Origin of the sequence: Vibrio sp. TRT 2004 (assembly GCF_050113735.1) — a bacterium.
Lineage (GTDB): Bacteria > Pseudomonadota > Gammaproteobacteria > Enterobacterales > Vibrionaceae > Vibrio.
Genome location: NZ_JBNJOH010000036.1, coordinates 1 through 43,071 on the forward strand (window position 1 = coordinate 1; position 43,071 = coordinate 43,071).

Below are 43,071 nucleotides of genomic sequence, written 5' to 3' on the forward strand. Positions count from 1 at the left end.
GTGGCGAGTGGCGAGTGGCGAGTGGCGAGTGGCGAGTGGCGAGTGGCGAGTGGCGAGTGGCGAGTGGCGAGTGGCGAGTGGCGAAAAATTTTATGGAGGCGACAGCTCATGTCAACTGATTTAATGCGACAGTAACTCTTCGAAGCTCAAAGCTCGAAGCTCGAAGCTCGAAGCTCGAAACTCGAAACTCGAAACTCGAAACTCGCAGCTCAATGCTTATTTCTGAATCAGTGAGACAGTCATAATACGTTATGACATTGCTATAGAGCTGGACACTAATCACCGCCAATCATCCAAAGGAATCACCTGCGCAGTAGGTTGATTATCTAGGTCTGTCACATCACCATCGAGCGCATCTTGAAACTTGACCATTTGCGAGACAAGTTCGCGCATCAGCACGACATTGGCATGGTTGGGATTTTTACAGCTACCGACAACACGATCGATATGGCTTTGTTGCGCCCACAAACGATCCTGCATCTCTTTCGAGGCAGACAAAATCATTTCCTCACACATGTCGTGCTTGAACTGAGTAAATGCTTCGGGATTATTTTGTGCGAGTGCCATCAATTCATCAAAAGAGGGCAAGGTTTGATTAATTAGTGGTGAACTCATAATAGCTCCCTTACACGCAAAGCCTGTGGTTAACGACCTATCCTAAAGATAGGTCAATGCAGGGGAAATCGCGTACTACGAAAACTATCAATCTCAAAATCAAGACAGTTCAATATGCATCTAAACACAAAGATTCTGAAGAAAAGAGACTCGCTACACAATGGAATATACGCAGCGACGTTGACCTTGAATGATATGTTCGGAGCGTTCAATAGAGACATCTTTACCTAGCAAACTCTGAAAAACATTCAGTTCTGACTGGCATAAACTTGGGCAACGTGTCGCCGCTTTACAGATAGGACAATGATTTTCTATTAACAAATAACCTTGTGGAGTTTGCTCAAGCTCAGCCATGTAGCCTTCTTGCTTTCTCAGCTCCACCAACTTAGTCAGTTTAGAGAGCACGTCAGGGCAATGGCTTAATTCAGCTTGATAATTGGCTAATGTCTTTGCTTCCCTTTCATTGGCGACTTTCTGTACCCCTTCGGCACCAAACAGTGTTTCTACCGCCTCTATGACTTGAATAGTCAGCTCGCTGTGGCGGTCAGCAAATTGAGCATGCCCTTTTGGCGTTAGAGACCAGTGTCGGGTTGGACGCCCGACTTTTACTTTCAGATCCTCAAAAGACAAAAAACCCTCTTTTTGTAGGCTTTGCAGGTGTTGACGAGCTCCCATGGTGGTCATGTTAAGTTGCTCAGCAAGCTGCTTAGCCGTGACTGCTCCATCTTTTTTAATTGTCTGTAGAATTAAATCAACACTTTTCATGCTTGCTCCCTCAACCGCAAAAATATTATGGAGCAACCAATTAATAAAGCAAATGCTTTACAGGACTAACTCGGAGGTTACGGCACATACTGCATTGGGATAAGTTTTTTGCTTCGGCTGTATCGTTCGAATAAGTTTCTCAGCGTGTTTGGCAGTGCTGATAAATCCACCGCCTTAAAGCCATGCTGACCATAAAACGACTCAAGATGTTGATAAGCGAAGCAATAGTCCTGATTGGCCAACACCTGCTGCTCACAATAGTTCATTAAGTGATGCCCTAACCCCTTTGCTCTCAAATCTGGAATCACTAACATACCTGTCAACAATCGACACTCTTCTATCTGACGAAAGCGAACCACCGCGACAATTTGCTGATCGATATACCCCGCGAGTATCAATTCATCTTTTTTGGCTTTCCCTGATGGGTAATAAGATTTATATAAGCGAGCTACGAGCGGCAGTTTAATCGGATCTAATACTTCTATATGCAGAGGGCTCATTATCACCAAGCTTCAATTTGAGGTAGAATGCTGGCAGTTTAGATTACTCAACGAAACCAATGCAAATTACAGCTAACGCCGACCTCCACCCTTACCATACTTTCTCTATCTCACAGCAGTGTGACTTCCTTGTTGAGGTGAACTCTACTGAAGAGATAAAGCAGGTTTATCAAAACCCGCAATGGAAACAGCTACCCAAGTTGATGCTAGGTAAAGGCAGCAATATGCTTTTTACCGAACCTTATCATGGTGTAGTGATACTCAATAGAATTGTCGGCAAACAAGTAACTGAGTCTGCAACGCATTGGCATCTGCATATTGCTGGTGGAGAAGATTGGCCATCACTTGTTGAATGGTCAGTCAATCATGGCTATGCAGGATTGGAGAATCTTGCTCTTATTCCTGGTTGTGCTGGCAGTGCTCCAATCCAAAATATCGGAGCCTATGGTGTTGAACTGAAAGATGTGTGTGAATATGTCGATATCCTTTGCCTCGATAGCTTTAGTATTCAGCGTCTCACTAATGAGGAGTGCAATTTTGGTTATCGAGATTCAATATTCAAGCATCAGTTGCATGGTAAAGCAGTCATTGTTGCGCTAGGGCTAAAGTTAGCCAAACGATGGCAACCTCAAATTGAGTATGGCCCGCTAAAATCCCTCGAAGCAAATACTCCAACCGCTCAAGATATCTTTGAGCGTGTGTGCCAGATTCGTATGGAGAAACTTCCAGACCCAAACGTGACAGGTAACGCGGGGAGCTTTTTCAAGAACCCGGTGATCCCTCAATCACATTTTGAACTCCTCAAACAGCAGTTCCCAGACATCGTTGCCTACCCTGCTGACGGCGGGATGAAAATCGCAGCCGGATGGTTGATTGATCAATGTAAGCTTAAAGGCATCAGGATAGGCGGTGCACAAGTACACCCTATGCAGGCTCTAGTGTTAGTCAATAAAGACAACGCAACAGCGTCTGATGTTATTCAGTTGGCAGCTAAAGTTCGCTCTGAAGTGCTTAATCGCTATCAAATTGAGCTTGAACACGAAGTAAGATTTATGGGCTCGCAACAAGAAACCAATCTGCAAGAGATTTTGGAGAAAGCACAATGAAAGAGCATTCGGTCAAGTTATCGATTCTAAAAACACTCTCTCAAGGTGGCTTTCACTCCGGCGAAGAGCTAGGTGAACAACTTGGCGTTTCTCGCGCTGCGATTAGTAAGCACATTAAAGGTATTCAAGATTGGGGGGTTGATATTTTTCGGGTCCAGGGCAAAGGCTACCAGCTAGCTAAGCCAATGCAGCTTTTAGATCAGGATGTTTTAAATCAGGCTCTTGCTACCCCAGTAGAACTGATTCCAATCATTGATTCGACCAACCAATATCTTCTCGACCGCACTGACCGCCTTGAATCAGGATCTGTGTGTTTAGCGGAATATCAGGCCAAAGGTCGCGGTCGCCGTGGGCGTGAATGGATTTCTCCATTTGGTTCTAACCTCTATTTATCTATGTACTGGCGCCTAGATGCTGGCATGGCTGCGGCAATGGGGCTAAGCCTAGTGGTTGGTGTCGCTATCGTTGAAGCTTTGGAAGAGATGGGGCTCAATGGCGTGAAGCTGAAATGGCCAAACGACCTCTACTATCAAGACCGCAAGCTCGCTGGCATTCTGGTAGAGATGTCTGGTCAAGCAGGCGCTGCTGCAAACTTAGTGATTGGTATGGGTATGAACCTGATGATGTCTGAATCCACTGAAGGTATCTATCAGCCATGGGCAAGCTTAAGCGAAGTCGGCAATAGCAAAGAAATCGACAGAAACCAACTTGCTATCACTATGATTAAGACGCTTCATACCGCCCTTAATGACTACGAACTAAAAGGCATGGCAGGGTTTGTAGAAAGGTGGAATCGCCTCGATAACTTCATCGACCGACCGATTAAGCTCATCATGGGCCCGAGAGAGATTACTGGTATTGCTCGCGGCATCAATGAACAAGGCGCCGTTTTGCTAGAAACTGAACAAGGGCTTGAAAGTTATATTGGTGGCGAAGTCAGCCTTAGAGCGGCGAGTGACGAGTGACGAGTGGCGAGTGGCGAGCTTCGAGTTACTTGCTTCGAAGTTTGACTATAAACGCCCCAAGCATGCGACTTAAATGTAAGCACTCTTCGGCCATGTCTTCTCCAACACCTTTGGGAATGTATTGGATTTCAATCGCAATAAGAAGCTGAGTTCTTAACTCAGCTAATGAGCCTTTAGCGATAGAAAGAAAATGTGCCTTTTCTTTGTCAGTGTGCCTTTCCATTCCTTCAGCGATGTTACTGGGTACAGAAAGACCAGAGCGACAAATCTGATCTTTAAACCCATAATCCCTATGTTGTTTAAAGGATTTGTAGACTAAACAGCTTAAAGAAAAGCTTCTTTGCCATATAGCTAACTGTTCATGTTTCATGACGAATATCGACGAATAGAGTATTTATTGTTATGGTCTTTTCTTATACGAAAAAATGAAAATGGTATTACATTGTGTGACTAAGCTGGGCTTTAGAGGTACAAACCTAGAGTCACCAAGCTCGGGACTAGCAACTCAAAACTCGTCGCTCTTTTAGCTTGATACTCGAAACTTTCAGCTTTGTTTGCTACTATCCCTGTCCACTTTTAGTAAAGGCAATACATCCAACATGATGACTAATAGGAATTTATTCGAACAACTTCCTACTTTGGCGCAAGATCCAGCACGGTTTGAAACCTTGTATTCTGCCAAAGATTTTCGAACTCGCTTGATTGAAGCGATTCGTCAGGCAAGTAAACGAATTTGCCTTGTTGCTCTTTACTTAGAGGATGATGAAGCGGGAAGAGAAATACTATCAGAGCTTTATCAAGCTAAGCAGCGCAACCCTGGTTTAGATATCAGCGTATGCGTTGACTGGCATCGAGCGCAACGTGGTCTAATCGGTGCAGAACCTGGTGAAACCAATGCAGCGATGTATAAAAGCTTTGCTGAAAAGCACCAATACAAAATTCCCGTTTATGGCATTCCAGTTAGAGGCCGAGAAGTCTTTGGCGTGCTGCATCTAAAAGGCTTTATCATCGATGATACGGTTATCTACAGCGGCGCCAGCTTAAACAATATTTACCTAAACTATAAAGATCGCTATCGCTTTGATCGCTACCATGTTCTAGAGAATAAAGCTCTGGCAGATAGTATGGTGAACTTTGTCCAACATGAAATCGTTGCACACCCTGCTGTTAACGATCTTGCCTGCCCGAGCAAGCCTGAGACTAAAAAGATAAAAACTCAGATTCGCCAGCTTCGCGCAGCACTTGCAAAATCGTCTTATCAGTTTGACTCTCAACCAGTTTCCCAAGATCAAGTTGCGGTGACGCCGATTGTTGGCGTAGGCAAAAAACGCAATAAGCTCAATCAGGGTATTAACCAGCTGCTTGCTCAAGCAAAAGATGAGATCTTTATCTGTACGCCTTATTTCAACTTCCCTCGTAGTGTTGCGAAAGAAGTAAGAAAGGCCCTGAGACGCGGCGTGAAGGTAACGATTGTTGTCGGTGATAAAACGGCTAACGACTTTTACATCTCACCAGAAGAAGAGTTTAAAACCATTGGTGGTTTGCCTTACCTTTATGAACGCAACCTACGCCAGTTTGCCAAAGCAAACGAAGCAAATATTGCTAGCCGCAAATTATCTATCCACCTATGGAAACACGATGAGAATAGCTTCCACCTTAAAGGTATTTGGGTAGATAAACGCTACATGCTAATTACCGGTAACAACCTCAATCCAAGAGCTTGGAAACTGGACTTAGAGAATGCAATATTCATTCAGGATAACTATCACCACTTAACACCTCAGTTTGAGAAAGAGGTGGAGAACATCCTTCAGCATACTCAGTTAATCTGTACTTATAGACAACTGGAAAAGTTTGAAGACTACCCAGACGCAGTGCAAAAACTAATGCGTAAGATTACCCGAGTGAAAGCAGATCGGGTGTTGAAGCAGATTTTGTGACTGACTACTTTAACGTGATTTTTCAAATGAAAACATGTGGCAAAACTAAATGTATCCTAGTGACAGGAGGTAGTGGGTTTATTGGCTCAGCTACCATCAGGTATTTAATCGATGCGACAGACCACTTTGTCGTCAACTTAGATAAACTGTCCTATGCTGTGGATTCACAAGCACTTGCGGATTATTCTTCACATAAACGCTATAAATTTATACATGGTGATATCTGCGATCAAGATCTTCTCGAAAAGGTCTTAAGCAAATATCAGCCTATGTGGGTTATAAGCCTCGCTGCCGAGACTCATGTAGATACCTCCATCTATTATCCACAAGAGTTTATCCGAACCAATGTCATTGGAACATATACATTGCTCCAAGCATGCCTAGCATATTGGTGGACTATGACTAAAACAGTTCAGAATGAGTTTCGTTTTCTTCACGTTTCCACTGATGAAGTCTTTGGCGACTTAAAATCCAAAAAAAGTAAGTTTAATGAAAATTCTATGTATGACCCTAGTAGTCCATATTCCGCAACAAAAGCATCTGCTGATCATCTGGTAAGAGCTTGGGGACGCACATATAACTTCCCATTTCTGATCACAAACTGTACAAACAATTACGGCCCCTATCAGCACTTAGAAAAACTAATACCGAAAACTATACAAAGGCTTGTAAAGAAGGAGACCATTTCTATTTATGGCTCAGGACTACAGGTGCGTGATTGGTTACATGTTACGGATCATGTCCTTGCATTACATCAAGTATTAAAAGACGGCATTGTTGGTGAAACATATTGTATAGGTGGAAATTGCGAAAAAACTAATATCGAAGTCATTAAGTTGATCTGTAATACTATCGATTCATTAGATAATTCGGGGTACTCTCATGAAAACTTGATTACTTATACAAAAGATCGTGAAGGGCACGACTTTCGATATGCAGTCTGCACTAAAAAAATCAGAAAACTTGGATGGAAGCCAAGTAAAATCTTCGAAGATGAGATTTATAAACTAGTGGAATCCCAGTGGCGTAATAGCAATCGGCTCCATAACTAAGCACCGTAATTATCCAATTAGATGTGAAAGGTAACAACTTGAGAAACTTTCTACAAAACTCATTTATCTGTCATAGTATTGGTGTACTTGGCACATTGTTATTCATCCATGTAATAACAGGTTTTCGAGATAACCTGCCTATTACTGTTATCAATAGCATGTGGCTAGTTTCCTGTGCTTACATTACCACATCGATTACAATTCCCAAAATTACCAATTATTTACTAGTTGATCGAAAGTTTTATATCTTACCAGTGCTTGCTTCAGTATACAGTATTGTAATGACAGTTATACTGCTATTTAGAATAGATTACTCCAGAGAGATTTTACTCTACGGCTTTTGCTTTAACGGTTTCTGGATGTATTTTTCCACTGCATTCAGAGGGGAGCGTTATAAACTTAAATTCAAGGCAATCAATAATTTTAATATAGACAGTTTACACTCTAAGCACGCTAAACTCGATATAACCCTATTGGAATCTTTAGATTTAAATTTAGTATCTCAAGGTTTGGTTGTAGATTTACATGGTCAACTGACACCAGAACAAGAAAAGTTTATTGCTGATTGCAGTGTACATAACATTCCTGTATTTCACTCTGAGAGTATCAGAGAGATGGTAGAAGGTCGAGTGACAACCTCTCACTTATCTGAGAATACAATTGGTACATTGTTACCAAACCCTATATATCATAGTTTAAAAAGAGTCTGGGAATCAGCTTTAATATTATTAACTTTACCTTTGTCTATACCGTTAATGGCGATCACTGCTATGCTAATACGTCTAGAAAGCAGAGGGCCTGTATTATTTGTTCAGGAGCGTGTTGGCCAAGCAGGCAAACCCTTTAAGATTTATAAATTCCGTAGTATGACGGTTAAAACGGATAAATGCACAGACAAGTTCGCAACGCAGGAACAAGCTCGAGTCACAAGAGTTGGTAAAGTTATTAGAAAAATTCGCGTGGATGAACTTCCTCAGTTTTTCAACGTACTTAAAGGTGAAATGGCTTTAATTGGCCCCCGACCAGAGCAAGAGAGCTTTGTTAAACAATTTGAAAAAGAAATCCCATTTTATGGCTATAGACACATGGTAAAACCGGGAATTACTGGGTGGGCACAAACCGTTCAAGGTTATACAGATGACACAGACTCAACAAGAGAAAAGTTGGCTCACGACCTATACTATATAAAACATTTATCGTTCTGGTTGGATATGAACATTGTCCTCAAAACAATCAAGACAATGATGACTGGATTTGGTGCCAAATAATTTGCACAATAAAACCAAAGTTCAATAAAGCGAGATCTGACAATTGATTAATTTAACAACTGTCAGACTAGCTCTCAACTGTTTTATGGTTGTGAATGAGGCTAGACTGAATCTCCGACAGTTGCACTGAATTTACAACCAACCTAAATCTTTCTTGTTACACCTCTGTACGCATAATGAGCAAAGTATTTCACTGAGCTTAGAAATGGCAACCTCTCCACTTCTCGGTATATTCTCCATTGATACTTTAAAACAGAGGCCTTTTTGGCTGACAAAGAGTTTTTTCCAACTCGATATCTAGCCAATGGCATATCTATAATTCCTTGAGCAACCTTTGACTTTTTCAGAATAGAAAGCCACAGTCCCATATCCTGCCTTTTAAGGATATTAGGCATGTACATCGTCCCAACCAATTCTGTGTCGTATATCGCAGTCAAACACCCAATTTTGTTAGACTTCAGAATATCAAAATAGCTTACTTCCTCTGGAGGAACTCTAGTTCCTAATACCTTACCTGCTGTACTAATTACTTCATATGAAGTGTATGACAAAGCAATCCCCCGCTCTAACATGAATTCAATTTGCTTTTCTAATTTTAAAGGATGCCACAAATCATCTGCATCTAAGAAAGCTATAAATCGCCCCTTAGCTTCACTAATGCCGCGATTTCTTGAAACTGCAGGACCGGCATTCCACTTACGTTCTATAAGCTTGATTCTTGGATCGGAAGATGCCATTGCTCTGATTTCATCAGGAAACCCTCCAGGTGTACCATCATCAATCAATATGTGTTCATAATTAGAATATGATTGGGACTGAACACTTATAATAGTTTCTAGTAAAGACTCTCCTGCCCTGAAACAAGGAGTAATAACAGATACGAGCTCAGACATACTTAAACCATATAACCTAGAATTTGCTCTGTCATTGCTTTCATCAGTTCTATATTACCTCTTGATTCCAAATTAAGCCGTAACAAGGATTCTGTATTGGATTTTCTCAAGTTAAACCGCCAATTATCGAACTCCATTGATAAGCCATCAACTGTGTCTATTTTTATTGCATCAGCTTTAAAAACTTGATACACCAAATTAATCACTTTATCAGGGTCTTCAACCTTTCGGTTCAACTCACCTAACGTGGGGTAATTTCGTTTCCGCTCACTGATGAGATCTGACAAATTACAGTTTAAGTTAGACAGTAATTCTATAATTAACATCCATGGAATCATGCCACTATCACAATAGAAAAATTCCCTAAAGTAGTGATGGGCACTCATTTCTCCACCATAGATAGCGTCTTCAGCTCTCATTCTTTCTTTAATAAACGCATGTCCGGTTTTAGATAGTACAGGAGTACCATCATATTGGTGCACTGTCTCAAGAGTACTCCAGTAAAGGCGAGGATCATGAATTATTCTAGATTCGGGGTTCTTAGTTAAGAATGCTTCTGCTAATAACCCTACAATGTAGTAGCCCTCAACAAATTCACCACTTTCATCAAACAAAAAGCATCTATCAAAGTCTCCATCCCAGGCAATACCCATATCAGCTTCACATTGAACTACTGCTTGAGATGTAATAGCTCTATTCTCATGAAGAAGAGGGTTAGGTATTCCATTGGGAAAACTTCCATCCGCTTCGTGATGTATTTTCACAAACTCAACTGGTACACCTAATGTGTTGAACCTAGATTCAATCTCATCGATGACATGTCCTGCAGCGCCGTTCCCGGAGTTTACAACCAGTTTCATAGGACGAATTGTTTCAGGTTTAATATATGTCATCAAATGATTAACATATTCAGCCAAATTTGAGATTCGTGTGAGTCGACCTCGAATAGAAGGTTCCGTAAATTCGTTACGTTCAGCAAAGGTTTGAATTTCTTTAAGTCCGGTATCCCCACTAATAGGTTTGGACTCCTCTCGGACTAACTTCATTCCATTGTAGTCAATTGGGTTATGGCTAGCGGTGATTTCAATACCACCATCTACTCCTAAGTAAGAAGTTGCAAAGTAGATTTCCTCTGTACCCGTCATACCAATATCGACAACATTCACCCCTGAATCCATTAAGCCATCAGCAACCGCTAATTTAAGCTCTTCTGATGTTAACCGAATATCACCACCAACAACCACCGTCTTAGTGCCATCACCTTTAGGGGATAGATACAAACCAAAGGCTCTACCTATGCGATAAGCAATATGTGGATTGAGTTCATTGCCCAATTGCCCACGAATATCATAGGCCTTAAAACACGATAGATTTTCCATGGTCTATTCTCATTTATCTTCTATTCGACCATAGCGGTCTTCAAAACGTACAATATCATCTTCCCCTAAATAGCTACCAGTTTGAACTTCGATCATTTCCAGAGGAATCTTTCCGGGGTTTTCCAGAGCGTGAACAGTGCCTAGGGGGATATATGTAGATTGATCCTCAGTTACTAAAATAGTCTGTTCACCGTTAGTTACTTTTGCTGTACCTGACACTACAATCCAGTGCTCTGAGCGATGATGGTGCATCTGTATAGAAAGCTTTTCACCGGGCTTTACAGTGATTCTCTTAACCTGATCTCTGTGTCCAAAGTCAATCGAGTCATATTTCCCCCACGGTCTATATACTTCGCGGTGCAGTTTATACTCTGTCCTTCCTTGTTGCTTCAGTTGATTAACAACAGATTTGACATTTTGTACCTGATCTTTATCGGCAACAAGCACCGCATCTTTTGTTTCAATAACAACTAGATTATTTACGCCAACAGTCGCAATAAGCTTATTTTCGGAGTGCAGATAATTTCCTTTAGAGTTGACGGCAATAACATCACCTTTAGTAACATTATTTGAACTGTCTTTTTTCTCAACCTCCCATAAAGCAGACCAAGAACCAACGTCACTCCAACCAGCATTCATTGGCACTAAAGCTGCGTTCTTAGTTTTTTCCATCACTGCATAATCAATAGAGTCATCTGGGCAAGCTTCAAAACTCGCTTTGTCAACACGAATAAACTCCATATCCCATTGAGCATCTGACAGCGCTTTCTCACAAGCATCTAAAATCTCCGGCCTATATTTTTTTAGCTCCGATAAATACTTAGATGCCTTAAACATAAACATGCCACTATTCCAATAGTAGTCACCGGAAGCTAGGTAAGACTCAGCATCTGTAAGGTTGGGCTTTTCTACAAACTTGTCGACAACGTAACCAGTTCCCCCCGTTGAGAGTCTCTCACCACATTTGATATACCCATAACCAGTTTCTGGTTCTGTCGGAACAATACCAAACGTTACCAGTTGCCCTTCTTTTGCATATGGATATGCGTTAGCAACTGAACGATTGAACTCTAAAGTATTTTCTATGAGATGATCAGCAGCGAGGACAAGTAGAACAGGATCACTCTCATCCTCGTTTTTTAAAGCTTGAAGTGCTGCAAGAGCAATCGCAGGTGCAGTATTACGCCCAACTGGCTCTAGAATAATCCCTGAATGAGAAAAACCACCAATACGAATTTGCTCTGCTGCAATAAAACGATGCTCTTCATTACAAACCACTATTGGCGATTGGTGTTCAAAGCCTGACAGCCGTTCAAATGTCCTTTGCAGCATGGACGACTCACCAGATAGATTTAGAAACTGTTTAGGGTAGAGTTCTCGTGACAGAGGCCACAATCGACTACCTGTTCCACCTGCCATAACAATAGGATAAATCATATAAATCCTGTAAAATGATTAGTTATAAAACGAATTAGCGTTGGAAGTAGCATTTAGTATAAAAATGCACATCTGAAGACTTCAAAAGATCAGTTTCTTCAAACCAATGATAAGAACCATGCTGCTCTTGCAGTGGTAAGGACAAATCGGTTTGAGTTACAACTAAGCGGTAAGCTAATGCAACGTAGTGTGTGCCAAAATCATCGCCATAAACATGGTCGTCGTACAGATGAGTATATGCTCCCTGAATTTGGGTATGGTTCAAAGAATATTGTTTACCTAATTCAGTCATAGTCAAACGTTCAAATGCAGATTCGAGCGTTTCGCCTTTATGAACACGTCCTCCGGGAACAAACCAATAGTTTTGGGCTGGCTTGTTCAGCCGCTTTCCAAGTAATATTTGACCTAACTCATTAACAGTAATTAGATCAATTGAAACTAGGGGCGTTGACTCAATAACGGTTGAAAAAGTGGCTTTACTTAGATGCATTGCTTATTTTCTGAAGTCAAGTTGATGAGCCAAAAACCAATCATATGTAGTAGCCAAACCATCTTCAAGTGAAATTGTGCTCTGCCAACCAAGCGACTTAAGACGTGATACATCCATTAGTTTTCGTGGTGTACCATCGGGCTTAGAAGTATCAAATATAATTTTTCCTGTAAAGCCCACAACCTTGGCCACTGCTTCAACCAATTCTCGAATAGTACAATCAACACCTGTACCCACATTGATATGACTTAGCATTTGTGTAGTGTTTTCTCTGTATAGACTTTCGGAAAGGTTCATCACATGGACACAAGCCTCTGCCATATCATCTACGTGCAAGAACTCCCTCATTGGCTTTCCTGATCCCCATGCAGTTACCGTTTCTTCGTTAGCTAATTTAGCTTCGTGGAATCGTCGAATTAACGCAGGAATTACGTGCGAGTTTTCAGGATGAAAATTATCATTAGGTCCATATAAGTTCGTTGGCATCACTGAGCGATAATTTCGACCGTACTGTCGATTGTATGACTCACACATCTTGATACCCGCTATTTTTGCAATAGCATAAGGCTCGTTGGTTTGCTCCAATATGCCAGTAAGCAAAGCCGACTCTTCCATTGGTTGTTTCGCAAGCTTGGGATAAATACAAGAAGAGCCTAAAAATAACAAATCTTGTATCCCTGATTCGTGCGCAGAATGAATAACGTTATTTTGAATAGTTAAGTTTTGGTAAATAAACTCGGCGGGATAACTATTGTTAGCAACAATTCCACCTACTTTTGCAGCAGCTAGATACACCTGGTCAAGACTATTTTCTTCAAAAAATCTTTGAACTGATTTCTGGTCTAATAAATTGAGTTCGTCACGAGTGCGGGTAAAAACTTCGATGCTAGGATCCTGTGAAAGCTTCCTCACAATAGCCGAACCGACCATACCTTTATGCCCGGCAACGTAAACTCGTTTCATTTTGATTCCTTTATTACTTCTTAAAACTACTTATACAAAAAGCTTATTTTATTGCTCAAGCGAAACACTTACGTCATAGCCATGGCTTTTTAAAAGAGAATGTTGCTTTGCTTTAGCTAGATCCCAACGAACCATTTCTGAACACATCTCTTCTACTGTAATCTCCGGTTCCCAACCTAGCTTCTCCTTGGCTTTTGTAGGATCTCCAAGTAACGTTTCTACTTCTGCTGGTCTGAAATAACGAGGATCGACTCTTACAATGATATCACCTACACTCAGTGCGCTAGCATCTTCTCCCTCGATTGCTATAACAGTCGCAATTTCTTCAACGCCGTTCCCAGTGAATTCAAGCTCGATCCCAAGCTCTTTTGCAGAAAGTTTTACAAATTCTCGAACAGAAATTTGCTTCCCTGTGGCAATGACAAAATCCTCTGCCTTATCTTGCTGCAGCATCATCCATTGCATTCGTACATAGTCTTTGGCGTGTCCCCAATCTCTCAATGCGTCCATATTCCCTAGATACAAACAACTCTCAAGACCTTGGGAGATATTTGCCAAACCACGAGTAATTTTTCGGGTAACGAACGTCTCCCCTCTACGTGGAGATTCATGGTTAAATAAAATACCGTTACACGCATACATCCCGTAAGACTCACGATAATTGACAGTGATCCAATACGCGTACATTTTGGCCACAGCATAAGGCGAGCGAGGGTGAAAAGGTGTAGTCTCTCTTTGAGGAATTTCCTGTACTTCGCCGTACAATTCAGATGTAGAAGCTTGGTAAAACTTAGTTTTCTTTTCTAAGCCTAAGAATCTGATCGCTTCTAATAAGCGTAGCGTACCGATAGCATCGACGTCTGCTGTATATTCTGGACTTTCGAACGAAACTGCGACATGAGATTGAGCCCCAAGATTATAAACTTCATCAGGCTGAACTTCTTTAAGAATTCTAGTCAAATTAGACGTGTCCGTAAGGTCGCCATAATGCAAGAAGAAACTTGGTTCATTTTCATGCCTATCTTGGTAGATGTGATCGATCCTTTCGGTATTGAAAGAAGATGCTCTACGCTTGATACCATGAACTTCGTAGCCTTTTTCCAGCAAAAACTCGGCCAGGTAAGAGCCATCTTGACCGGTAATACCAGTGATAAGAGCTACTTTTCTATTGTTCATTTAAGAATATCCTTCATTAATTTTCGTAAAACTGTAGTAATGGAAAAAACAATACACATCGTTCTCTCGATCATACCAAAGTTATTGGAGATAGTCCTATATCGGTGTCGTAACTGAGTTAAAAGCTGCGTATACGAAGGCTGAAAGAATTGAGATGACAAGCCTGGGGTTGCGTACTTTACAATTGAGGAATTTAAGGAAAGGCCTACATCTCTAGCTTTTACTATCCTAACAATTTGCTCGAAGTCTGCAGCCAAACCATAATTAACATCAAACGCCAAAAAATCTGTTCTTTTGTATATAACCGATTGATGGCAGGGAGTATTCCTTGTCAAAAATAGTGAATTAACTTTGTCTCTTTTTACTACATCACGAGCTTCATCCCAGTAGAAACAAGTAGAAGAGTCAACTAGTTTCTTCGTGTCAAGATGAAGTACCCTATCCCCAGCATTGACAAACATAATAAATTCACCGCTAGCAAGGTCAACAGCCTGATTCATCCCATCATATACACCACTATCCGGTATAGACTCGAGAACGGAGATACAATCACTGTACTGGTTTAATATTTCTACCGTGTTATCACTTGAAGCTCCATCTTTGCATATCAACTCAACATCTTCTCCCAAAAATGGTCTAACAGAAAGAAGTGTCGACTCAATACATTCTTCAGCATTGTATGTAACTACAATAATACTAAGCTTTTTCATTAAAATTTACCAACAATGGAAAAATTATCAACATAGTCCAATAATAATAACTAACCAAAATGTCCGAAAAAAGACCTGACAATAAGGAAAACGAAAACCATAAAAAAACTCTTCGCCTATTTTCATCTTCATAACAATGAGAAATAATCAATTTATAAATGGAGAATAACATAAAGAAGAAAGCCAAACCGAAAATTATTCCAAACTTCGTAAATACATATATATATGAACTATCAGCATAACGATAAACAGGAATATCTGGCAAACCAAAAAACCAAACAACTGGCCCACCAAAGTAGAATTCCTTAATCAACATGTTCCAATTTTCGAACCTTAACATCAAAGATGTAACTTGAGTAAATGCTGAAATACCTTCTCCTTGAAAGAACTCTCGAAACACTTTTGATAACTGTGAGAAATAGTAGAAGTCATTAGAAAAAGTTTCCAAAAAAATGCCCATCAAAAGAAAGGAGGCCAAAATTACAACAATTGAAAAAATTGTTCTCTTCATGGATAGGTTATAGCTAAACTCATATATCAAAAGAGAAATAGCAGCAATCAGAAATCCTGTTCGTGATCCAGACAAAAAAAGCAAACATAGTAAAACCACATAATACTTAAACCTACCAGTATAATTAATCATAAGTGACATACAAAAAACAAAGAAAACTCCAAGTGTATTAGGGTTAAATAAAGTTCCAGTATATCTAAATTGTTTATAGTTTGATGTGGCATGTCCCACCTTGTCAGAATTATAAATCGATGACATGAAGGGCCAGTCAAAAACCTGAAATAACACTAAAAACACTTGAAGAGATAATATTATCAAAACAAATCGATACAAATCACATGAAAGCCTAAAAATCTTTAAGAACAAGATATATGAAGCAACATAAAACATGAACCTGACAAATTCAGACTGTCTTAGCAATGGCTCTTCGAAATAATAAAGGTATTTCAGAACCAATAATAACGGAATTATAAAAACTAACCTAGTAACCCTAGTATAATCATAGGCATAACTTAGAACTAGTAAAAATAAAACCCCCGCTATCAAGATAAGATTATTAAACCAAAGACCAAGAAGGTTATTTGGAAAAAAAACAAAAGTTGCAAAGGTAATAAATAAGTATAGACCTAGTTTGTTACGTTTGTCATTTGCGTCCAAAAACACAATCCACCACCCATGAATAATTTTGAATTTTTTTAAAGTTTTTCAATGAAAACAAAACAAAAACAAGCAAGCCTAAAAATGATCCGAATATATACTGAAAACAAACTCTTCTAGATTTTAGCTTGTTAAAAGAATCTATAGCTGTTCCACTAGATTCTTTCTTATGTGATGCAATTGCAATTGGTATGTATCTAACCACTCCTTTAGAATCCAAGAGTCTAGATAGAAAAACAGGCTCATCGCAAACGGGTAAAGTGGCTCCAGCGCCAAGATTTTCGGGAAAAGTCGCTGTAGTTCGAATCACAGAGTCTCTTCTAACCGCTATTTCGATTGTTCCAACTTTAAGAACAGTAAACCGATTATGAAGAAATGGTTTCGTCGAAAAATTCTTAGTAAGCTCTTTACTATCAGTGTCTTTTACCGAGTAGGTAACAGCTGAGGCATCTGGAAATTTAGCAAAGCTTTCTAGTAAAATATCTTGAAAACCGTTAACTAAATCAACATCATCATCACAAAATAATAAGATTTTCGAACTAGAGTGCTTTAGCGCCAAATTTCGACTTTTCGACACCCCATTTGCTTGTTGGTTTATATATCTAACGTTTTCAATTTTTGATATTTGTGCGGTTACCTTGCGAACCAAGTTAGTATCATTGGTCTGGTGTACTATTAAAACATTTGAAACCTGGGACCATTTCCGCACACGATCTAACACGTTCCATATTCTACCTTCATGGGTAGATAAAAGAATCTCTGTTTTAAAATCCATTGTAGTCAAAATATTTCCCTTATAGCTTAGTCGCTACGCGTTCGAAAATATGGGAATATTTTTCGGCGACAACGTCATATGACCAAAGTGACTTAGCACGCTTTCGAGCATTAATACTCAAATTACAATCCAAATTATTTTCGACACACCATTCAATTCCGTTCGCTAATTGTAACGTGTCGTAGGGGTCAGCCAAAAAGCCCGTTTTCTTATGCTCAACGACATCGAGTAGACCAGAATAAGCGAAACCAACAACGGGCGTTCCACAAGCACTTGCTTCTGTTCCTGTCTGAGAAAGACTTTCCTGCCTAGAAGGCACAACCATGACATCAAGCGCGTTGTAAATCAGTGACAATGCTGTATCGTCTGATATATGACCAACATAAGTTGATGTTATCAGGAGCTCATCAGAGTTCAAATTCGGCTCCCGACCAAAAACAACACAATGATAATCATCTTTATTCTGTAAACATGATAGTGCTTTCTTTAGTAAATCAAACCCCTTATTTGGATCATCTATATCACCAAACACACCAAAGCCAATTAGCTTTTTATCTAAAGGTAGATTGAATGCTTCTCGACAAAAGCTTTTTTCTAAAGGTTTAAATGTATTGGTATCTAGTGCATTTGGAACAACGCTTACTGGCCAACCTTGGAATAATTTACTTGTTTCAACACAGTCTGCCATCCACTTGCTAGGAACGACTAGATGAAATGGTTGAGTCCACTGATTCTTTTTCAAATTCCAAATATATTTATTTATCCGTAACCCTGTCAGATAGTCATGCTCACCCAAATCGTAACCAAGTCTGAATGCAGAATTAGGGCTGTCTGGAGAAAGATGCTCTGCACCACAAAAAGCCCACATATCATGTAAAGTCATTACGACTGGTTGCTTAAATTTAGCAATCTGGCGTATTGATAGTGTTTCAAAATTTATCCAATGAATATTCACTACTGTTGGATTTTCATTATTAACCAACTGGAACACATCACTGCCAAATATATTCAATGAGTGTAACGCCGATGAAGATGATTTTTGTGACCTTGCTATCAAAGAAGATAGCTTTTGTAGAACTAAACCTTTAATCTTTCTCCAGCTTGAAGGATTTTCAATGACATGTGGGCTACCTGATTGTTTCCGCTTTACTATCATCTTACAGTATGTATCATGTTGAATCATAGCCGACATTAAGCGAAAAGCAGCCCTAGCTGCTCCACCGGCACTATCAGAGTTACTTACGATAACAACTTTCATTTAAGAGCTCTCATTATCTTACTCCTAACTCTTTGAAATAAACTAGGCCTTAAACTTCTATAATAATTTTTAATTAACTCCACGGCCTGAGTATTTACCGTTAAATCATCAGTTAACTTAGGTAAGTATCTACCAAATTCTCCGACATACACATCGTCGCTGCCACAATTCACACCAGATCCATCATGTCCTATGTTTTTAACCAGCGTTGTTCCCGGATTTAGACACAATCCTTGATTTTCGAATATAGTTGCGTACCAAAAAACAGCCCAAGTATCTAATGAACCTTCTGCATTTCTTTCTACTTGACTCCAGAAGTCATATGTTCCATCGAGATTAAACATATATATATCTTCTTTCTTCCAAGTATTAACGAGTTCTAAAGGTCTTTTTTTAAACTTTTTCCATCTGTCTTCCCAAGTTGCCCAGCCCCAGCAATTCATCGTACCCCAAAAGAAAGTATCTTCAAGCTTACTGTCTTGAATGGGGTAATTCCAACCACTAATATGCCAAACATTGTTACTATGTTGATACTTTTCTAATGCATTATTCATATACTCAAGGAAGAAAGGACTTGTCACTATATCATCTTCTAATACAATAACTTTTCCAAACTTATTAACCACATGGTCAACCCCTGATATTATAGAGCTTGCTAGCCCGACATTTTTTGGGTGTTCAACTATAGTAACACTCTTAAAACTAGTGATATTGGATATCAAATCTCTCACTTCAGAAACTGCATGAGATGTTTGTTCATCTTTTTCGCCATCGCTAAATATAAAAAGATCGCTATCATTTGCAAGATTATTATTTTTGAGTGCAGATAACATCCGTCTAGTATGGTCGGGCCTATTGAAAACGAACACTGCAATAGGAGCTAATCCATCTTTCATAATCACCGCCTAACAAGAATAGCCATACTATCATCAATATAATAATCTAGAACTAATTCTCTGTGGTTATTTATAAAATACATAACCGAATTTCTAAAAATATTTTCTTTATACTTCAATAACAGATTGGCACCCATCTTTCCAAATAGCTTATTTATTAATAACATGAGTTTGCTGTTCTTTGCTTTTATAGAATTCCATTCATACACGGAAAATTCACCTTTCTCAAGACTTATGAAGTCAGATATTCTTTTCCTGTTCATGATCTCAGAATAAGCATCCACCTTTTCTGAATCAAATTCACATGTATCTAAGATCAAAAGAGAGGGGCGATGATGGTACTCCATAAGTTCTCCATATGTTTCATTCCGCTTGATACAAGAGTTGCTTGCTATGTAAAATTCGATATCGTACCAAAAACCTGGTGGCATAAAACCATCTGTCAAGTTGTTACTGGCTGGATGCCATTGATGAAAAAGTCTTTGATCTTCATTCTCTAAATAAGTGTGGTTGAGGCCAAACATTTTCAACCTATTGCTTAAATCGTAGTCTTCTCCCCCCCAGAACTTAAAGAACTCGTCATAAGCTCCAATTGCTTCCAGTGAAGTTTTGTTAACTAGCATTAAGCCTAAAGCACTGTCATCTGACAGTTTTAAAGTACTTTTCTTTTTACTAAGGCTCAAGAAATCATCATATTCCGGCAAATAGTAGCACCTAAGATTATAGAAGCACTGAGCAGATTTAATTGTTGCTAATGAATTAAAAGAAAACTCGCTGTATAGCATATCTATATCTGAAAATAGGACCCATTCATTCTCACTTATTTTCAATCCTACATTCAAAGCATGAGCCCTTGACCAGGCTAGGCCCCTAGTTTCGCAATGTATATATTTAGCGAAACCAAATTCACTTACAGCCCCCTCGATAATTAATGACAGTTCTGGAGTACTACCATAATCTACAAATATGAGTTCTACATTAACTGAACTTTTTTCAATCGCGTATTTTAATGACTCCAGAGACCTTCTAACTCTAGTTTCATCTCTATTTCTAAAACCAACAATTATTGAAATACTTTTCATTTAAAATAGTACCGTAAAATGTTTTTTAAATACGAGAAATCTAATGATGGATATAAATACGGAAGCTCATTGATTGTTAACTCCACTCTATTATTACTTGTAGGGTTATTATTAATCATCTTAGAAATATAAGGAAAAAACTGATACTCATCCAAAATTTTATTTCTAGAGTACTCAATTGCTTCGATATTCTTGCTCCAGAAATCGCTTTCAATAGCATTCTTTATGACATCAACAGCTAATTCTCGCTCCTCAATGTCAATTATGATCATTGATTCTTCAGGGAAAAACTCGTTTATATTGGGAGATCCATAATATATCGGCATTGACCAAGACAAAAAAACATCTGAAATTTTCTCTGTCCAATAAAATGGAGCTCTATTATTTTCAACGGCTAAAGTGAATTTATATGGGTTAATCCCTTTAAACTTATCATCAATTTCATGAAATCCCCTTCCATATAAAGAGAAGTCAATTCTCTCTTTAAGGTAATTCAAGAAGTTCATTCGACTAACATGGCCTTTTCTAGCAGTTGCACTACTAGTAATCCATGACAAGTTTCTTGCTTTATGATTACATTTTAGGTTCTTTAAATAGTCATAGGATTTATTTACATGCCAAGGTAAAGCGAGATTGGCGTTAACAATGTTTGTGTGCCTATCATCAACAAATGGTGTTATCACCCGAAAGTAGTTAGGGAACCCCTTTTTCTGCCAATTATATTCCCGAACAGGGGGCTCCTGGGTTATAAGCCAAACATTTTCGGGTGGACATTTAACCTTAAAATCATAAGGAGCTCGATTTAATACGATAACATAGTCACACTCATATACGGCTTCTTCTGTGAATGTAATTCCATCCCAAAAACCCGATAAATTAGGTGTTTGCCTAAATATATTTGGGCTAGTCCAATCTTTTACAATTCTAACTAACATATTATTTTGGCACCGCTAAATAGTCAAAGTTTGTCTCCATCAAAGTAGAAAGGTTAGATTCATCAACGCGTTGTCTTGTTAGTGTATACACCTCGTAATCTATATTGGAAAAATAGTCTAGTATTTCAGTCGGATTAACCATCGCAGATAACAAGTTATCTTTATGCATCTCAAATATCACTTTTGGTCGATGTGTGCACATTGTATCTCTGGCCCCTTTTAGAATCGCGAGTTCAGCCCCTTCTGTATCTATCTTTATTAGATCTAACGATTTTAGATCTCGACTGGATGAGAAGTTATCTAAGGTATCTGTCTCAACTGTAATAACTTTACCTTTACCAGCTCTTCCTGTGTCAAAAAAGCCATCTCCAGAAGCGTGTTGGCTATCGTGAATAACAAAATCATGCACCCCTTTGTTATCACTCAGCGCAATAGATGAAAGCTCTATATTAGAAAGCAGTTCATTTTTGAGAATCGTTTTTTCAAATAAACTTCTTTGATGTAAACCTGGCTCAAAAGCAAATATTTTTGCATTTGGATTAAAGTTTAAGATGTTCAAAGATATAAGCCCTATATTACTACCAATGTCAAATATTACAGGATTCTCGATCTCAACTATCTCCCTGACAATTGCAGCCGTGACATCTGGCTCGTAAACACTACCACCAGTAAGTCGACCAACTAATGAAGTGCCAGGGCTATAAACTAAGTCATACCTCAAGTATCTGCAATTAAGCTCAATACCTATTTTTTTCTGTATTGCCACCTTAGCTTCATTAACAATTTTCATTGTTAATAATATTGCCGATTTGACCTTTCTTTTTATTTTCTTTGGTACCATGTTTAGAATCATTCTATATATCTTATTTTCTTTTGGTTCTACAATATTATTCGATAACGTTGAAATACCACTTCTGAAATCGTTAATGAGAGAAATATCTTGAAGATCCTTACTCTCCCCTCTAATTAATTTCATGTCATATACCAAATCTAAAGATAGATATTTAACACCATCATAGTAGAAGTGCATTGTAGGATTGTATATCATTTCTGAAATAGAATTTTTATAATATCTACTCATTAAATTATGGCATCCAATTAACTTATTAGAAAACTGATGTATATCTTCACCTACGGTTAAAAAATCAAAATCTCTACAATCTCTCAAACCATATAGAGCTAAAACAGCACTGCTATCAATGCAGTAGAGTTCTTTATCGATTGATAGAATTGAAAGCTCTTCTTTAAAGCTATGATGAAGATTATGGACACGTTTATTAATATTTAGATTAGCATTATTAATAAAATCAAGAGAGTTTTTATTAAATAGTTGTTCAGCTAATCGTACTGTTTCTTCATGCGTATCGTTAATATGAACAGGAAAGTTACCAAGCTCATATAATGCTCGTATGTCATTTTTTATTTTCTTTACACTATCTAAACTATCGGAAGTTACTACATATACAGTTAAAGGGTCACTTCCTCGAAATCTTTCACTAACATGGTACGCTGCACCAGGCCACCCTTTTTCTCTCTCTCCTAGCCACTGTTCGTTTTTATATAATTGAGATGTCAAGTTAAGAGCACCTCGATTAGTAAACTCAATGCTTTTACTATAAAATACTTCACACTGTTCCGTTAAAACCTTCTCAACTTCATTTTTTCTATCAATTGCAATCGGGAACAAAAAGACCAAATAAACGTTATTGTTAGTTCTACAAAAATCTAAGATAGTTTCATCACAGTACATTAGTCCCAATCCTTTACGAATGAAAAAGTCATAATTATATATGTTAAATTTATTGTTAAAATTTACCACATGTGCTCGCTTTTCTAAAGCGACACATACTGATGCTCTATGAGCACCATCAATGATGGCATTGCTAGCATCAATTGGTAAAATGCTTTTGTCCCAACTAAACTTATCTAGCAAAAACTGTTCAATTATTTCATGATATACTCTTAAAAAGTCTTCTTTTGAGCTTTTGCCACTAATATCATTTTCTTTGAAACCGCCCCAAACCCTTAAGTGTTCCAAATACATATTCCTATGGAAATGGGTAAGTGTACCCCTTAAGTAATTCTTTGCATAAACAGACTTTAATATTATATCAAACCTATTTTTACTTATAAGAAAGTTCCAGTTAACACAACGACATTCATATATTTCATTAGAGAGATCTAGTCGAGAAATCAAATAAGGGTTCAACTTACTAATTAAATCATGCCTAGATACATTATATTTAATATTCAAATTGACACCAATTCAAAGTATAGAAAGATAACAAACAAGTATAACAAGTACACCCACCTACTAATTTTAAAAACGCTATTGTTAATGCTAAAAATAAACGTATTAATCACATTCAAAAAAATCGTCACTATAGTTACAGTTTTAATCATAACTAAAATGCCATAATGAACAGACATAGACATAAAAAATACAAGTATCATTGTTCTAAATATGGAGTAATATGTATATACTTTATTGAAGCCAAATATCACTGAAAAATCACCATTGGCGGCTGATATATAGCCAGAAAGTGCCATTAATGATATGTAAGGAATTATGAGATTGACTCCCTGCCATTGCTCACCAAGTACTTTATCGATAAAAACACCAGAGAAAGATCTGAAAATAATATATATAGAGAGATTTATGAGAAAATTTATGATTATGTATCTATTATATAGTAATTTAACATAGTCTGGGTTGGATTTTTTATTTGATGATTCCGAAAACAAGACCTGCTTGTATTGCTCTCCAATAATAGAAGAAATCAATATCCCAAATTGCTTTGCGATTCTGTATATGCCCAGGTCGCTAGTAGATAGGTACTTTCCAACTAGCGTCGAGTCAGAGTGTACAGCAAAATAACTAGCTAATCTCTGGCTTAGAATATGTTTACCATCCGAAATAAGATCTAAAGATTTCGTAGAGGTGGAGATCCCAATCAAACATTTCCAATATTTCAGCATAAATATAAGAGAAAGGGTTCTATTAGCAATATACGAAAATACAAGCGCATATACCCCAAACCCTAACCAAGCAAATAATAAACACAAAGCAGATGCTGCTATAGAGGATATTGTATTGGATATAAAAATCGATTTGTAATTATTAGTTTTCCTTAGGAAAGTAACAATTGAATCTTCGAGTGCAGAAACAAAAAGGGTCAGAGACATTACAAATATAACAAACCCAAGCCCATCATAACTAAAATACTCATCAAGGACTGATATAAGAGAGAAAGAAAGTATGATTGTAATAAAAGCTGTCGTTAATTGAATATAGAGCTGAGTCCTATATAAATTATCTTCATGAGCTTTAGATATTATAACATTAGATATTCCAAGGTCTTTAATAACAATCGGTAAAGCTAACAATGCACTAGCCAACCCAAATAGACCGTAATCATCAGGTTGAAGAAGTCTTGCTGTAAAAATAGCAAGTAAAGGCGTAACAGCTTTTGGCCCAAAAGACGAAAAAATGTTAAAGACAATATTTTTTTTATAACTAACCATTATTTCACAGCGGGGGGGGGTATTAACAAAGTTCTAATATAAATGTTAATTATTATTCACCTACCCACATACCTCACATACTTTCTTCCACTACTATAATATGACTTGTAGAAAAATAACTATTGCTGCCAATCATAAAAAGTCACTATAGTTAATCAGAGTTGTCATAAGCTAAACTCATAACGTGTTGAACAAGTCAAGTTTATAGTTTAATCAGTCAAAAATTAGTAGAGAGTAGAAACGAAAATCGACAAAAACTCCTACTATTTTTGAGCATTTTCCTACTACAGTGTTTCTCTGCTTTGCACTGCGAGTTTGACTGAAGCCATATTTGCTACAAACGTACCTCATTCTAAAGTGGTTTTGCTATTATGTATAGGCCGATTCAGTTCCTGATTGAAAATGATTGGCGCTATCATTTTTGGCTATTTGTCTGCATTTGGAATGTTAAAACGTGACAATATACCTCTAAATTTTATGCTAATCCTTCTGGTTCACGATGTGGTATAATTTTTCAACTAGGATAACTCTAACGGAATATGTATAGATGATCATCGTAACTGGCGGTGCTGGCATGATTGGCAGCAACATCGTAAAAGCACTTAACGAACAAGGCATTAATGACATTTTAGTTGTCGATAACCTTAAAAACGGTAAGAAGTTTCAAAACCTCGTCGATCTTGATATCGCAGATTACATGGATCGAGATGATTTCCTTACGCAAATCATGGCAGGTGATGACTTTGGTCCTATCGAAGCTATTTTTCATGAAGGTGCATGCTCTGCGACCACTGAGTGGGATGGCAAGTACATGATGCTCAACAACTATGAGTACTCAAAAGAGCTGCTTCATTACTGCCTTGAGCGTGAGATTCCTTTCCTTTACGCTTCTTCTGCGGCAACTTACGGCGAGACAGATACCTTCATCGAAGAGAAACAGTACGAAGGCGCATTAAACGTCTATGGTTACTCTAAGCAACAGTTCGATAATTACGTTCGTCGTATCTGGCAAGACGCCGAAGAACATGGCGAAAAGCTTTCTCAAGTAACCGGATTCCGTTATTTCAACGTCTATGGCCCTCGCGAGCAGCACAAAGGCTCTATGGCTTCAGTCGCATTCCATTTAAACAACCAAATGAATGCTGGCGAGAATCCAAAGCTATTTGCTGGCAGTGAGACTTTCAAGCGTGACTTTGTTTACGTTGGCGACGTTGCAGCCGTTAACCTTTGGTTTATGCAAAATGGTGTATCTGGCATTTTCAACCTAGGTTCTGGTAACGCAGAATCTTTTGAAGAAGTTGCCAAAGCGGTAATTAAGTACCACTGCCAAGGCACTGTAGAGACTATCCCGTTCCCTGAGCACTTGAAGGGTGCCTACCAAGAATATACTCAAGCGGACTTAACAAACCTGCGCGCAGCGGGTTGCAACCATCAGTTTAAAACTGTTGCAGAAGGTGTTGCTGAGTATATGTCGATTATCAATAAGTAACTCCACGACCTCAAATCCCCAGAGTTCCTGCTTTGAACTCTGGGGATTTGCAGATTAGAATACAGCGTTTATAAGAGTCTCTTGGGTTAACTGATGAATATTTTAATGGCACTGTCCCAGTTAGAAGTAACTGGCGCAGAAGTGTATGCAACGACTGTCGGCAATCAGCTAACCAAACGCGGTCATACTATTCATTATGTGTCCGACACACTGACTAAACCATTCTTAGGTCAGTTCTTTAAGCTTCGCTTCAATAAACGCAGTATCCCTCGCCGTTTTTGGCATGTCGCTTATCTTGTCTACCTCATCAAAAAACACAATATTCAACTGGTTCACGCTCACTCGCGCGCATCCAGCTGGAGTTGCCACGTAGCATGTAAAATCACTTGCACTCCCATGGTTACAACGGTACATGGCCGTCAACCGGTGCACCGTTCACGTAAAGCCTTTCATGCCATGGGTGATAAAGCGCTTCCGGTATGTGAAGCGATTGAGCAGCAACTGATTGAAGAACTGGATGTGCCCGCCTCTCAGTTAACAGTAAGCCGAAATGGCATAGAAACTCAGGCATTTTCGCCAACTGAGCCCCCGAATAACACTAAACCTATCATTACCATTGTTGGTCGCTTGACTGGCCCTAAAGGTGATTTATGTTACCGCTTGCTAGATGAATGCCTCGATCTCGATAAGTATGATGTGCGAGTCTTAACGGGCTCCGCCATGGAAGCTAGGTTTGAAAAGTTTGCCAATAAAGCCTCGTTCCCTGGCTATACCAATGATGTAGCACAGGTACTACATCAGTCAGACCTAGTCATTGGCGCAGGCCGAGTCGCTATGGAATCTTTATTGTGTGGCCGTCCGACACTCGCGATTGGCGAGGCGATTTCAATTGGCATAGTCGATGAGCATAATCTGTCTCACGCGATGGCGACAAACTTTGGTGATATCGGCCCAAATATTCTCGATATCGATTTTAGCTCTATTGCTCAAGAAGTCGAAAAAGGTCTGAATCAGTCATCGTGTGACCCTGTGGTAACACAAGCTATTCGTGATAACTACGACCTCGACAATATCGTCTCCCAAGTTGAATCAGTTTATCAAGATGTGGTGATCAGCAAGCTACAAAAAGAGATGCCTATCTTGATGTATCACAGATTTATCGACGACGAATCGAAAAAAGGAACGCGTGGTCCATACATCGATATTAAGTTGTTTGAAAAACATCTTCAGCTGCTAAAACGCTTGGGCTTTGAGAGCCTTACTTTTGAAGATTTCGCAAATAAAGGGACTATCGAAAGACTAAATCCAAATAAGCGTTACTTTATGCTGACCGTTGATGATGGCTTCGTCGACAACTATGAACTGATGTTACCTCTTTTGAAAAAGTATGGTTTCAAAGCAATTGTCTATGTCGTTACTGGCGAAACTTATAACCGCTGGGATGTTGAGGCAAGCGAAAACCCAGATAAGCCCTTCCAGCTAATGAATAGTGAGCAAATTAAAGCCATGGCTGAATCTGGCTACATAGAGATTGGCGGGCATACACTTACACATCCATTCTTGAGCAAACTTTCATACGCAGAACAAAAGCAAGAAATGGAACAGAACAAGCTTGAGCTAGAGTCCATCATCGGCAAACCGTTAACTTCATTTGCTTATCCGTATGGCGATTTAGACGAAAACTCAAAAAGAATTGCCAGAGAGCTCGAGTTTGATTTCGCGGTTGCGACAAATAGCGGCCCTCTCGCTTTTCACCAAGACCTATACCAAATCCGTCGTATTGCGATTTTTCCTAAAACCTCAGTGTTAGGGTTATGGAGAAAAGTTACCGGTAATTATGTATTTAGAAAGAATAAATAGAAGGTTTATATGGCACACTTCTCTCTGTTGGCGCGTCTTCGCAATAAAATACGTATTAAATCAGGCAATACGGTAGAAGTTGGCCAAAAGACTCGTATTCGTTACTGCGACATCCATATTACAGGCAGTGGCAACAAGTTAGTTTTCAAAGATGGTGCTAACCTAAAAGGCGTCTCTATCGAGTTAGATGGCAATGACTGCACGCTAGTCATCGGCAAAGATTGTGTGATTGGTGAAAACTGCTTTATTTCTTGTCGGGAGCGAGGAACTCAACTTACGATTGGTGACAACTGTATGTTTTCACGCAACGTAAAAGTAATGACTAGTGATGGGCATAACATTCTGAAACAGGGGCAGCGAATGAACCCTGCAAAGAGTATTCATATCGGAAACAGCGTCTGGCTTGCTGATAATGTCACTGTCTTAAAAGGTGCATCTATTGGCAATAACTCTGTCGTGGGTATTAACTCTACTTTAACTAAGAGCATCAACCATAACGTCGTTGCGGTTGGTAACCCAGCTAAAGTGATTCAAGAAGAGACGAGCTGGACAAACGAGCTTACTTACTAAGTTATCCCGATGATTGTTTATCTAATAATATGGAGCCCCCAAGCAGTAAGCTAATTAGATAAACAATATGGCCATGAACAAAAGGAACATCTGTTAACGAGGCGATTGAAAACAACACTAAAATAGAACAACATAGGGAATGATATTGAAAATCTAACCTACCACGCTCAAAACATATCAAGGATGAAGCAAACCATACTGCCAAAATCAACAACCCAAGCATTCCGCTTTCCACTATAGCCTGCAGGTATTGGTTATGCAGGTGAGCGAAGCCTCGAATCCATTTCTCTGAGCTATTGTCGATACTAGATCTCAATTCATCAGACCCAATACCAACAATTGGGCTACCGCTGGCTAAGCTCAATCCCTTTTTCCATAAGGTTAAGCGGATCCCGATCGATGAGCCAAAATCTCCTTGACTAATTCTGTGAAACTCTTGTGTTGTTCTTTCCCAGCGCTGTTGAACTGTATTAGTCGACGCGATTCCTATAACGGTAACTAACATCGCAATGAGGAGTAAGACGTTTTTTTTACTTATACTATTAAGAGATAAACGTGTAATAAATAACGGTAATAAAGCAAATGGCAGCGCTAGCCAAACCCCTCTCACGTCTGTGAGTAATAATGCATAAGTACAACCGAAAGCGGCCACCACAGTAATGGCTTTAATAAACAACTTCAGTTGCACTGTCCTGACTAGATACAAACAACACAACAGCATGGACACACAATACAATGCATACGGTATTGGGTTTACAGCCTTTCCAACTCGCTCATTGCCTATCACAAAATGCTCATATATAGCCCAACCGCCGTTTACAATAGCAGAGGTTATTATCAAATAGACAAATATCTTTCGATCTATCTTATACCAAGGAACTAAAGCTAAATACAATGTCGTAACTAGTAATGATCTTGCAAAAGAAAACTCATCGCCTCTCGTTATATACAATAAAGAGAAATAACCGATCACTAAAAAAGACAATTTAATAAAACACTTAAATCTATCATTATCAAAGTTTAAAAAAATTGCTTTTCTATAAAAAAACAAACAGTAAACACAAACCAAAGCAGTTAATCTAGATACAATGAATTTTGTATTGGGAACATTGAATATAACAGCAAAAACCATAAATGCTGGCGACAACAAGAATAGTGTTTCAATATTTTTTTTCATTATTTATATCTATTATTATATATGCTCATCATTACCTTACGGTAAACAACGTATAGTTCTCTAGTTAGCTTTCTATAAAAAGGAGGACGTTTTTCTTCACCAAGCTGAATCGTTGTATCAAAGTCTTGAATACTTTCGACCATGCTTGGAGAAAAAAGGTAACTTGGTGCATCATGTAGATATAAAGAGCCGACATAGTTATCAACTGGAAGAGTCCATCTGGTACATCCATCAACTAACTTTTGGGCTGCAGATGGCGAGATGGCGTAACAAAGTAATCCACCAAAATTATTATCCAAAAAACTAACCGTATATTTGTCATTTTTTTCTTTTATATATGTTTGGCTTCGTTCGCCTTTTTCCTGAAGACGGACAAATCCATACTCTTGTGCTACTTTGCTTATAGATTCAAAGAATTGGTTCAAATGAGGTCTTACGACAACGTCATCCTCCAACACAAGGATAGGCTCATCTATATCAATACATTTCTGCCACAGAAGATAGTGACTCGCATAACACCCCATTTCGCCCTTAGATGGCATACGGCCATTAGTTAGCCACAGACGTTTGAAGTAGTCATACTTAGCAAACAGTGGGTGAGGAGGCTCAGCGCGACCATCTACTGCATCAAAAAATTCGAACTCTAACCCTAAGGCATCAAGCTGCTTTTTTATGTTTTCTCTTCTTTCAGGAGAGCGTTTCAAGCTGATGACGCAGATTTTCATTGATTGATGTCTCACTTACACGAACTGATTACAGTAAACTGGACGCTAATTAGACCATAATCATGCTTCTGTTTGAATTATTTTCCATACAAGAACACGCATTATTGATAAAAGTAGATAAAACCGTGACGTTATCATCACACCAACAATATGCTATCCTCAACGTCGATTCACATGCAGATAACAGTTAGATGAAAATTCTTATCATTGGCCCATCGTGGGTGGGAGACATGGTCATGTCTCAAAGCCTCTATATATCGCTAAAAAAACAGCACCCACAAGCCGAGATTGATGTCCTGGCTCCTGCTTGGTGTAAACCGATTCTTGAGCGTATGCCACAAGTCTCTCGCGCAATCGAAATGCCGATTGGGCACGGTAAGTTTGACTTGTTTGCGAGAAGAAAAATTGGCAAAGATCTGCAAAAAAACCATTACACCCACGCATTTGTATTGCCAAATTCGGCGAAATCCGCATTAATCCCACTGTTTGCGGATATTCCAAACAGAACTGGTTGGAAAGGTGAATTCCGATATGGCTTGCTGACCGATTTAAGACCAGACAAACGTGTCTTCCAATACATGGTCGAACGCTATGTTGCCTTAGCGGTGAGCAAAACAAGCATGCGACAAGAAGTGGAATTAAAAAACTGCCCAACGCCTAAGTTAACGGTTGACTCAGAAAGTCAGAGCAACGCCAGAACTAGACTGAAACTTACGTCAGGCAAACCTATTATTGGTTTATGCCCTGGCGCTGAATTCGGCCCTGCGAAACGCTGGCCAGATCACTATTACGCTCAAGTAGCCAAACATGCCATTTCCTGTGGTTATCAGATTTGGCTATTTGGCTCAGGAAAAGATCATCCCGTCTGTAAACTGATTCGTTCCGCGTTAAATGAAGATGACCAACAGTTCGTTCATAATCTCGCCGGACAAACATCATTAATAGAAGCCGTTGATTTGCTAGCTGCATGCCATACAGTTGTAACCAATGATTCCGGCTTAATGCATGTTTCATCTGCAGTCGGCTGCAATATTGTTGCCATCTATGGTTCTAGTTCACCAGAATATACACCTCCACTGACAGACAAGCTTGCTATGGTGCATACAGATATTGAGTGTCGCCCCTGCTTTAAGCGAGAGTGTCCATATGGGCACCTTGACTGTCTCAATAAGCTGATGCCAGAAAAAGTTATCAACGCTCTAAGTACATTTATTGGAAAAGAAAATAATGAAACACCTTTGGTTTGAGAAAGGCGCTTATGCCGCAAAAAGTGCTCGTCAATATATTAAAGATGAGTTCGAACCCAAGAACATAAAAAAAATTGCTGTCATTCGTCACGCCGCACTAGGTGATCAAGTTATTGTGCGTCCTTTCTTGGTGGAAGCGAGAAAGTTCTTCCCAAACGCAGAAATCACTCTGGTTACCGTTTCCAACTACCTTTACGGCACCCCATCAGAATTAGCAGATAAAACTATCGTGATGAAAAGTCGCGAAGATTCAAAGGGGCTATCGTTAAAAGAGAAGTATCAAGATTACAATCAGCTTGACGAGCAAGATATTGTTTTTGACGTCGCCGGTACTAACCGCTCTTATTGGCTGACGCTACTCACTAAAGCAAAATTAAAAGTAGGATTCCCGTACACATCATTCTTGTGCGGAAAGCTGTACAACCTCGCTGTGTTTCGCTCGGACTTTCAACCTGAAGTTGAATGCATGCTCGACATGTTAAAAATCCTTGGACACAATCCAACTTACCCACTCGACTTCGCTTATCCCGATCACCGTGAACTAAAAGATACCTATCAACCATACGTGGTCTACTTTAGTGGTGCTTCTCAGCTAAGAAAAATACTTTCTAAACAGGAAATGCGTGAGGTCATCGAGCAAGCGATTGAACATCAACCTGATGTTAAGCATGTTTTCCTTGAAGGAAAGAATGATTTTGAGAAAGGTGAATTTTTACAAGATCTTGCTGACGCTGGAAAACTTAAGATTCAACCTTGCTTGCCGCTAGATGAACTGGTCGAGTTTATCGCTAAAGCTACTTTGGTTGTAGCACCCGATACCGGCATACGCAATGTCGCGATATCAACGCATACACCCACTGTTGGTATCTTCTACGCTACGGTTCCATTCCGCTATACACCATTGTACGAAAAACATTGGATAGCAATGAATGCCAATGGCAGTAAGCCAACTAGCGATCAAATCGTTGCATCGATTGGCTGCGCACTAAATTCAAATAATAACTAAAGGTAGGAAATCAAAATAATGAGCCAACTTAAGATATTAATCGCTAATCGATTAATTCGCCTTACAGGAAATATTTTTAAGGTGCTTTCCTATCCATTTCATTGGGCGCTACCAAAAGTTCGCTTTACCATTCCAGCTTATGCGCCAGCCAAAGTAAGGTTAAGCGGCGACAGAGCAATTCCTCGAACCATCTGGCAAACAAACTTTACCGATCAGGCGAGTCTTCCAGTTTATCTGAATTACCTTTTTAACCGCCTGATGTCACTCAACTGTGACTATCGCTACGTAAGCACGGAAGCGAGAGGAGAGTTCCTAAAAGAGAATGCTTCTCCCGAAGTTTATACAGCCTACTCTCGTCTGACCAATGGCGCAGCACAAGCTGACCTTTGGCGTCTGGTTGTCTTAAATACTCAAGGTGGTGTTTATATGGACATTGACGCCACTCTAGTTTGGTCTTTAGACAAACTACTCGGGAATGATAAAGAGCTATATATCAAAGTCAGTAACAACACTGAGATTACTAACTACTTTATTGCATCAGCGCCTAATAACGAGGACTTACAGGCGACGATTGACCAAGTGGTATATAACATCAACCACTATAAACCTGAAATGGGCGTTTACCATTCAACGGGTCCTACCGTTCTGAATCAAGCTCTGGAAGGAAAACCAGTTAATACTGAAGATAGAAAGTACGTTTGTATCCAGGGCACGTTTACCAATGAACATTTTCAGTACATCGATAAGCCACGCGGTAAGTGGACACATATAAACCCAGAAGATCTTGTAAAGTAAACGTGCTAGCCCGATTCTTATACTCTCTACTACTGACACTGGTCGCCCCACTTCTTTTATACAGCCTCTATAAAAAGAAGCAGGGCAAGCCAAGTGTGGGCAAAAGGTGGAAAGAGCACTTCGGTTTTACCCCCACCATCCCTAATTGCCAACAGCCGATTTGGATTCACGCAGCTTCTGTCGGTGAAACGATTGCTGTTACTCCATTGATTAAACAGCTCAAGTCTCGCCACCCTGAGGTAGACATCGTACTCACGACTACAACGTCAACAGGTGCCGAACAAGCCGAGCGGCTAGGAGGCTTAGTTACACACCGCTATACTCCCGTAGATTTCTCATTTGCGATTAGCAAGTTTATTCGAGTCATCAAACCATCACAGTTAATCATTGTTGAAACCGAGTTGTGGCCAAACACTCTTAACGTGGTTGGTAAAGCTGGAATACCTATTACCTTGCTCAATGCGCGTCTGTCTGAAAAATCCTATCGTGGCTATAAAAAAGTTCTCCCCTTATTCATCCCAATGGCCAAACAGCTATCCAAAGTTCTGTGCCAATACCATGATGATGCAGAGCGTTTTTTCAATCTCGGTGTGAATAAGGAAAAGCTGGTCGTCACGGGCTCGATAAAGTTCGATATATCTATAACAGATACCGTACTCACTCAGGGCAATCAATTGAGAGAACAGTTAGGTAAAGACCGCCCAGTCTGGATTGCCGCTAGCACTCATGAAGGTGAAGACAAGCAATTGTTATCAGTACATAGGCAGCTTCTCTCCTATCTACCAGAATGTCTATTGATTATTGTTCCCAGGCACCCAGAGCGGTTTAGCAATGTCGCTAAGCTATCCCAAGAGCTAGGCTTTCTAACAGTAACGAGAAGTAGTGGTAATGTCATCGAACAAGAAACTCAAGTTTACCTTGGCGATACCATGGGAGAGATGCTCACTTTAATGCAGGCCAGTGACGTCTGTTTTATGGGTGGCAGCTTGATCGGAAAAAAAGTCGGTGGCCATAATTTACTAGAGCCAGCTGCACTTGGCATACCGACTCTGACTGGACCAAGTTATTACAATTTTACTGATATCACTCACGCTCTTGTTGCCTCGGGTGCATGTAAAATTACTGACAATGCTGAGAGTATTGTATCGCAGCTAAAGTTCTGGCTAACGGACAAACAGCAGCGACAAGCAAGCGGTCAACAGGCGCTATCTGTGGTAAATAAAAATACTGGTGCCATCAATCAATCCCTCGCTCAAATAGATCTGGACTAGGAACTAAATTACATGAAAAAGCTAATCGTCGACTTAGACGGAACACTCACGCAAGCCAACACTTCAGACTATAAAAATGTCCTACCGCGTACAGACGTGATTGAGCAACTAAAAAACTATAAAGAACAAGGGTTTGAAATAGTGATCGCCACTGCGCGTAATATGCGAACCTATCAAGGTAATATAGGTAAAATCAATATCCATACTCTACCTATCATTACAGAATGGCTGGACAAACATGACATCCCTTACGATGAAATCATTGTAGGAAAACCATGGTGCGGCCATGAAGGTTTCTACATTGATGACCGAGCAGTACGTCCGTCAGAGTTTGCAGAACTCTCATTTGAGCAAATTAACCAGCTATTTGAAAAGGAAAAACAATGTTCCTAATTATGTCCGGAGCCTATGTTGGACAAGAACTGGAATCGGAGTTTGGCCATATTCCACCTAGCTTTTTGCCACTAGGTAATCGACGATTGTTTCAGCATCAAGTTGCTCTGGTACCAGATGGAGTTGATGTATACCTATCAGTTCCAGAATCTTTTTCTGCTTCAAGTCTCGATCAGCAATGGTTAAAACAACAAAATGTAACTTTAATCAATACACCTGATGGTCTCAGCTTGGGTGCTTCCATAGTCGCTGCGATTAATATCAGTGGTCACTCGCTAAACACACCTTTACATATTCTCTATGGCGATACCCTTTTCTCTCAGCTTCCTATCGGTGATGATATCGCGAGTATTTCGACTGCGAAAGACAGTTATAACTGGGCAGTATTAACTGATGACAAGGCTCATTGGCTAAAAGATACCGAACAACAACTAAGCGCAGAAACTAATCGCATTATCGATGGCTACTTTAAGTTTAGCCAACCGCGTGAGTTAGTTCGTTGCATAACCCAAAGCGAATGGAACTTCATCGAGGGGTTAAACCGTTACCATCAATCGGTAGGACTCACGCCTGTTGACTCAAATGGTTGGCTGGATTTTGGCCATGTAAACACTTACTATCGCTCAAAAGCAGAGCATACCACTCAACGAGCGTTTAATGAGCTGACTATAACACCAAAGTGGATTGAAAAAGCGAGCATTAAAAACGAAAAAATTGCCGCAGAGGCTAATTGGTTCGAGCTGCTCCCATATCCACTGCGTGGCTACATCCCACAGTATTTAGGCAGCCGTAACGAGCAAGGCAAAGTTTCATACAAACTTGAATACCTGCATCTTACCGCTTTGAACGAGTTATTCGTTTTTTCCAAATTGCCTACCCAAGTTTGGCAACAAATCCTAACAGGCTGTATTGAGTTCCTGTCTGCTTGCAGCAGACAATCCGTTGAAGCGGGTACTCACACCAACACGCTAGATATTCTCTTTGGCGGAAAAACCCCTGAACGATTAGCTGAATTCTGCCAAGCGCGAAACATCGACCTAGACAGCACTTGGATTTATCAAGACCAAGAAGTCACTCTCAAGCAAATTCTTGCAAATAGTGAGAAGCATCTACCTGACGCCCAAGCACAACTTGGCGTTTTACATGGCGACTTTTGCTTCAGCAATATCCTATATGACTTTCGAGCTGGCAAAGTAAAAACCATAGACCCTAGAGGGATGACGCCTGATGGACGTCTGACGATCTATGGTGATGTTCGCTATGATCTTGCAAAGCTGAGTCACTCTATTTTGGGGCTATATGATTGGATCATTGCCGGCTACTATGATGTATCCCTTAAGGGCCAAAGTATTACTTTGTGTATTGAAGATAACGGTGCTCATAGAGAAACACAGCAAGCCTTTATACAAATGGTCGAAGAAGAGTTTGGCATTACAGCGCAAAACTTATATGCCATGCAGATCCAACTTTTCCTCTCTATGCTACCACTTCACGCGGATGATAAGCGTCGACAAGATGCCCTATTCGCCAATGCATTCAGACTACATCAAATTCTGCAGAGGCTAGAACAATGATCGTGATACCAATGGCGGGCATGAGCTCGCGCTTTTTTAAAGCTGGCTACACAAAGCCTAAGTACATGCTTGAAGCTCACGGAGAAACCTTATTTGACCATTCTGTTAAGAGCTTTCAGGCTTATTTTGCTTCACTACCATTTCTGTTCATCGTCAGAGATGTCTACGAAACAGAAGCCTTTGTTAAACAGCGAGCACAACAGCTTGGTATCAACGAGTTTTACGTTGTTGTTCTAAACCAAGAAACAAGGGGGCAGGCGGAAACTGTTGCCTTAGGTTTAGAATTATTAGAGCAACAACTTCCCGACTATCAGGGAGTGATTACCGTATTTAACATTGACACTTTCAGGCCTAATTTTAAATTTCCTGATGTCAGTAAAGTCGGTGATGCCTATTTGGAAGTATTTAGAGGCTCTGGTGACAACTGGTCTTTTGCACTGCCAGAAAATGAAGGCTCAACTAAAGTAATCAAAACTGCTGAGAAGAACCCAATATCTGATCTTTGTAGCACAGGTCTGTATCATTTTAATCGCAAGCAAGCCTACCTAGATGCCTATCAAGCCTATGTAGCTAAGCCTAAACAAGAATGGGAAAAAGGAGAACTGTACATTGCTCCTTTATATAACTTACTGATAGAAAAAGGCTTAGAGGTTCACTACCATCTAATTGAACGAAGTGAAGTGATCTTCTGTGGCGTTCCGCAAGAGTACACTGACTTTCTTAATAGGTAGCTAAATGATTCAGATCGAAGATAACGAGATCACTTTTGTTGTTCAAGGTCCGGTTCAAGCGAGTAATGACCGAACTCAACTAACAGGCATCACTAATGAGTGCCTGAGTTCAATTCGACAATTTTTTCCAGCTTCTACCATCATTCTATCAACGTGGAAGGGTCAACCGCATCAAGGCTTGGACTATGATCAGGTACTTGAACTCGATGACCCAGGCTCCAATACTATATATCACGATGGACAACCGCAGACTCTAAACAATAATCGTCAAATGGTTAGCTCCCACTATGGACTCAAAGCAGTAACGACAAAATACGCAGTCAAAATGCGTTCCGATAACAAACTTATTGGCCGACAGTTTGTCGATTTGTACTGCCAGTACGCAAATCTACCTAGGCGAGAGTCGTTTTCCTTTTTTAACCAGCGAACCTTGACCAGCAGTACCTTTTTTATCTCTAGCCACCATGGCAGGGCGGTCTATTTCCACAAAAGTGATCTGTTTGACTTCGGCCTGACCGAGGATCTTCTCACAATTTGGTCTGATAACTGGATACCAGAGCTGAGCTTCACCCTCACTCCTGGCTATAAGGCACGCTACGCTACTACTGAGCAGTTCTTAACGTTAAACTGGTTATCCAGGCTAACAGGCAAGGAACTTAAGACCAATAATCTGACCTGTGAAGATGCAGGCTTAGGTTCTGATTTCTGGCCACAGTTTATCGCTAACAACATCATCGTTGATGCCCCAGAAAAATTAGGGCTAGATGTTACGGAAAGATTTTATAAACGTGGAAATCTAGCTCTGGAGTACGATTTGCAAGACTGGCTCTACCTAAACAATCAGTCAGGTAAGCCATGTGATAAAAAACGTTTGTACCGAGGCTACAAAAACTGGACGGGAACCTTGTTGAGGAAGCTCAAGGGTTAAACTTTTGACTGGTAGCCAGCAAGCAATGGCTGCCAGTCACTTTCCAGCCATGAGATATTACACTTACCCACCTCTTTCACAAAAGATCGCTTCAATCTTTCCAGATTACCTTGTTTCCAGTCATCGCCGGATTGCTGGTAACACTTATCGAAATCGATGATCCAAACCTGCTGCTGGTCATCCACCAGAATATTATGAATGTTGAGATCAGTGTGATTGACTTGAGCGTCATGCATTTTTCTGATTTCTTTACCAATCTTTTGGTACATCTCTGCACTGAGCGGGGCTTGTTGCAAAATAGCCACTAAATCACGAGCATTAGCTACTTTTTCACTCAGTAAATCAGCGCGGTAGGTCAGGCCGGTGCGAATCGCACATGCGGCTATCGGTCTTGGTACATTAACCCCCGACTCTCTCAGTTGCTTTAAAAGCTGAAACTCCTGAAAACTACGCGTCTTCTCCCAGCCAGTAAACCAGTAGCTATCTGCGACCAATTTGCCAAATAGACCACCACGACGATAATGACGTAGAGCTGCAGCAACGGTCTCTGTCTGTACAAACCATGTTGTACCTCGACCAGTCGCACTACCAATAACCTTACCTTCCTTCTGCCAGTAGTTGGCATCAAAAGCCTTTTCTACTGGCTCTTTCAACAATTGTTCATCATACCAAATCGTATGGTTGTTATGAGTAGCAGTCTTCATTGTACTTGGCAACGTGCCCTAAAATTGGCTGAAATCGGTTCTATTTTACATTTATTCGTTAGCTCTGCATAATTCGATATCACTAACAATAAGTTACTCGACACCATGGCCCTTTTTGATACTGCTCCACAATCCCTGTGCATCTTGCGCCTTTCCGCAATTGGTGATGTCTGTAATACCATCGCAGCAGTTCAGGCCATTCAAAAACAGTGGCCAAATACTAAAATAACTTGGATAACGGGAGCACTAGAAGCAAAGTTGCTTGAGAGTATCGATGGGGTTGAGCTGATTGTTTTTGATAAGAAGCAAGGCTGGCAAGCATACCAACAGCTTTGGTCAAAACTCCAAGGCCGTCAGTTTGATGCGCTGCTGCACATGCAATACGCTTTTAGAGCAAGCATTGCCACATTAGGTATCAAAGCGAGATACAAACTCGGCTTTGACGCTAAACGTAGCCAAGATTTCCAAACCCTGTTCACTAATGTCAAAGTACCTTCGCCTAACAAGCCTCATGTCCTCGATGGTTTAATGGCGTTTGCTGAGCAGATTGGTATTGATGATATAACGCCAAAATGGCGATTAAGTTATACAGAGCGAGATGCCAACTGGGCAGAAAATCATTTAGATGCCAGTAAACGAAACCTTGTGCTAGTACCCGGTGCCAGCAAGTCATATAAAAACTGGCATGCACAAGGCTATAGCGAGCTCATTAAGCATGCACAAGCTAAAGGCTGGAATGTCATATTAGCCGGCAGTCCGGCGAAAGTTGAGACAGACTTGGCTGAACACGTTGTTGAGCTATGCCAAAGTTATGTGACCAACCTTGTTGGACAAAGCTCTCTGATGCAGATGCTAGCGTTGCTAGACAAATGCGATTTGGTGATCGCCCCTGATACAGGCCCTGCCCATATGGCGAATGCGATGAACACACCTGTGATTGGTTTGTACGCTCACCATAACCCTCAGCGCACTGGTCCCTATCAATACCCCGACTATGTGGTCAGTGTTTGGCAACAGGCGATCGAAGAACAAACGGGGCAATCTGCCGAGCAACTGAGTTGGCGCTCACGAGTGAAAGACAAACAAGCCATGAACAGAATTACTTCTGATCAAGTCATCGCCATGTTCGACTTGGTCTGTGAAAAAGAGTCACTATTATGAATCAAGCCAGTCAAAACCGAGCGACAATTGCCGCCGTTATTATCACTAAGAATGAGCAGGACAGCCTGCGCGATTGTCTAGAGAGTTTACGCTGGGTTGATGAGATCATCATCGTCGACTCAGGAAGTACAGATAGTACTGAAGCTATCGCCCGTGAGTATACCGAGCATTTTTATGTTAATGCAGAGTGGCCTGGGTTTGGTAAACAGAAGCAATTAGCACAAAGCTACGCCACCAGTGATTGGATTTTAGCGGTCGATGCTGATGAGCGTATTGATGATACATTACGTGAGAACATCCTCGCTATGCTGGAAAACCCGCCACAGAACACGGTATACAACCTTAACGAACTCACTTGGGTATTTGGTCGTTTCCTCAAGCACTCTGGATGGTATTACCGTCACGTACGCCTCTACCCAAATAAACTGACTAAGTACAATGACAACCTAGTACACGAATCTGTGATTATCCCACAAGGCTGTCAGGTGGCAGAGTTAGATGGCGATATTCTTCACTACTCTTATCAGAACCTAAATCACTACTTAGTTAAATCGGCAGGCTACGCCAAAGCTTGGGCAGATCAACGCCAAGCCCGCGGCAAGAAGGCGTCTCTATCACAAGGGATTATTCATGCGCTGGGCTGTTTCCTGAAGATGTACCTACTCAAACGCGGCTTTCTGGATGGTAAACAAGGCTTCCTTATCGCGGTGCTTTCTGCGCACTCCACCTTTGTTAAGTACGCAGACTTATGGGCACGTGATAACGACCCTCACTACAAAAAATAAGTCACCGTTAACGCATCAAAAAGGGCTCATCAGAGCCCTTTATCATTTCAGTAATGTCTTGACCCAAGGTTTCAGTTCTACTAAAACCTGTTCAATATCAATACGCGCCATATCTTCCTGACTCGCTTTGTCATCCGCTTTGGGTGGGCAGAAGGCGATATGATTACCTTCTGAGTTGATTGGCTTCCAACGTAATGGCGTTGCAGAACGTTTACTTGGGAAGAAGCCAACAGTAGGCACATCAATCGCAGCCGCAATATGCAGTGGACCAGTGGAACCAGCAATAAACATATCTGCACAGGCAATAGAGCAAGAGAAGTCCACTAAGCCATCATTGTTATCGTAAAGCACCGCACTGCGGCCATTCTCTGCCATCAGTTTTTGTAACTCCGCCGCTTTTTGCTCTTCTCCTGGGCCAGCAGTCAGCACCACCTCAAAATCGCCCTCTAAGCCACATACTAGCTGGGTGTATTGTGGTAGTGATAAATTATTCGCACTACCGCCACTTCCTGCATGAACATAGATCCATGGTTTATCGCTATTTAAACTCAATTGCTGCGCCAGCTTCGCTTTTTGCTCAACAAGCTGTTGGTCGCTAAACGAAAGATAAGGTGCAGAAGGTTCGACAACTTTCACTTTATTGTCGGTCAGGAAGGCACGAATAAGGTCGAGGTTATATTCAAATTCAGGCTTAGCAGATTGCGAACGTTTCTGCTTGATGCGTTTATTGTAAAAAATCTGCGCCAGCTTAGTTGCTGGAGCTAATCGGTAAGGGACGTTACCTTTCCAGACTAACTTAGCGTTATAAGTGGTTGAGAATAGATTGATTGAGGCGTCGAATTGCTCGGCACGAATCTGCTTTATCAATTCGATTTGTTTGGCTTTGTCACTTTTCTCTGTTGGGTCAACCAACACGCTATCAATCCAAGGACATAGCTCGGCCAATGCCACCGTGTAGTTAGGGACTAACGCAGTGATGTGACAATCTGGTAGTGAGGCTTTCAACATAGCAAAGCTTGGCCAAGCTAGCATGAAGTCACCAATTTTATCGTTACGCACAACCAGTATCTTTTTCATCGTCCCATCCAATTGTCTAATTTGTCCCAATGATAGCGGCTTCAGTGGGTAATTGTGAGCCTTTTTGTTAAGATTGAAGCAGATGGAATGAATTGAGTATCTTAATCGTGAGCCAAAAACGCCTTTCCCGAGTAATTTATCCGGGCACTTTTGATCCTATTACTAATGGACATTTAGATCTTATCGAGCGCGCTGCTGATATGTTTGATGAAGTCATTATTGCGGTTGCGGCCAGCCCAAGCAAAAACACCATGTTTACCTTAGATGAACGAGTCCATTTTGCTCAGGAGGTCACAAAGCACCTAGATAATGTTACCTCAAAGGGCTTTTCGGGACTGATGGTCGATTTTGCCAAACAAGAACAAGCCAATGTGCTTATTCGCGGCCTTCGAACTACCGTCGACTTTGAATATGAGTTCGGCCTGACCAACATGTACCGCCGTTTGATGCCTGGTTTAGAGAGTGTGTTCCTAACGCCAGCTGAAGAGCACGCCTTTATCTCTTCAACCATAGTGCGCGAAGTTGCTATTCACGGTGGCGATGTGACCAATTTTGTCCCGCAAGTAGTGGCAGAGGCGTTGAAAGAAAAAGCGAAGGTATAAGCGAGTGACGAGTGACGAGTGACGAGTGACGAGTGACGAGTGACGAGTGACGAGTGACGAGTGACGAGTGACGAGTGA

Annotated in this window: 42 protein-coding genes; 19 read left to right on the plus strand and 23 right to left on the minus strand. The window is 40.3% G+C overall.

The window, feature by feature from the left end; all coding sequences use genetic code 11:
- Positions 1-279: 279 nt before the first annotated feature.
- The 3 genes from ACQEXR_RS14300 to ACQEXR_RS14310 form a co-directional block, all read right to left on the minus strand.
- The gene (locus ACQEXR_RS14300) at positions 280-615 is read right to left on the minus strand and encodes a DUF3135 domain-containing protein (protein WP_427020584.1); all 336 of its coding nucleotides are present in this window, start codon (positions 613-615) and stop codon (positions 280-282) included.
- A gap of 153 nt (positions 616-768) precedes the next feature.
- The gene (locus ACQEXR_RS14305) at positions 769-1,380 is read right to left on the minus strand and encodes a helix-turn-helix transcriptional regulator (protein ID WP_427020585.1); all 612 of its coding nucleotides are present in this window, start codon (positions 1,378-1,380) and stop codon (positions 769-771) included.
- A gap of 77 nt (positions 1,381-1,457) precedes the next feature.
- Positions 1,458-1,880, minus strand: a complete 423-nt coding sequence (locus ACQEXR_RS14310; protein WP_427020586.1) for a GNAT family N-acetyltransferase — start codon at positions 1,878-1,880, stop codon at positions 1,458-1,460.
- Between the two features lie 59 nt (positions 1,881-1,939).
- Here ACQEXR_RS14310 and murB point away from each other — a divergent pair, with 59 nt between their 5' ends.
- Both murB and birA read left to right on the plus strand, forming a co-directional pair.
- Positions 1,940-2,986, plus strand: a complete 1,047-nt coding sequence (murB, locus tag ACQEXR_RS14315) for a UDP-N-acetylmuramate dehydrogenase (protein WP_427020587.1) — start codon at positions 1,940-1,942, stop codon at positions 2,984-2,986.
- Positions 2,983-3,951, plus strand: coding sequence for a bifunctional biotin--[acetyl-CoA-carboxylase] ligase/biotin operon repressor BirA (birA, locus tag ACQEXR_RS14320; RefSeq protein ID WP_427020588.1), 969 nt, complete (start codon positions 2,983-2,985; stop codon positions 3,949-3,951). The genes murB and birA overlap by 4 nt, the downstream gene beginning before the upstream one ends.
- A 25-nt stretch (positions 3,952-3,976) precedes the next feature.
- Here birA and ACQEXR_RS14325 read toward each other — a convergent pair whose 3' ends face one another.
- The gene (locus ACQEXR_RS14325; RefSeq protein WP_427020589.1) at positions 3,977-4,321 is read right to left on the minus strand and encodes a four helix bundle protein; all 345 of its coding nucleotides are present in this window, start codon (positions 4,319-4,321) and stop codon (positions 3,977-3,979) included.
- 229 nt (positions 4,322-4,550) lie between these two features.
- On the opposite strand from ACQEXR_RS14325, the gene pssA reads away from it, so the two are divergent.
- From pssA to ACQEXR_RS14340, 3 genes are read left to right on the plus strand one after another with little or no spacing between them, the layout of a single operon-like run.
- Positions 4,551-5,891 carry a CDP-diacylglycerol--serine O-phosphatidyltransferase gene (gene pssA / locus ACQEXR_RS14330; protein ID WP_427020590.1) on the plus strand — a complete coding sequence of 447 codons (1,341 nt, stop codon included), beginning with the start codon at positions 4,551-4,553 and terminating at the stop codon, positions 5,889-5,891.
- Positions 5,888-6,943, plus strand: a complete 1,056-nt coding sequence (rfbB, locus tag ACQEXR_RS14335; RefSeq protein ID WP_331416741.1) for a dTDP-glucose 4,6-dehydratase — start codon at positions 5,888-5,890, stop codon at positions 6,941-6,943. The genes pssA and rfbB overlap by 4 nt, the downstream gene beginning before the upstream one ends.
- A gap of 38 nt (positions 6,944-6,981) precedes the next feature.
- Positions 6,982-8,211: an exopolysaccharide biosynthesis polyprenyl glycosylphosphotransferase gene (locus ACQEXR_RS14340; RefSeq protein ID WP_427020591.1), complete on the plus strand. Its 1,230-nt coding sequence runs from the start codon at positions 6,982-6,984 to the stop codon at positions 8,209-8,211.
- 143 nt (positions 8,212-8,354) lie between these two features.
- Here the strand turns inward: ACQEXR_RS14340 and ACQEXR_RS14345 are convergent, their stop codons facing one another.
- The 15 genes from ACQEXR_RS14345 to ACQEXR_RS14415 form a co-directional block, all read right to left on the minus strand.
- A complete protein-coding gene (locus tag ACQEXR_RS14345) occupies positions 8,355-9,104 on the minus strand; it encodes a glycosyltransferase family 2 protein (RefSeq protein ID WP_427020592.1) in 750 nt (249 codons plus the stop codon).
- A 2-nt stretch (positions 9,105-9,106) separates the two neighbouring features.
- Positions 9,107-10,483 carry a phosphomannomutase CpsG gene (locus ACQEXR_RS14350; protein ID WP_427020593.1) on the minus strand — a complete coding sequence of 459 codons (1,377 nt, stop codon included), beginning with the start codon at positions 10,481-10,483 and terminating at the stop codon, positions 9,107-9,109.
- 9 nt (positions 10,484-10,492) lie between these two features.
- Positions 10,493-11,920 (minus strand): mannose-1-phosphate guanylyltransferase/mannose-6-phosphate isomerase, encoded by a 1,428-nt coding sequence (locus ACQEXR_RS14355; RefSeq protein WP_331416737.1) that lies wholly within the window; start codon positions 11,918-11,920, stop codon positions 10,493-10,495.
- 34 nt (positions 11,921-11,954) lie between these two features.
- On the minus strand, positions 11,955-12,410 hold the full coding sequence (locus tag ACQEXR_RS14360; RefSeq protein ID WP_427020594.1) for a GDP-mannose mannosyl hydrolase: 456 nt from the start codon (positions 12,408-12,410) through the stop codon (positions 11,955-11,957).
- Between the two features lie 3 nt (positions 12,411-12,413).
- Entirely contained in the window at positions 12,414-13,373 is a 960-nt protein-coding gene (gene fcl, locus ACQEXR_RS14365) for a GDP-L-fucose synthase (RefSeq protein WP_427020595.1), read from the minus strand.
- A gap of 48 nt (positions 13,374-13,421) precedes the next feature.
- Positions 13,422-14,549, minus strand: a complete 1,128-nt coding sequence (gene gmd / locus ACQEXR_RS14370; RefSeq protein WP_427020596.1) for a GDP-mannose 4,6-dehydratase — start codon at positions 14,547-14,549, stop codon at positions 13,422-13,424.
- Positions 14,546-15,259: a glycosyltransferase gene (locus tag ACQEXR_RS14375; RefSeq protein WP_427020597.1), complete on the minus strand. Its 714-nt coding sequence runs from the start codon at positions 15,257-15,259 to the stop codon at positions 14,546-14,548. The genes gmd and ACQEXR_RS14375 overlap by 4 nt, the downstream gene beginning before the upstream one ends.
- Entirely contained in the window at positions 15,246-16,427 is a 1,182-nt protein-coding gene (locus ACQEXR_RS14380; protein ID WP_427020598.1) for an O-antigen polymerase, read from the minus strand. Before ACQEXR_RS14380 ends, ACQEXR_RS14375 begins: the two co-directional genes overlap by 14 nt.
- Entirely contained in the window at positions 16,414-17,202 is a 789-nt protein-coding gene (locus tag ACQEXR_RS14385; RefSeq protein ID WP_427020621.1) for a glycosyltransferase family A protein, read from the minus strand. The genes ACQEXR_RS14380 and ACQEXR_RS14385 overlap by 14 nt, the downstream gene beginning before the upstream one ends.
- Before the next feature lie 19 nt (positions 17,203-17,221).
- Complete coding sequence (locus ACQEXR_RS14390) at positions 17,222-18,460, minus strand: glycosyltransferase (RefSeq protein ID WP_427020599.1); 1,239 nt, start codon at positions 18,458-18,460, stop codon at positions 17,222-17,224.
- The gene (locus ACQEXR_RS14395; RefSeq protein ID WP_427020600.1) at positions 18,457-19,356 is read right to left on the minus strand and encodes a glycosyltransferase; all 900 of its coding nucleotides are present in this window, start codon (positions 19,354-19,356) and stop codon (positions 18,457-18,459) included. Before ACQEXR_RS14395 ends, ACQEXR_RS14390 begins: the two co-directional genes overlap by 4 nt.
- A 2-nt stretch (positions 19,357-19,358) precedes the next feature.
- Complete coding sequence (locus tag ACQEXR_RS14400; protein WP_427020601.1) at positions 19,359-20,438, minus strand: glycosyltransferase family 2 protein; 1,080 nt, start codon at positions 20,436-20,438, stop codon at positions 19,359-19,361.
- On the minus strand, positions 20,435-21,373 hold the full coding sequence (locus ACQEXR_RS14405) for a glycosyltransferase family 10 domain-containing protein (RefSeq protein WP_427020602.1): 939 nt from the start codon (positions 21,371-21,373) through the stop codon (positions 20,435-20,437). Before ACQEXR_RS14405 ends, ACQEXR_RS14400 begins: the two co-directional genes overlap by 4 nt.
- 1 nt (position 21,374) lies before the next feature.
- The gene (locus ACQEXR_RS14410; RefSeq protein WP_427020603.1) at positions 21,375-23,411 is read right to left on the minus strand and encodes an FkbM family methyltransferase; all 2,037 of its coding nucleotides are present in this window, start codon (positions 23,409-23,411) and stop codon (positions 21,375-21,377) included.
- 212 nt (positions 23,412-23,623) lie between these two features.
- Complete coding sequence (locus tag ACQEXR_RS14415) at positions 23,624-24,898, minus strand: oligosaccharide flippase family protein (RefSeq protein WP_427020604.1); 1,275 nt, start codon at positions 24,896-24,898, stop codon at positions 23,624-23,626.
- A gap of 547 nt (positions 24,899-25,445) precedes the next feature.
- On the opposite strand from ACQEXR_RS14415, the gene rfaD reads away from it, so the two are divergent.
- From rfaD to ACQEXR_RS14430, 3 genes are all read left to right on the plus strand, one after another.
- Positions 25,446-26,387, plus strand: coding sequence for an ADP-glyceromanno-heptose 6-epimerase (gene rfaD / locus ACQEXR_RS14420; RefSeq protein WP_427020605.1), 942 nt, complete (start codon positions 25,446-25,448; stop codon positions 26,385-26,387).
- A 93-nt stretch (positions 26,388-26,480) separates the two neighbouring features.
- Complete coding sequence (locus tag ACQEXR_RS14425; protein ID WP_427020606.1) at positions 26,481-28,247, plus strand: polysaccharide deacetylase family protein; 1,767 nt, start codon at positions 26,481-26,483, stop codon at positions 28,245-28,247.
- A gap of 9 nt (positions 28,248-28,256) precedes the next feature.
- Positions 28,257-28,817, plus strand: coding sequence for an acyltransferase (locus ACQEXR_RS14430; RefSeq protein WP_427020607.1), 561 nt, complete (start codon positions 28,257-28,259; stop codon positions 28,815-28,817).
- 1 nt (position 28,818) lies between these two features.
- On the opposite strand, the gene ACQEXR_RS14435 is transcribed toward ACQEXR_RS14430, so the two are convergent.
- Both ACQEXR_RS14435 and ACQEXR_RS14440 read right to left on the minus strand, forming a co-directional pair.
- Positions 28,819-29,994: an O-antigen ligase family protein gene (locus ACQEXR_RS14435; RefSeq protein ID WP_427020608.1), complete on the minus strand. Its 1,176-nt coding sequence runs from the start codon at positions 29,992-29,994 to the stop codon at positions 28,819-28,821.
- Positions 29,994-30,719 (minus strand): glycosyltransferase family 25 protein, encoded by a 726-nt coding sequence (locus ACQEXR_RS14440; RefSeq protein ID WP_427020609.1) that lies wholly within the window; start codon positions 30,717-30,719, stop codon positions 29,994-29,996. The genes ACQEXR_RS14435 and ACQEXR_RS14440 overlap by 1 nt, the downstream gene beginning before the upstream one ends.
- Before the next feature lie 191 nt (positions 30,720-30,910).
- On the opposite strand from ACQEXR_RS14440, the gene waaF reads away from it, so the two are divergent.
- The 8 genes from waaF to ACQEXR_RS14480 are packed head-to-tail and all read left to right on the plus strand — an operon-like array spanning position 30,911 to position 38,664.
- Positions 30,911-31,966, plus strand: a complete 1,056-nt coding sequence (waaF, locus tag ACQEXR_RS14445) for a lipopolysaccharide heptosyltransferase II (protein WP_427020610.1) — start codon at positions 30,911-30,913, stop codon at positions 31,964-31,966.
- A complete protein-coding gene (locus ACQEXR_RS14450; RefSeq protein ID WP_427020611.1) occupies positions 31,947-32,972 on the plus strand; it encodes a glycosyltransferase family 9 protein in 1,026 nt (341 codons plus the stop codon). Before waaF ends, ACQEXR_RS14450 begins: the two co-directional genes overlap by 20 nt.
- Positions 32,973-32,990: 18 nt before the next feature.
- The gene (locus ACQEXR_RS14455; RefSeq protein ID WP_427020612.1) at positions 32,991-33,767 is read left to right on the plus strand and encodes a glycosyltransferase family 32 protein; all 777 of its coding nucleotides are present in this window, start codon (positions 32,991-32,993) and stop codon (positions 33,765-33,767) included.
- 2 nt (positions 33,768-33,769) lie between these two features.
- Entirely contained in the window at positions 33,770-35,038 is a 1,269-nt protein-coding gene (gene waaA, locus ACQEXR_RS14460) for a lipid IV(A) 3-deoxy-D-manno-octulosonic acid transferase (protein ID WP_427020613.1), read from the plus strand.
- A 12-nt stretch (positions 35,039-35,050) separates the two neighbouring features.
- On the plus strand, positions 35,051-35,431 hold the full coding sequence (locus tag ACQEXR_RS14465; RefSeq protein WP_331416714.1) for an HAD-IIIC family phosphatase: 381 nt from the start codon (positions 35,051-35,053) through the stop codon (positions 35,429-35,431).
- The gene (locus tag ACQEXR_RS14470; RefSeq protein WP_427020614.1) at positions 35,422-37,005 is read left to right on the plus strand and encodes a phosphotransferase; all 1,584 of its coding nucleotides are present in this window, start codon (positions 35,422-35,424) and stop codon (positions 37,003-37,005) included. Before ACQEXR_RS14465 ends, ACQEXR_RS14470 begins: the two co-directional genes overlap by 10 nt.
- On the plus strand, positions 37,002-37,736 hold the full coding sequence (locus ACQEXR_RS14475) for a glycosyltransferase family 2 protein (RefSeq protein ID WP_427020615.1): 735 nt from the start codon (positions 37,002-37,004) through the stop codon (positions 37,734-37,736). Before ACQEXR_RS14470 ends, ACQEXR_RS14475 begins: the two co-directional genes overlap by 4 nt.
- A gap of 4 nt (positions 37,737-37,740) precedes the next feature.
- Positions 37,741-38,664 carry a WavE lipopolysaccharide synthesis family protein gene (locus ACQEXR_RS14480; RefSeq protein ID WP_427020616.1) on the plus strand — a complete coding sequence of 308 codons (924 nt, stop codon included), beginning with the start codon at positions 37,741-37,743 and terminating at the stop codon, positions 38,662-38,664.
- Here ACQEXR_RS14480 and ACQEXR_RS14485 read toward each other — a convergent pair.
- Positions 38,661-39,368, minus strand: a complete 708-nt coding sequence (locus ACQEXR_RS14485; RefSeq protein WP_427020617.1) for a 3-deoxy-D-manno-octulosonic acid kinase — start codon at positions 39,366-39,368, stop codon at positions 38,661-38,663. The two genes, ACQEXR_RS14480 and ACQEXR_RS14485, sit on opposite strands and share 4 nt — an antisense overlap.
- 105 nt (positions 39,369-39,473) lie before the next feature.
- Here ACQEXR_RS14485 and ACQEXR_RS14490 point away from each other — a divergent pair, with 105 nt between their 5' ends.
- Positions 39,474-40,529 carry a glycosyltransferase family 9 protein gene (locus tag ACQEXR_RS14490; protein ID WP_427020618.1) on the plus strand — a complete coding sequence of 352 codons (1,056 nt, stop codon included), beginning with the start codon at positions 39,474-39,476 and terminating at the stop codon, positions 40,527-40,529.
- Positions 40,526-41,314 (plus strand): glycosyltransferase family 2 protein, encoded by a 789-nt coding sequence (locus ACQEXR_RS14495; RefSeq protein WP_427020619.1) that lies wholly within the window; start codon positions 40,526-40,528, stop codon positions 41,312-41,314. Before ACQEXR_RS14490 ends, ACQEXR_RS14495 begins: the two co-directional genes overlap by 4 nt.
- Before the next feature lie 42 nt (positions 41,315-41,356).
- On the opposite strand, the gene ACQEXR_RS14500 is transcribed toward ACQEXR_RS14495, so the two are convergent.
- The gene (locus tag ACQEXR_RS14500) at positions 41,357-42,391 is read right to left on the minus strand and encodes a glycosyltransferase family 9 protein (RefSeq protein ID WP_427020620.1); all 1,035 of its coding nucleotides are present in this window, start codon (positions 42,389-42,391) and stop codon (positions 41,357-41,359) included.
- Positions 42,392-42,498: 107 nt separating this feature from the next.
- Here ACQEXR_RS14500 and coaD point away from each other — a divergent pair, with 107 nt between their 5' ends.
- Positions 42,499-42,993, plus strand: a complete 495-nt coding sequence (coaD, locus tag ACQEXR_RS14505) for a pantetheine-phosphate adenylyltransferase (protein ID WP_138972948.1) — start codon at positions 42,499-42,501, stop codon at positions 42,991-42,993.
- Positions 42,994-43,071 lie beyond the last annotated feature (78 nt).

Excerpts from the sequence above, each read along its gene's own strand:
- ACQEXR_RS14395 (WP_427020600.1), bottom strand. The coding sequence starts at position 19,356 with ATGAAAGATGGATTAGCTCCTATTGCAGTGTTCGTTTTCAATAGGCCC.
- ACQEXR_RS14450 (WP_427020611.1), top strand. The coding sequence starts at position 31,947 with ATGAAACACCTTTGGTTTGAGAAAGGCGCTTATGCCGCAAAAAGTGCT.
- ACQEXR_RS14360 (WP_427020594.1), bottom strand. The coding sequence starts at position 12,410 with ATGCATCTAAGTAAAGCCACTTTTTCAACCGTTATTGAGTCAACGCCC.
- fcl (WP_427020595.1), bottom strand. The coding sequence starts at position 13,373 with ATGAAACGAGTTTACGTTGCCGGGCATAAAGGTATGGTCGGTTCGGCT.
- ACQEXR_RS14350 (WP_427020593.1), bottom strand. The coding sequence starts at position 10,483 with ATGGAAAATCTATCGTGTTTTAAGGCCTATGATATTCGTGGGCAATTG.
- ACQEXR_RS14375 (WP_427020597.1), bottom strand. The coding sequence starts at position 15,259 with ATGAAAAAGCTTAGTATTATTGTAGTTACATACAATGCTGAAGAATGT.
- ACQEXR_RS14500 (WP_427020620.1), bottom strand. The coding sequence starts at position 42,391 with ATGAAAAAGATACTGGTTGTGCGTAACGATAAAATTGGTGACTTCATG.
- ACQEXR_RS14480 (WP_427020616.1), top strand. The coding sequence starts at position 37,741 with ATGATTCAGATCGAAGATAACGAGATCACTTTTGTTGTTCAAGGTCCG.
- ACQEXR_RS14345 (WP_427020592.1), bottom strand. The coding sequence starts at position 9,104 with ATGTCTGAGCTCGTATCTGTTATTACTCCTTGTTTCAGGGCAGGAGAG.
- ACQEXR_RS14415 (WP_427020604.1), bottom strand. The coding sequence starts at position 24,898 with ATGGTTAGTTATAAAAAAAATATTGTCTTTAACATTTTTTCGTCTTTT.
- ACQEXR_RS14495 (WP_427020619.1), top strand. The coding sequence starts at position 40,526 with ATGAATCAAGCCAGTCAAAACCGAGCGACAATTGCCGCCGTTATTATC.
- ACQEXR_RS14300 (WP_427020584.1), bottom strand. The coding sequence starts at position 615 with ATGAGTTCACCACTAATTAATCAAACCTTGCCCTCTTTTGATGAATTG.
- ACQEXR_RS14465 (WP_331416714.1), top strand. The coding sequence starts at position 35,051 with ATGAAAAAGCTAATCGTCGACTTAGACGGAACACTCACGCAAGCCAAC.
- ACQEXR_RS14425 (WP_427020606.1), top strand. The coding sequence starts at position 26,481 with ATGAATATTTTAATGGCACTGTCCCAGTTAGAAGTAACTGGCGCAGAA.
- ACQEXR_RS14355 (WP_331416737.1), bottom strand. The coding sequence starts at position 11,920 with ATGATTTATCCTATTGTTATGGCAGGTGGAACAGGTAGTCGATTGTGG.
- ACQEXR_RS14475 (WP_427020615.1), top strand. The coding sequence starts at position 37,002 with ATGATCGTGATACCAATGGCGGGCATGAGCTCGCGCTTTTTTAAAGCT.
- ACQEXR_RS14310 (WP_427020586.1), bottom strand. The coding sequence starts at position 1,880 with ATGAGCCCTCTGCATATAGAAGTATTAGATCCGATTAAACTGCCGCTC.
- ACQEXR_RS14325 (WP_427020589.1), bottom strand. The coding sequence starts at position 4,321 with ATGAAACATGAACAGTTAGCTATATGGCAAAGAAGCTTTTCTTTAAGC.
- murB (WP_427020587.1), top strand. The coding sequence starts at position 1,940 with ATGCAAATTACAGCTAACGCCGACCTCCACCCTTACCATACTTTCTCT.
- ACQEXR_RS14485 (WP_427020617.1), bottom strand. The coding sequence starts at position 39,368 with ATGAAGACTGCTACTCATAACAACCATACGATTTGGTATGATGAACAA.
- ACQEXR_RS14390 (WP_427020599.1), bottom strand. The coding sequence starts at position 18,460 with ATGAAAGTTGTTATCGTAAGTAACTCTGATAGTGCCGGTGGAGCAGCT.
- ACQEXR_RS14400 (WP_427020601.1), bottom strand. The coding sequence starts at position 20,438 with ATGAAAAGTATTTCAATAATTGTTGGTTTTAGAAATAGAGATGAAACT.
- ACQEXR_RS14430 (WP_427020607.1), top strand. The coding sequence starts at position 28,257 with ATGGCACACTTCTCTCTGTTGGCGCGTCTTCGCAATAAAATACGTATT.
- pssA (WP_427020590.1), top strand. The coding sequence starts at position 4,551 with ATGATGACTAATAGGAATTTATTCGAACAACTTCCTACTTTGGCGCAA.
- rfaD (WP_427020605.1), top strand. The coding sequence starts at position 25,446 with ATGATCATCGTAACTGGCGGTGCTGGCATGATTGGCAGCAACATCGTA.
- gmd (WP_427020596.1), bottom strand. The coding sequence starts at position 14,549 with ATGAACAATAGAAAAGTAGCTCTTATCACTGGTATTACCGGTCAAGAT.
- ACQEXR_RS14405 (WP_427020602.1), bottom strand. The coding sequence starts at position 21,373 with ATGTTAGTTAGAATTGTAAAAGATTGGACTAGCCCAAATATATTTAGG.
- ACQEXR_RS14490 (WP_427020618.1), top strand. The coding sequence starts at position 39,474 with ATGGCCCTTTTTGATACTGCTCCACAATCCCTGTGCATCTTGCGCCTT.
- ACQEXR_RS14305 (WP_427020585.1), bottom strand. The coding sequence starts at position 1,380 with ATGAAAAGTGTTGATTTAATTCTACAGACAATTAAAAAAGATGGAGCA.
- ACQEXR_RS14435 (WP_427020608.1), bottom strand. The coding sequence starts at position 29,994 with ATGAAAAAAAATATTGAAACACTATTCTTGTTGTCGCCAGCATTTATG.
- ACQEXR_RS14385 (WP_427020621.1), bottom strand. The coding sequence starts at position 17,202 with ATGGATTTTAAAACAGAGATTCTTTTATCTACCCATGAAGGTAGAATA.
- waaF (WP_427020610.1), top strand. The coding sequence starts at position 30,911 with ATGAAAATTCTTATCATTGGCCCATCGTGGGTGGGAGACATGGTCATG.
- ACQEXR_RS14440 (WP_427020609.1), bottom strand. The coding sequence starts at position 30,719 with ATGAAAATCTGCGTCATCAGCTTGAAACGCTCTCCTGAAAGAAGAGAA.
- ACQEXR_RS14455 (WP_427020612.1), top strand. The coding sequence starts at position 32,991 with ATGAGCCAACTTAAGATATTAATCGCTAATCGATTAATTCGCCTTACA.
- birA (WP_427020588.1), top strand. The coding sequence starts at position 2,983 with ATGAAAGAGCATTCGGTCAAGTTATCGATTCTAAAAACACTCTCTCAA.
- ACQEXR_RS14470 (WP_427020614.1), top strand. The coding sequence starts at position 35,422 with ATGTTCCTAATTATGTCCGGAGCCTATGTTGGACAAGAACTGGAATCG.